The 57,671-nt window shown below is 72.7% G+C and carries 46 protein-coding genes and 1 riboswitch (1 of these 47 running past the window's edge); of the genes, 15 read left to right on the forward strand and 31 right to left on the reverse strand.

Annotated elements, in window-relative coordinates:
- Positions 1-11 precede the first annotated feature (11 nt).
- Entirely contained in the window at positions 12-179 is a 168-nt protein-coding gene (locus EAO76_RS47545) for an acyltransferase domain-containing protein (protein ID WP_399462026.1), read from the forward strand.
- Here EAO76_RS47545 and EAO76_RS12185 read toward each other — a convergent pair.
- The 7 genes from EAO76_RS12185 to EAO76_RS12215 all read right to left on the reverse strand — a co-directional run bounded on the left by EAO76_RS12185 (position 104) and on the right by EAO76_RS12215 (position 13,637).
- A complete protein-coding gene (locus EAO76_RS12185) occupies positions 104-5,143 on the reverse strand; it encodes a beta-ketoacyl synthase N-terminal-like domain-containing protein (RefSeq protein ID WP_399461944.1) in 5,040 nt (1,679 codons plus the stop codon). The genes EAO76_RS47545 and EAO76_RS12185 overlap by 76 nt on opposite strands.
- A 913-nt stretch (positions 5,144-6,056) precedes the next feature.
- Positions 6,057-6,440, reverse strand: coding sequence for a hypothetical protein (locus EAO76_RS12190; protein ID WP_148835944.1), 384 nt, complete (start codon positions 6,438-6,440; stop codon positions 6,057-6,059).
- A 103-nt stretch (positions 6,441-6,543) separates the two neighbouring features.
- Positions 6,544-6,822: a hypothetical protein gene (locus EAO76_RS12195; RefSeq protein WP_148835945.1), complete on the reverse strand. Its 279-nt coding sequence runs from the start codon at positions 6,820-6,822 to the stop codon at positions 6,544-6,546.
- Positions 6,823-6,933: 111 nt separating this feature from the next.
- Positions 6,934-7,674, reverse strand: coding sequence for a class I SAM-dependent methyltransferase (locus EAO76_RS12200; protein WP_148835946.1), 741 nt, complete (start codon positions 7,672-7,674; stop codon positions 6,934-6,936).
- Positions 7,675-7,716: 42 nt separating this feature from the next.
- Positions 7,717-10,059, reverse strand: coding sequence for an FdhF/YdeP family oxidoreductase (locus tag EAO76_RS12205; RefSeq protein WP_148835947.1), 2,343 nt, complete (start codon positions 10,057-10,059; stop codon positions 7,717-7,719).
- Between the two features lie 58 nt (positions 10,060-10,117).
- Positions 10,118-12,388: an AAA family ATPase gene (locus EAO76_RS12210; protein WP_148836169.1), complete on the reverse strand. Its 2,271-nt coding sequence runs from the start codon at positions 12,386-12,388 to the stop codon at positions 10,118-10,120.
- A gap of 169 nt (positions 12,389-12,557) precedes the next feature.
- Complete coding sequence (locus EAO76_RS12215) at positions 12,558-13,637, reverse strand: GH25 family lysozyme (RefSeq protein WP_148835948.1); 1,080 nt, start codon at positions 13,635-13,637, stop codon at positions 12,558-12,560.
- 182 nt (positions 13,638-13,819) lie between these two features.
- Between EAO76_RS12215 and EAO76_RS12220 the strand changes: the two genes are divergently transcribed.
- Positions 13,820-14,635, forward strand: a complete 816-nt coding sequence (locus EAO76_RS12220; RefSeq protein WP_187438580.1) for a peptidoglycan DD-metalloendopeptidase family protein — start codon at positions 13,820-13,822, stop codon at positions 14,633-14,635.
- A 32-nt stretch (positions 14,636-14,667) separates the two neighbouring features.
- On the opposite strand, the gene EAO76_RS12225 is transcribed toward EAO76_RS12220, so the two are convergent.
- Positions 14,668-17,271 (reverse strand): tetratricopeptide repeat protein, encoded by a 2,604-nt coding sequence (locus tag EAO76_RS12225; RefSeq protein WP_148835950.1) that lies wholly within the window; start codon positions 17,269-17,271, stop codon positions 14,668-14,670.
- A gap of 314 nt (positions 17,272-17,585) precedes the next feature.
- On the opposite strand from EAO76_RS12225, the gene EAO76_RS12230 reads away from it, so the two are divergent.
- Both EAO76_RS12230 and EAO76_RS12235 read left to right on the forward strand, forming a co-directional pair.
- On the forward strand, positions 17,586-18,272 hold the full coding sequence (locus tag EAO76_RS12230) for a peptidoglycan-binding domain-containing protein (RefSeq protein WP_376299854.1): 687 nt from the start codon (positions 17,586-17,588) through the stop codon (positions 18,270-18,272).
- 95 nt (positions 18,273-18,367) lie between these two features.
- Entirely contained in the window at positions 18,368-19,078 is a 711-nt protein-coding gene (locus EAO76_RS12235; protein ID WP_148835952.1) for a C39 family peptidase, read from the forward strand.
- 381 nt (positions 19,079-19,459) lie between these two features.
- On the opposite strand, the gene EAO76_RS12240 is transcribed toward EAO76_RS12235, so the two are convergent.
- Complete coding sequence (locus EAO76_RS12240; protein WP_148835953.1) at positions 19,460-19,939, reverse strand: hypothetical protein; 480 nt, start codon at positions 19,937-19,939, stop codon at positions 19,460-19,462.
- Positions 19,940-20,143: 204 nt separating this feature from the next.
- Positions 20,144-20,410 carry a hypothetical protein gene (locus EAO76_RS12245; RefSeq protein WP_148835954.1) on the reverse strand — a complete coding sequence of 89 codons (267 nt, stop codon included), beginning with the start codon at positions 20,408-20,410 and terminating at the stop codon, positions 20,144-20,146.
- A gap of 474 nt (positions 20,411-20,884) precedes the next feature.
- Between EAO76_RS12245 and EAO76_RS12250 the strand changes: the two genes are divergently transcribed.
- Positions 20,885-22,495, forward strand: a complete 1,611-nt coding sequence (locus EAO76_RS12250; protein WP_148835955.1) for an oleate hydratase — start codon at positions 20,885-20,887, stop codon at positions 22,493-22,495.
- 114 nt (positions 22,496-22,609) lie between these two features.
- On the opposite strand, the gene EAO76_RS12255 is transcribed toward EAO76_RS12250, so the two are convergent.
- The gene (locus EAO76_RS12255; RefSeq protein WP_148835956.1) at positions 22,610-23,248 is read right to left on the reverse strand and encodes a sigma-70 family RNA polymerase sigma factor; all 639 of its coding nucleotides are present in this window, start codon (positions 23,246-23,248) and stop codon (positions 22,610-22,612) included.
- A gap of 75 nt (positions 23,249-23,323) precedes the next feature.
- Here EAO76_RS12255 and EAO76_RS12260 point away from each other — a divergent pair, with 75 nt between their 5' ends.
- Complete coding sequence (locus EAO76_RS12260; RefSeq protein ID WP_148835957.1) at positions 23,324-24,238, forward strand: alpha/beta fold hydrolase; 915 nt, start codon at positions 23,324-23,326, stop codon at positions 24,236-24,238.
- A 29-nt stretch (positions 24,239-24,267) separates the two neighbouring features.
- Here EAO76_RS12260 and EAO76_RS12265 read toward each other — a convergent pair whose 3' ends face one another.
- The gene (locus EAO76_RS12265) at positions 24,268-24,918 is read right to left on the reverse strand and encodes a maleylpyruvate isomerase family mycothiol-dependent enzyme (protein WP_148835958.1); all 651 of its coding nucleotides are present in this window, start codon (positions 24,916-24,918) and stop codon (positions 24,268-24,270) included.
- Positions 24,919-24,989: 71 nt separating this feature from the next.
- On the opposite strand from EAO76_RS12265, the gene EAO76_RS12270 reads away from it, so the two are divergent.
- Positions 24,990-25,931 carry a LysR family transcriptional regulator gene (locus EAO76_RS12270; protein ID WP_148835959.1) on the forward strand — a complete coding sequence of 314 codons (942 nt, stop codon included), beginning with the start codon at positions 24,990-24,992 and terminating at the stop codon, positions 25,929-25,931.
- A 39-nt stretch (positions 25,932-25,970) separates the two neighbouring features.
- Here the strand turns inward: EAO76_RS12270 and EAO76_RS12275 are convergent, their stop codons facing one another.
- The 7 genes from EAO76_RS12275 to EAO76_RS12305 form a co-directional block, all read right to left on the reverse strand.
- Positions 25,971-27,146 carry a macrolide family glycosyltransferase gene (locus tag EAO76_RS12275; RefSeq protein ID WP_148835960.1) on the reverse strand — a complete coding sequence of 392 codons (1,176 nt, stop codon included), beginning with the start codon at positions 27,144-27,146 and terminating at the stop codon, positions 25,971-25,973.
- A 255-nt stretch (positions 27,147-27,401) separates the two neighbouring features.
- The gene (locus tag EAO76_RS12280; protein ID WP_148835961.1) at positions 27,402-29,222 is read right to left on the reverse strand and encodes a hypothetical protein; all 1,821 of its coding nucleotides are present in this window, start codon (positions 29,220-29,222) and stop codon (positions 27,402-27,404) included.
- 98 nt (positions 29,223-29,320) lie between these two features.
- Positions 29,321-30,472, reverse strand: coding sequence for an abortive phage infection protein (locus EAO76_RS12285; RefSeq protein ID WP_148835962.1), 1,152 nt, complete (start codon positions 30,470-30,472; stop codon positions 29,321-29,323).
- 255 nt (positions 30,473-30,727) lie between these two features.
- The gene (locus tag EAO76_RS12290; protein ID WP_148835963.1) at positions 30,728-31,030 is read right to left on the reverse strand and encodes a hypothetical protein; all 303 of its coding nucleotides are present in this window, start codon (positions 31,028-31,030) and stop codon (positions 30,728-30,730) included.
- Between the two features lie 333 nt (positions 31,031-31,363).
- Positions 31,364-31,633, reverse strand: coding sequence for a DUF6189 family protein (locus EAO76_RS12295; RefSeq protein ID WP_148835964.1), 270 nt, complete (start codon positions 31,631-31,633; stop codon positions 31,364-31,366).
- 267 nt (positions 31,634-31,900) lie between these two features.
- A complete protein-coding gene (locus tag EAO76_RS12300) occupies positions 31,901-33,157 on the reverse strand; it encodes a WD40 repeat domain-containing protein (RefSeq protein WP_262375412.1) in 1,257 nt (418 codons plus the stop codon).
- Between the two features lie 716 nt (positions 33,158-33,873).
- Entirely contained in the window at positions 33,874-34,611 is a 738-nt protein-coding gene (locus tag EAO76_RS12305; protein ID WP_148835965.1) for a bifunctional 2-polyprenyl-6-hydroxyphenol methylase/3-demethylubiquinol 3-O-methyltransferase UbiG, read from the reverse strand.
- A gap of 84 nt (positions 34,612-34,695) precedes the next feature.
- Between EAO76_RS12305 and EAO76_RS12310 the strand changes: the two genes are divergently transcribed.
- Positions 34,696-35,238, forward strand: a complete 543-nt coding sequence (locus EAO76_RS12310; RefSeq protein WP_148835966.1) for a hypothetical protein — start codon at positions 34,696-34,698, stop codon at positions 35,236-35,238.
- A gap of 172 nt (positions 35,239-35,410) precedes the next feature.
- Here EAO76_RS12310 and EAO76_RS12315 read toward each other — a convergent pair whose 3' ends face one another.
- The 6 genes from EAO76_RS12315 to EAO76_RS12340 all read right to left on the reverse strand — a co-directional run bounded on the left by EAO76_RS12315 (position 35,411) and on the right by EAO76_RS12340 (position 43,246).
- Positions 35,411-38,206, reverse strand: a complete 2,796-nt coding sequence (locus EAO76_RS12315) for a DUF5682 family protein (RefSeq protein WP_148835967.1) — start codon at positions 38,204-38,206, stop codon at positions 35,411-35,413.
- The gene (locus EAO76_RS12320) at positions 38,203-39,315 is read right to left on the reverse strand and encodes an AAA family ATPase (protein ID WP_148835968.1); all 1,113 of its coding nucleotides are present in this window, start codon (positions 39,313-39,315) and stop codon (positions 38,203-38,205) included. The genes EAO76_RS12315 and EAO76_RS12320 overlap by 4 nt, the downstream gene beginning before the upstream one ends.
- Before the next feature lie 13 nt (positions 39,316-39,328).
- Complete coding sequence (locus EAO76_RS12325; protein WP_148835969.1) at positions 39,329-40,777, reverse strand: VWA domain-containing protein; 1,449 nt, start codon at positions 40,775-40,777, stop codon at positions 39,329-39,331.
- Positions 40,774-42,192 (reverse strand): hypothetical protein, encoded by a 1,419-nt coding sequence (locus EAO76_RS12330; protein ID WP_148835970.1) that lies wholly within the window; start codon positions 42,190-42,192, stop codon positions 40,774-40,776. The genes EAO76_RS12325 and EAO76_RS12330 overlap by 4 nt, the downstream gene beginning before the upstream one ends.
- Positions 42,162-42,665, reverse strand: a complete 504-nt coding sequence (locus tag EAO76_RS12335) for a hypothetical protein (protein WP_148835971.1) — start codon at positions 42,663-42,665, stop codon at positions 42,162-42,164. The genes EAO76_RS12330 and EAO76_RS12335 overlap by 31 nt, the downstream gene beginning before the upstream one ends.
- Positions 42,666-42,967: 302 nt before the next feature.
- Positions 42,968-43,246, reverse strand: a complete 279-nt coding sequence (locus EAO76_RS12340; RefSeq protein ID WP_148835972.1) for a hypothetical protein — start codon at positions 43,244-43,246, stop codon at positions 42,968-42,970.
- Positions 43,247-43,494: 248 nt separating this feature from the next.
- Positions 43,495-43,618: riboswitch (cobalamin riboswitch) on the forward strand.
- 38 nt (positions 43,619-43,656) lie between these two features.
- On the opposite strand from EAO76_RS12340, the gene EAO76_RS12345 reads away from it, so the two are divergent.
- From EAO76_RS12345 to EAO76_RS12360, 4 genes are read left to right on the forward strand one after another with little or no spacing between them, the layout of a single operon-like run.
- Positions 43,657-44,643, forward strand: a complete 987-nt coding sequence (locus EAO76_RS12345; protein WP_148835973.1) for an ABC transporter substrate-binding protein — start codon at positions 43,657-43,659, stop codon at positions 44,641-44,643.
- Complete coding sequence (locus EAO76_RS12350) at positions 44,640-45,695, forward strand: iron ABC transporter permease (RefSeq protein WP_262375414.1); 1,056 nt, start codon at positions 44,640-44,642, stop codon at positions 45,693-45,695. The genes EAO76_RS12345 and EAO76_RS12350 overlap by 4 nt, the downstream gene beginning before the upstream one ends.
- Positions 45,692-46,480, forward strand: coding sequence for an ABC transporter ATP-binding protein (locus tag EAO76_RS12355; protein ID WP_148835974.1), 789 nt, complete (start codon positions 45,692-45,694; stop codon positions 46,478-46,480). The genes EAO76_RS12350 and EAO76_RS12355 overlap by 4 nt, the downstream gene beginning before the upstream one ends.
- Entirely contained in the window at positions 46,477-47,238 is a 762-nt protein-coding gene (locus EAO76_RS12360; RefSeq protein WP_148835975.1) for a (2Fe-2S)-binding protein, read from the forward strand. The genes EAO76_RS12355 and EAO76_RS12360 overlap by 4 nt, the downstream gene beginning before the upstream one ends.
- 482 nt (positions 47,239-47,720) lie before the next feature.
- Here the strand turns inward: EAO76_RS12360 and EAO76_RS12365 are convergent, their stop codons facing one another.
- Positions 47,721-50,255 carry an ATP-dependent Clp protease ATP-binding subunit gene (locus EAO76_RS12365; RefSeq protein WP_148836172.1) on the reverse strand — a complete coding sequence of 845 codons (2,535 nt, stop codon included), beginning with the start codon at positions 50,253-50,255 and terminating at the stop codon, positions 47,721-47,723.
- 366 nt (positions 50,256-50,621) lie between these two features.
- Here EAO76_RS12365 and EAO76_RS12370 point away from each other — a divergent pair, with 366 nt between their 5' ends.
- Both EAO76_RS12370 and EAO76_RS12375 read left to right on the forward strand, forming a co-directional pair.
- Positions 50,622-51,392, forward strand: a complete 771-nt coding sequence (locus tag EAO76_RS12370) for a hypothetical protein (protein WP_148835976.1) — start codon at positions 50,622-50,624, stop codon at positions 51,390-51,392.
- A 454-nt stretch (positions 51,393-51,846) separates the two neighbouring features.
- Entirely contained in the window at positions 51,847-52,557 is a 711-nt protein-coding gene (locus tag EAO76_RS12375; protein ID WP_148835977.1) for a hypothetical protein, read from the forward strand.
- Between the two features lie 44 nt (positions 52,558-52,601).
- Here the strand turns inward: EAO76_RS12375 and EAO76_RS12380 are convergent, their stop codons facing one another.
- The 4 genes from EAO76_RS12380 to rpmG all read right to left on the reverse strand — a co-directional run bounded on the left by EAO76_RS12380 (position 52,602) and on the right by rpmG (position 54,765).
- Positions 52,602-53,117 carry a DinB family protein gene (locus tag EAO76_RS12380; protein WP_148835978.1) on the reverse strand — a complete coding sequence of 172 codons (516 nt, stop codon included), beginning with the start codon at positions 53,115-53,117 and terminating at the stop codon, positions 52,602-52,604.
- A 42-nt stretch (positions 53,118-53,159) separates the two neighbouring features.
- Complete coding sequence (locus EAO76_RS12385; protein WP_148835979.1) at positions 53,160-53,936, reverse strand: DUF4389 domain-containing protein; 777 nt, start codon at positions 53,934-53,936, stop codon at positions 53,160-53,162.
- Between the two features lie 312 nt (positions 53,937-54,248).
- Positions 54,249-54,509 carry a type B 50S ribosomal protein L31 gene (locus EAO76_RS12390; RefSeq protein WP_148835980.1) on the reverse strand — a complete coding sequence of 87 codons (261 nt, stop codon included), beginning with the start codon at positions 54,507-54,509 and terminating at the stop codon, positions 54,249-54,251.
- 91 nt (positions 54,510-54,600) lie between these two features.
- Positions 54,601-54,765 carry a 50S ribosomal protein L33 gene (rpmG, locus tag EAO76_RS12395; protein ID WP_148835981.1) on the reverse strand — a complete coding sequence of 55 codons (165 nt, stop codon included), beginning with the start codon at positions 54,763-54,765 and terminating at the stop codon, positions 54,601-54,603.
- 458 nt (positions 54,766-55,223) lie between these two features.
- Between rpmG and EAO76_RS12400 the strand changes: the two genes are divergently transcribed.
- The gene (locus tag EAO76_RS12400; RefSeq protein WP_148835982.1) at positions 55,224-56,669 is read left to right on the forward strand and encodes a PP2C family protein-serine/threonine phosphatase; all 1,446 of its coding nucleotides are present in this window, start codon (positions 55,224-55,226) and stop codon (positions 56,667-56,669) included.
- Between the two features lie 219 nt (positions 56,670-56,888).
- On the opposite strand, the gene EAO76_RS12405 is transcribed toward EAO76_RS12400, so the two are convergent.
- Positions 56,889-57,671, reverse strand: the 3' portion of a protein-coding gene (locus EAO76_RS12405) for a hypothetical protein (protein ID WP_148835983.1). It continues 714 nt past the right edge of the window; 783 of the gene's 1,497 nt are visible here — the last part of the coding sequence; its start codon lies beyond the right edge, outside the window; it ends in the stop codon at positions 56,889-56,891.

Below are 57,671 nucleotides of genomic sequence, written 5' to 3' on the forward strand. Positions count from 1 at the left end.
CCGACACGGCCGTGGCGCAGCCCGCGCTCGGCATCGTGGAGCTGGCCGCGGCCGATCTGCTCGGCAGCCTGGGGGTGCGGCCCGCGATGGCGGCGGGGCACAGCTACGGCGAACTGGCGGCGCTGGGCGCCGCCGGGGTGTTCGCACCGGAGGACCTGCTGGCGGCGAGCGCCGCGTAGCCGGTGTCGGCTCCGCCGAGATAGCGCAGCAGCACGTCGCGCTGGGCGGCGACCATGTCCCTGCTGCTGCGGAGGAACTCCGCGATCAGGGCGTCGGGGCCGGACAGGGAACCGTTGTTGTGGAGGTGCTCCGACACGACCGACTCCGATATCTGGGTGGGGGGATGGAGGGCGCCCGACGGGATGGTGCCGTCGGCGCGGCGCAGCAGATGGCCGTCGACCGTCCAGCCCGCGGCGCGCGGCGCGGTGGCGGTCCCGGGATCGACGGTGTCACGGCCCTGGACGAGCCGGGCGAGGCGCACGTCGACGCCGAGGACCGCGAGCCGGGCCAGGGCGTCGAGCAGTCCGCGCAGACCGCCCCGGTGGTCGGCGGCCACCGGCACGGTGCGGTGCGGCCGGTCCTTGAGGATGGTGTCCACCAGCCGTGACATCATCCGGCCGGGGCCGACCTCGGCGAAGACCCTGGCCCCCGCCTCGTACATGGCCTCGATCTGTTCGGTGAACCGCACCGGGGCCTCGATCTGGGCCGCCAGCGACGCGCGGATGTCCTCGGGCGCGGCCGGATAGCGCGCGGCGGTCCGGTTCGCCCACACGTCGAAGGCGGGCGGATGCAGCGCGACCCGCGCCAGGTGCCCGGCGAAGGCGTCGCCCGCGCCCGACAGCACCGGACTGTGGAAGGCGCAGGCCACCTGGAGCTTCTTGGCCGAGCGGCCGGCGTCCCGCAACGCGGCACAGGCCGCTTCCACCGACTCGGTCGGGCCCGAGATGACGGTCTGCCGCGGCGAGTTGTGGTTGGCCGTGACGACGTCGCCGTGCAGGCCGGCCAGCCGCAGCACCTCCTCGATCCGCTCCGCGGACGCGTTCACGGCCGCCATCGACCCCGGGTCGCCGCCGTCGACCGCGCCGAGGATCGCCGTGGCGCGCGCGGCGCTCGCCGCCAGCAGGTCCTCCGGTGCGAACACCCCGGCGGCGCCCAGCGCCGCCAGTTCGCCGTAGCTGTGCCCCGCCGCCATCGCGGGCCGCACCCCCAGGCTGCCGAGCAGATCGGCCGCGGCCAGCTCCACGATGCCGAGCGCGGGCTGCGCCACGGCCGTGTCGGTGATCCTGGCCAGCTGCCCGGCCTTCGTGTCCGCGTCGAAGGCGGTGGGCGGGTGGAGCGCCTCGGCCCACTCGGCACCGAGGTGGAGGTAGCGGTGCAGCTCGGGGAAGGCGACGAAGAGGTCCGCCAGCATGCCCGGCCGCTGGCTGCCCTGGCCCGGGAAGAGGAACGCCAGCGCCTCGGCGGGGGCGGTCCCCGCGTCCCCGTACAGGCCCTCCTGCTCCCGCGCCGCGACGAACACGCCGTCGTCGGGGGCGTGTTCACCGCGGACGGCCCGCTCCAGCAGGCCGGGCAGCGCGTCGAGCGAGTCGGCCACCACCGCGTACCGGACGGCCTCCCCGTCCAGCGCGGCCCGGTCGGCGCGGAGCGCGGCGTGCCGGGCGTAGTCCCGCAGCCGCCAGGCCCCGCCCCGCTCCAGCAGGTCGAGCAGGCGCCGTACGGAACGGGCGGCGGCCTCCTCGTCCCTGCCGCGGAACACGAACAGCTCGGCGGGCCAGCCGTCCAGCGTGTGGGGCGCCGGTGCCTGCTCGTGGGCGCGCAGCACCACATGGAAGTTGGCGCCGCCGAAACCGAAGGCGCTGACCCCGGCGATCCGCCGGGCCGGCTCCACCGGCCACGGACCGGCCTCGGTGTGGAAGACGAACGGGCTCGACTCCTTCTCCCAGGCCGGGTTGGGCTCGCGGACGTGCAGGGTCGGCGGCCTGATCCCGTGGTGCAGGGCGAGCGCCGTCTTGATCAGACCGGCCATGCCCGCCGCGCACTTGGTGTGCCCGATCTGCGACTTGACCGAACCGACCGCGCAACTGCCGGGCCGCGCACCGGATTCGGTGAAGAACTTGGTGAGCGTGGTGAGTTCGGTGCGGTCGCCGACGACGGTGCCGGTGCCGTGCGCCTCGATGAGGCCGACCTCGGCGGGGGAGACGCCCGCACCCGTGTACGCCCGCTCCAGCGCCGCGCGCTGGCCCTCGGGGCGGGGCGCGGTCAGCCCCAGCGCCCGGCCGTCGCTCGCACCGCCCACCCCGTCGATGACGGCGTAGATCCGGTCGCCGTCGCGCTCCGCGTCGGCGAGCCGCTTCAGCGCCACGCAGCCCACGCCCTCGCCGAGCGCGATGCCGTCGGCGGAGCTGTCGAAGGTGGCCGAGCGGCCCGAGGGGGAGAGCGCGTGCACCGAGGAGAACAGCAGGAAGTCGTTGATGCCGTTGTGCAGGTCGGCACCGCCGCACAGCACCAGGTCGCTGGTGCCGGTGACCAGCTCCTTGCAGGCCGCGTCCACCGCGGTCAGCGAGGAGGCGCAGGCCGCGTCCACCGTGTAGTTGGCGCCGCCCAGGTCGAGTCGGTTGGCGATGCGGCCCGCGATGACGTTGGCCAGCATGCCCGGGAAGGAGTCCTCGGTCAGCCTCGGCAACTGCTCGTCGAGGCCCGCCGGGATGCTCCCGGTGTACGAGGGCAGCACCGTGCGCAGCGTCGTCGCGTTGGACAGGTCGCTGCCCGCCTCCGCCCCGAAGATCACCGAGGTGCGCCGGTGGTCGGTGCCCGGCGCGTCGTACCCGGCGTCCACCAGCGTCCGGCGGGCCGCTTCGAGCGCCAGCAGCTGCACCGGCTCGATGCTGGCGAGCGAGGCCGGCGGGATGCCGTACACCAGCGGGTCGAAGGGGATCTCGGGCAGGAAGCCGCCCCAGCGGGACGGGGTGCGCTCGCCGTCGCCGTCCGGCGCGTAGTACAGCTCCGGGTCCCAGCGGTCCGCCGGGACCTCCGACACGCAGTCCTCGCCGGACAGGACGTTGGCCCAGAACTCGGTCAGATCGGCCGCGCCCGGGAACATGCCTGCCATGCCGATCACCGCGATCCGCAGCGGCGCGGGCTCCTCGGCGGGCGCGTCGGGAACGGTGGAGCGCTCCCGCAGCAGACGGTTCGCGCCCTCGGTCACCGAGGCGTGCAGGGCCGCCACGTCGGTCGTGCCGTGCCGCAGCACCACCACCTCGCCGGCCATGAACATGCCCTCGTGCGCCTGGCGGTCCTCGTTCACCGTCAGCAGCTCGTCGCCGACCCGCTCGATCCCCTTGGACGCCAGCCGCAGCCGGCCCACGTTGAACCGCTCCAGCTGCTCCCACGCCTCCCGGTCGGGCACCCCTTGCTCGCGCAGCCCGCTCTTGAGGGCCGCGAAGTCGCGGGTGATCGCGGAGTGTGCGCAGCGGGTGGCGTGCCCGGGGGCCGTCTCCAGCAGGTCGGTGCGGTCCGCGGCGATCACCTGGCGCTGGTACAGCGGCTGGATCGCCCCGGCGGTCACGGCCTCCTCGGTGAACAGGTACGCCGTGCCCATCAGCACGCCGAAGCCCACCCCGGCCCGGGTCAGCGGGGCGGCCAGGGCCGCCGCCATCGCCGCCGACCGCTCGTCGTGGATGCCGCCCGCGAAGAGCACGGTCAGCTCCTGCGCGCCGCGTCCGTTGGACTCGGCCAGGAAGTCGAGCAGCACCTCGGTCTGCGCCTGCCACAGCGGGAAGCTGCCGCGCGGGCCCACATGGCCGCCGCACTCCGAGCCCTCGAAGATGAACCGGCGCGCCCCGGCCGTCAGGAACTGCCGCAGCAGCCCCGGCGACGGCACGTGCAGGAAGGTCGTGATGCCCTCGGCCTCCAGGGCGGCGGCCTGCGCGGGCCTGCCGCCCGCGATGATCGCGTGCGAGGGCCGCAGCTCGCGGACCACTTCCAGCTGGGCGTCCTTCACGGCGTCGTCCGCGAAGCCCAGGACGCCGACGCCCCAGGCGGCGTCCCCGAGCAGGGAACGGGTCTCCTCCAGCATGGCGCGGGTGCGCTCGGGCCCCGCCAACGCCAGTGCCAGGAAAGGCAGTCCGCCCCGTGCCGCCACGGCCGCGGCGAACGCCGGCTGGTCGCTGACCCGGGTCATCGGGCCCTGGGCGACGGGCAGGGCCGTGCCGAGCGTCCGGGCACCGGGCGAGCCCGCGAGGAGCGCGGCGCCGGGGGCGTCGTCGGCCAGCGCCTCGGCCACGGCGTCGCGGACCGCCCGCAGTGCCCGGGACACATTGGCGTACCGTCCGGCGAACGACCCGGCCAGGTAGACGTCCTGCCCGACCGGCAGGAACTGGGTGCGCAGATCGTCCGAGCCGATGCGGGAGGCGAACTCGTCCGGATCGTCCGGGAGCCGAGGCGCTCCGGGGCCCCGGCGGCGCAGCACGCGCCGGCCGTGGTGCACCACGGTCTCGGAACCGTCGAGCCCGCGCAGGGCGTCCGCGATCCCGGCGGGCAGCTCGGCCTCGTCGAACAGCGCCAGCTGCGTGTCGAGCACCACCCCGGCCGCGCCTCCCGCGACGGCCGCCGCCGCGCTGTGCGGCCCGATGCCCCCGCAGGCCCACGCGGGGAGCCCGAGCGTCCCGTCGGCCAGGACCTGCTGCAGAAGGATGAACGTGCTCAGTTCGCCGACCCGGCCGCCGCCCTCGTGGCCGCGCACCACCAGGCCGTGCGCACCGGCCCGGGCCGCCTCGTGGGCCCCGGCCAGGTCGGTGACCTCCACCAGGACCCGGCGGCCGGGGAAGTCGGCGGGGCGACGGGCGGAATCGGCCAGCAGGACGGTGCCCACGCCCTCGGGCAGCGAGTCGGCGGTGTCGCCGTCCGGCAGCACGCAGCCGGGGCGGAGCCGTACGCCGAACGGTGCCCGGGTCCATCGGTCCGTACGGGCCAGTAACTCCTCGGCCCCGCGCGCGTCCCCCGTGGGCAGCTCCAGCACACCGAGCGCGCCCGCCCGGACCGCCGCCGCGGTCAGCCGGGGGGAGGGGCGGTGGAGCGGATTCACCGCGATGACCAGGTCCGGCGCCGACGGCACGGAGGGCGCGCCGGATAACGGCATCGACATGAAGTCTCCTGATTCGAGGGTCCGTTGGGCGTGATCTGCGGTAGTTAACTGGTGGGGACTCTGCGCGGTCAACAGGTCACGTTGTTCCGTCCGGCCACCGATGTCTACGCGCGTTAAGCGGGTGTGAACCGCAAAGACCCCGAGGCGCGGCAATCCGGACTTCCTCGCGCGGGTGCGCACCGGCCGTCACCTGCAAGTCATGGGCATGACACGTGTATGACGCGTGTTCGAGCGGCGCGAAAAGGGTGATGTGTCGAAGATCACAGCAACCTGCGGGGCTCGGAGTCTCACGGGGTGCGGCCGCAGGATGCCGGGTGCCCGACCCGGTCGCACTCTGCCGCGGAGACACCCGGAGCCGACGGCGCGCGGCCCGGTCGCACCGTGCCGCGGAGGCGCCCGCCACCGGCGGCACGAGGCCCGGTCGCACCGCCCGCCCACCGCCCGGACCGGTGCGCGGCCCCGGCGTCGTCCGGCCCGTGCTCCCGTCCGGCCCGTGCTCCCGTCCGGCCCGCGCTCCCGTCCGGCCCGCGCTCCCGTCCGGCCCGCGCTCCCGTCCGGTTCACCGCGGGCGGCCCCTGGTTCTGCCCGAGGTCCCGACAGCCGACCGGCTCGAAATCGCCCCTCCGGTACGCCCCCGCGCCCATGTGCCGTGACATGTATTCGGCCACTCGGACCTCGGCGGCGACCCGGGTCCGTTCCCCGGCGTCCCGCGCGAAGGACCACAACCTCTTCGGTGGTCCTCCCCGCCCGGCCGGACGGGAAACGGCATGCGCGGCCCTCATGCCTCCGGCCGCCGGACGACGGCGGTCCCGGACCCTGCGGACCGGGGAGGAATACGGTCACGGCCGGGTCGGGGCGGACAAATCACGGGGCGGACGGACCGACGGCGGACCCGGCGACTTCGGGCCACGCTTCACGGCACCGGAAGGACGGGGGGTTCCGCCTGCGCGACGGCGCGCCAGCGGGCGATCTCCTCCCGGTGGGAGCCGGTACGGGTCGCCCCGGCGACGGCGGCCCCCGCCTCCGCCGCGTCGGCACAGGAGCGGCGGGCGAGCAGGACGAGGGGCCAGACGGGTTCGTGGGGCCCGGCGCCGCCGTCGAAGGGGCACCAGTCCCACGGCCCGTCGAAGCGCCAGGCCCGGCCGGTGCCGTCGGCGACCTCGTCGCCGGGCTCCAGGAAGGCGTACGGGCGGAAGACCGGTTCGAAGACGACCGGGACGTCGTCGTCGGGGTCGAAGCTCTCCCCCTGCTCCTCCGGACGGGGGTCGTACGAGCGGCCCGCGGGCAGGACGACCACCAGCCGGTCGGGGCGCGGCAGCCGACCGGTCTCCTGGGGCGGGTCGTAACGGGCGACGTCGATGACGTGGACGAGGGTAGGCGGGATGCCGACGCGGCACGTGTCACCGGTGGCGAGCGACCGGGGCGCCGGATCGGTGCGGAACAGCCCCCCCGTCCCCCGCGTCCGGCCCCGTACCGCCGTCGACGACCACCGAACCGTCCCAGCGGAACAACGAGCAGTCCGGGTCGGCCGACCACCAGGGCCACCACAGGGCGACCTCCCCGCCCGGCCGCCGCCCCTCCGCGACCAGGGCCTCCGTGAACGGGCACGAGATCCTGACGACGTCGCCCACCCGCAGATCCCCCGCGGGCCCCGGCTCCCGTGCGTGAAGTGATGCCATGGGAGGCGACCGTACCCTGCGGGCACGGTCGGCCGGACCGGGGGTTCGGGCCCGGTCGGCGGGCGGGCCGACGGGTGGGGCCAGGAGAACGGGGAGAGCCGGGAGGGCGGTTCAGACCGGCTTGCGCCACACGGAGACGTGCTTCGGGGAGTCCTGGGTGAACGGCGCCCCGTCCCAGTCCGCGACGCGCCGCTCCGGTTCGAGCCCCGCGAGCCGGGCCATCAGGTCGAGCTCCGCCGGCCACGCGTACCGGTGTCGGGAGACGTCGCGGCGGTAGTGGCCGTCGTCGCCGTCACGGGTGAGGTGGTGCGAGCGGAGGACCTGTTCGACCAGGTCGAAGGTGTCGAAGCCGAGATGGTCCTCGGAGACGTCGAACGGCACCGCGACCTGCCCGGGCGGCAGGAACCGCAGCGGCGGCACGCCCAGCTCGATGACGAAGCGGCCGCCGGGCGCCAGATGGCGTGCGGCGTTGCGGAAGCACTCGACCTGCTCGTCCTGCGTGAGCAGGTTCGTGATGGTGTTGTAGACGAGGTAGACCAGGGCGAACTCGCCGGGCACGGTGGTGGTGGCCATGTCCCCGATGACGACCGGGAGCGTGTCCTCGTCGAGCTTGCGCCGCAGGACCGCGGCCATGTGCTCGGACAGTTCGATGCCCACCACGGGCACGCCGCGCTCCCGGAGCGGGACGCCCACCCGCCCGGTCCCGATGGCGAACTCCAGTGCCCGGCCGTCCCCGGCCAGTCCGGCGAGGAAGTCGAGGGTCGGTCCGAGTACGGCGGCCGAGGACATCTCCTTCTCCTCGGCGTCATAGCGGTCGGCGGTCGCACGGGTCCACATCTCACTGCTCGTCATGGGCGGCAACTCTGCCGGGCACGGTGGGCGTTGTCGAAGCGATTACGCCGTTTCCCGCCCCGTGCTCCCGGCCCGGGCGGCGGGGGAGACGGTGACCCTGACGTGCTTCATGATCGGCTGGTCGCTCTGGGTGCTGTAGTCGCAGAGCGCGCACAGCACGTTCATCTCGGGCATGTAGCCGGCCGCGCAGCCGCGGGGGATGTCGTAGGGGACGGCCAGGTAGCCCTCCAGCGAGCGTCGGCTGCCGTCCTTCGCGGTGCTCGTGATGTCGACGGGGCCGAGGTCGGCGATGCCGCGCTCGCGCATGTCGGCCCGGTTCATGAAGACGAGCGTGCGCAGGTTCTTGATCCCGCGGTAGCGGTCGTTGTCGGAGTAGACGGTGGTGTTCCACTGGTCGTGGGACCGCATGGTGCCCAGGGCCAGGGTGCCGGGGGCGGGGACGACGTCGGGCAGGGCGGCGCTGGAGAACTCGGCACGCCCGGAGGGGGTGAGGAAGACCAGCTCGCGGGCGGGCTGCCTGATGCGGAAGCCGAGTGGCATCCGCACCCGCCGGTTGAAGTCCTCGAAGCCGTCGAGCGCGCGGGACATGGTGTCCCGGATGCGGTCGTAGTCCTCGATGTACCACTCCCAGGGGGTGGCGCTGTCGGGCAGGGCGGCGCGGGCCATGCCGGCGACGATGGCCGGTTCGGACAGCAGATGCGGCGAGGCGGGGCGCTTCATGCCGACCGACAGGTGGACCATGCTCATCGAGTCCTCGACGGACGTGCTCTGGACGCCCCTGCGCTGGTGGTCCTTCTCGGTACGGCCGAGGCACGGCAGGACGAGGGCCCGGCGGCCGTGGACGACATGGCTGCGGTTCAGCTTGGTGCTCACCTGGACGGTGAGGTCGCAGGAGCGCAGCGCCTCCCAGGTGTACGGGGTGTCGGGCGCCGCGAGGGCGAAGTTGCCGCCCATGCCGACGAACACCTTCACGTCGCCGTTGTGCATCGCCTTGATCGTGCCGACGGTGTCCAGGCCGTGCCGGCGGGGCGGCTCGATCCCGCAGACCTCGGCGAGGCGGTCCAGGAACGCGTCGGCGGGGCGGTGGTCGATGCCGCAGGTCCGGTTGCCCTGGACGTTGCTGTGCCCGCGCACGGGGGAGGGACCCGCCCCCTCCCGTCCCAGGTTGCCGCGGAGCAGGAGCAGGTTGACGATCTCCCGGACGGTGTCGACGCCGTGTTCGTGCTGGGTGACCCCCAGGCACCAGCTGATGACGGAGCGGTCGGCCTCGCCGTACACGCGTGCCGCGTCGAGGACGTCGACGCGGCTCAGCCCGGACTGGTTCTCGATCTCCTGCCACGAAGTGGCCCGGCACAGCGCGCGGTATTCCTCGAAGCCTGTGGTGTGGCGCTCGATGAACTCCCGGTCCAGCGCCCTGGGGTCGGACTCGGACTGCTCCAGGACCGCCTTGGCCATCCCGCGCAGCAGCGCCATGTCGCCGCCGATGCGGGGCTGCAGGTTCAGGGTGCTGGTCGGGGTCGCCTTGAAGAGGGCCATGTCGGTGAAGTCGTGCGGGACGATGGTGCGGGTGGCCGCCGCCTCGACGAGCGGATTGACGTGCACGATCCGGGCGCCCCGGCGGTACGCCCCGGAGAGGGCGGTGAGCATCCTGGGCGCGTTGGAGGCGGCGTTGACCCCCAGGACGAACAGCGCGTCGGCCCGCTCCCAGTCCTTGAGGTCGACGGTGCCCTTGCCGGTGCCCAGGGACGCCTGGAGGCCGCGGCCGCTGGCCTCGTGGCACATGTTGGAGCAGTCCGGCAGGTTGTTCGTGCCCAGTTCACGGGCCATCAGCTGGTAGAGGAAGGTGGCCTCGTTCCCGAGCCGTCCGGAGGTGTAGAACGCGGCCCGGTCCGGATGGTCCAGCTCGCGCAGGGCGCGGCCCACCAGCTCGAACGCGTCCTTCCAGCCGATCGGGACGTAGTGGTCCGTCGCGGGGTCGTAGACCATCGGCTCGGTCAGCCGGCCCCGGTCCTCCAGGTCGTGGTCGCTCCACCCGGCCAGCTCGGTCACCGAGTGGGCGGCGAAGAACTCGCGCCCGACCCGCTTGCGGGTCATCTCCCAGGTGACGTGCTTGATCCCGTTCTCGCAGATGTCCAGGTGCAGGCCCTTGGTGTCGTCCGGCCACGCGCACCCGGGACAGTCGAACCCGCCGTTCTCGTGGTTCATCCGCATGATGGCCCGCGGGCCGTCCACCAGCGAGCCCTCGCGCATCAGGAAACGGCTCACGCTCCCCGCCGCGCCCCAGCCCGCGGCGGGGTGGTGGTAGGGGTGGAACTCCGGATCGCCCTCGGGGGCGGGTCCTGCCGAGGGCTCCGGGGTTTCCTGCTCGTCACGGGTGGTGCTCAAGGCTCTCAACCCTTCCGCCGGGCGGACCGGGGACGATGGAACGGCACTGCTGGGCAGGCTATGCCCGCCGGTCCCGGCCCGCCATCCGGCTCCCGGCCGGTGCCGCTCCCCGGTCCCGTCGGCGCAGCGCCCCGGGCAGCTCCTCCCGGTGGACGATGCCCAGGCGCTGGGTGGCGCGGGTCAGGGCCACGTACAGGTCGCTGGTCCCGAGCCGGGCGGGCTCCACGACCAGCACGTGGTCGAATTCGAGCCCCTTGGCCTGGCGCGGGCCGAGCAGTACCACCGGCCGGGTCAGATCCGGTTCGGCGCCGGCCGCGATCCCGTCCAGCGGGGCCGCGATCTCCTCGTGGAGCTCCCGCGGCGCGATCACCGCGAGGCGCCCCTCCTCCGGCGTCAGCTCCGCGACCGCCCGGGCCACGGCGCCCGCCAGGTCCTCCCCGGCGTGCCGGATCCACGGCGCCTCACCGGTGGACCGCACCGAGCCGGGCGGCCGGAAGCCGGGGTTCTCGGCCCGTACGACCCCGGCGGCCAGCTCCATGATCTCGGCGGGCGTGCGGTAGTTGACCCCGAGCCGGACGTGCTCGAAGCGGTCACCGACGTACGGCTCCAGGATCTTCTCCCACGAACCGACGCCGGCCTCCTCGGAGGTCTGCGCCGGGTCGCCGACCAGGGTCATCGAACGGGTCGGCGAACGGCGCATCAGCAGCCGCCACATCATCGGCGACAGCTCCTGCGCCTCGTCGACGATGATGTGCCCGAACGCCCAGGTCCGGTCCGCGGCGGCGCGCTCGGCCGCACTGCGGTGATCGGCCTCCTCGTGCCGCTCCGCCATCCGCTCGGCGTCGACGATGTCGTGGGCGGCGAGGACCTCGGACTCCTCGTCCTCGAACTCGTACGTCTCCGAACCCCGCGAAAGCTCCAGCACGCCCTGCGCGTACGCGATCCGCTCCTGGCGCTCGGCCTCGGCGGCGGCCCGTTCGGCGCTGTCGTCGACCCCGAGGAGCTCCGCCGCCTCGTCGAGCAGCGGAACGTCGGCGGGGGTCCACACCCCGTCGCCGGGCGTGCGCCGGATGGCTTCGGCGTCCTCGTCCGTCATGTGCGCGGGGTCGGCCAGATAGTCGGCGAGGAATTCCTCGGGGGTGAGGGCCGGCCACAGCTCCTCGACGGCCGAGTGCACCTCCCGGCTGGCCGCGACGGCCTTGCCGAGCTGGGCGATGTCGTCGGGGCCGAGGAAGTTGGGGCCGCCGTACGGGTCGGCGCCGATCCGCTCGGCGAGCTGCGCGGTGAGGGCGTCGATGATCCGGAACGCGAAGTACGGGCGGGCGAGGTTGTGCGGCAGCCGGGTGTCGCGGGCCGCCTCCCGGGCCTCGCGGGCGATCTCCCGGTCGAGCACGAGGTCCCCGTCGTCGTGCGGGACGACCAGCGGTGCGCCGGGTTCGGGCAGGCGCTGCCGGTCGCGGACGGCGAGGGCGAGCGCCCGGGCCATCCGGGACCCGCCCTTGACCGCGGCGGCGCGGGGCGTGTCGGTGCCGTCGGCGCGCACCCCGGGGAAGAGTTCGGCCTGCGTGGCGAGCAGGACACCGGTCTCGCCGAGCGCGGGCAGCACCTCGCCGATGTAGTGCAGGAAGGCGGGGTTGGGGCCCACGATCAGGACGGCGCGCCTGGCGAGCAGCTCGCGGTGCTCGTACAGCAGGAAGGCCGCCCGGTGCAGTGCCACCGCCGTCTTGCCGGTGCCGGGGCCGCCCTCGACGACGAGGACCCCGCGGTGCGGGGCGCGGATGATGCGGTCCTGCTCCGCCTGGATGGTCCGCACGATGTCGCCCATGCGGCCGGTGCGGGCGGAGTTCACGGCGGCGAGCAGCACGGCGTCGCCGCTCGGGTCCTCGAAGCCGGTGCGCTCCCGGTCCCGGAGGTCGAGGATCTCGTCGTGCAATTCGGTGACGGTGCGATTCCTGGAGCTGATGTGCCTCCGCCGGCGCAGCCCCATGGGGGTGTGACCGGTGGCGAGATAGAAGGGCCGGGCGACCGGCGCGCGCCAGTCGATCAGCAGCGGAGTCCGTTCGGCGTCGTCCTCGCGGATTCCGATCCGGCCGATATGGCGCGCGGTGCCGTCGCGGAAATCGATGCGGCCGAAACACAGCGAGCCGTCCACCGCGTTCAGGGCGGCCAGCAGACCGGAACGTTCGGCGACCAGCACATCGCGTTCGAGACGGGCCTGCAAGCCGTTCCCGACCGGTGTCAGCGCGTCCTCGACGCCCCGCGCGGTGACACCGCGCAGAGTGTCGACACGGTCGTGGAGCCGGTCGACGAATTCCTGTTCCTTCTGCAATTCGGCGCTTTCCCGATTTGACAAAATGGCTCCCTGCCGGATATGGTGTTTCTTAGTGGCCCCCGTTGTGGGGCCTTTTCTGTGGGCACACAGAAACACTCAATATACCCGGGAAAATCCCCGGACCACAATTGCGGTCCGGGGATTTTTCGTGCCCTCCGTGCGGGTCTCAGTCCCAGCGGTCCTGGTTGATGAAGCGGCTGAAGCCGCGCCAGGAGTTGGGGCCCATCACGCCGTCGACGGGTCCGGTGTAGCCGTGTGCGGCGGCCAGTCGCTGGAGGGCGGCCCAGGTGTTGGGTCCGGGGGCTCCGTCGATGGGTCCGGTGTAGCCCCAGCCGCGCATGTTCCGCTGGAGTGCCGCGTAGGTGTTGGGGCCGGGGGCGCCGTCGATCGGGCCGGTGTAACCGGACTCGATCCGCAGCCAGTTCTGCGTGCGTTTCCACATGACGGGACCGGGGATGCCGTCCTGCTCCGTCGTCGTCTTCGGCAACCCGCCACCGGGCGGCGGGTCGGTCGGCCGGGTCGGGTCGAACGCCCAGGGGCGGGCGAGGTCGAGATCGACGGGGGAGACGCCGCCGACGGAGCCGACGGAGGCGTACTGGTGGGCGGCCCAGTCGGGGTAGCGGCCGCCGAGGTCGGGCGGGCCGGGCCAGGTGCCGTCGTTGGCGCCCCAGGAGGCCGCCCAGAGGTGGGCGCCGGCGGCGACGGTGCGCTCCCAGCTGCCGGCCCGCAGCGCGCCCGTGCTGATGTAGAACCAGGGCACGTACGTCCCGACCCGCTCCCGCACCCGGTTGAACCACGCCGACACGTCCGCGTCGTCCCACAGGCGGGTGGAGTCGTCGAGCACCTCGACGTCCAGCGCCAGTACGTCCCCGGCGCGGTAGTCGTGCAGATGGTCCACGAAGTAGTCGGCGGCGGCGCCGGGGGTGAGGAAGTCCCCCGACAGGAAGTAGTGGCCCACCCGCAGGCCCGCCGCGCGGGCCCCGTCGACGTGGCCGGAGTAGGAGGACGAGGTGTAGGGGCCCTCGGAGAGCTGGCACCCCCCGGCCTTGACGACGACGAAGTCCAGGCCCTCGGCCGCGGCGCGGGCGTAGTCGATGCCGGCCTGGTAGTTCGAGACGTCGATGCCCCGCAGGTCGGCCTCCTGGGCGGAGGCCGTGCGGGCGGTGGCGGCGTCGGTGGCCGCGAGGATCCCGGCCGGGGCCAGAGCGGTCGCCACGGCTCCGCGGATCAGGGTTCTTCTGCGCATGTCTCCTCCGATGGGGCGGATTCCACTGCAGTGGAATGTCATGTTCCTATCAAAATCTATGCGCGTAGGCTACCGTGGCTCCGCTCCGTAGGGACTGGCCAAGTAGCAATGAAAACAAGGGAGTTGACGTGTGCGGAAGTCATGGAACCGATGACGGTCGGAAGGCCCGGTCACAGGCCGGAATGAGCCGGCGCACGCTGCTGCGCGGCTCGGCCGCCACGTTCGGCCTGGCCGCGGGCGGCGTGCTGTTCTCGGGAAGCCCCGCCCGGGCACTGGACATCTACAACCCGTTCAGCGGCTACCCGATGACGGACGGCTGGTGGGAGCACGTCAACCGCGGTTCCCTGGGCGGAATCGACTACGCGATGGGCGTCGGCACCGCGCTGCCGGCCGCGGGCGCCGGTGTCGTCACCAACATTCCGTACAACGGCACCGGCGGGCACACGGTGACCATCACCCACAGCGACGGGTACCGGACGCAGTACATGCACCTGTCGGAGTTCCGGCTGTCCGACGGCACCTCGGTCGGCCGGGGGGAGACCGTCGGATACTCCGGCGGCGCCGCCGGGGCCCCGGGCTCCGGCAGCTCCACCGGCCCGCACGTGCACTGGCACCTGATCACCCCGGGCGGCACCCGGGTCAACCCGCTGGACCACCTGGGCGGCGGCGGTGGCGGGTTGCCGAAGACGACGACGGAGCAGGACGGCATCCCCGGTCCCGTCATGTGGAAACGCACGCAGAACTGGCTGCGGATCGAGTCCGGTTACACCGGCCCGATCGACGGAGCCCCCGGCCCCAACACCTACGCGGCACTCCAGCGGAACATGCGCGGCTGGGGCTACACCGGACCCATCGACGGAGCCCCCGGACCCAACACCTGGGCCGCCCTCCAGCGACTGGCCGCCGCACACGGCTACACCGGACCCGTCGACGGCGTGATGGGCCCCAACTCCTGGCGCGGCTTCAGCCGCTTCATCAACCAGGACCGCTGGGACTGAGACCCGCCGGACGGGGAACCGGCGGCGGGCGCTCAGCCCCTCGCGCGTCCGTCGCCGCCGTCCCCCGTCGAGGGTTCCCAGTCGAGCTCCCACAGCCGCACCGTGCCGTCGCCGCCGCCCGACACCACGAACCGGGCGTCCGGGGTGATCGCGAGGGAACTGACCATGCCGGCGTGGCCGCCGAGGGCGTGCAGGCAGCGGCCGCTGCCGGTGTCCCAGACGCGGACGTGGCCGTCGCTGTCCCCGGTGACGGCATGACGGCCGTCAGGGGTGAGCCGGCCCACCACCGTCACCCCCGGTTCCTCGTCGAAGACGGTCAACCGCTCGCCCGTGGCCGTGTCCCACAGCAGACGGCCGCCGTGCAGGCCGTAGCAGAGCAGCCTGCGGCCGTCGGCGCTGATGCCCACCTGGTCGGACACCTTCCGGCGGCCGTCGAGCAGGACGTGCCGGCACCGGCCGCTGAACAGGTCCCAGACCCGTACGCCCCGGTCGAGGTCGGCGGAGGCGGCCCACCGCCCGTACCCGGACATGGCCACCGCGGAGACCGAGGTGCTGTGGCCGGTCAGTTCACGCAGGCAGCGCCCGGTGTCCAGGTCCCACAGCCGTACGGTCCTGCGGTCGGCGGTCAGGGCGCGCCGGCCGTCGGCACTGAACGAGACCCCCTTGAACATGTAGTTGATCCGAGCGTCGGCCGCGCGCCGGGGCCCGGCGTCGCCCCGCCAGACCACCAGCGCGTCACCGCCCGCCAGCACCCGGCCGTCCTCCCGGCCGATCCCCACCGCGAAGAGGGTTTCGGGGTACGGCCGGTGCCGGCTCCGGCCGGTGGCGAGGTCCCAGGAATACACCCCCTTGGAGCCGTGGGCGGACGCCGCCGTGCGGCCGTCGGCGCCGATCGCGATGTCGTCGACGCGGGTGTCCGCGACCGGCGGGAAGCTCCGTACCGGCCAGGCCGTCCGCAACCCCGCGAACCCGGTCGCCGCACCCAGCCGCCACCACGCGTCCAGCAGCCGCGACTGCCGCTCGTGACCGGGCAACTTCCTTGCCCGTACGAGCAGTTCGTGGGCCCTTCGGGGCAGGCCGTCGGCGAGGGCCCGCTCCGCCCCGGCCGCCAGGGCCCCCGCGTCGCGGTCCAGCCGCTGCCGCTCCGTGGCGCGGCGGGGGCGGCTCGGATGCATCGGGGCGGTGTAGGAACCGGGGAGCCGCCAGGTCCACCCCAGGAGGGTTCCCGACGCGTCGACCGAGGCGCCGCGGTCGGCCCGGGTGCCCATGAGCACGGCGTACACCGGTTTCGTGTGGCCGGAGAACGTGCGCAGGCAGCGCCCCGCGCGCAGGTCCCACAGCCGGACGTTGCGGTCGGCGCCGCCGACGAGGGCGAGCCGGGCGTCGGGGCTCAGCCACATCGTGTGGATCAGGCCGGTACCGGTGAGGGCCCGGCCGAGGCAGCGGCCGTCCGTCAGGTCCCACAGGCTCAGGTGGTTGCGGGACGCCGTCAGCGCGTGGCGGCCGTCGGCGTTCACGAACGCGGTGGTGACGCGGTCGCCGTCGCCCGCCAGGTTCAGCCGGTGCCGGCCGGTCCCCAGGTCCCACAGGGCGGCCCCGCCCCCGGCGGTCCCGCCCAGCGCCCAGCCGCCGAAGTCGCTCACCGCGAGCCACGCGTGGTCGCGGTACCCCTCCAACGGCCGCCGACGCACCGGCCGCAGCCCCGGGGCCGCGGCGGCGGGCCACAACTGGGCCTCGCGGCCGGCGACCACGGCGAAGTGCCGGCCGTCCACGGCCAGCCGCACCAACCCCGCCCGCCGGGGGAGCRCCGGATCCGGYGCTCCCCCGGACCACCCCGGCAGGGCGTACCGGTGCAGGAGGCCGCCGCGTTCCGGATCCCAGAACCGCAGCAGGCCGTCGGTGTGGGACGACACGACGGTGCGGCCGTCCGCGGTGACGTCGACCGCGTCGGGTTCGGTGTCCGTGAGGGTGAGCGCCAGGCGGCTTCGGCCGAGGTCCCACACCTGGACGTCGAAGCGGCCGACCTTGCGCATCGCCCACAGGCTGTCGGCGGTCAGCCGCACCGAGGGCCGGAGGTGGCGGCTCTCCTCCTCGTGGCTCCACGGCAGTTCCAAGGAACCGGCGCAGCTCCCCTCCCCGGCCCGGCCGGACCGCAGGGCCTCGGCCGGGCCGCGCACCTCGGGGTCATGAGGATGCTCGCGCTCCAGCTCCTCCAGCAGTCGGCGGGCCGTCCGCGTATCGCCGCGCTCCAGGTGCACATGCGCCCGCAGCACCCGGGACTGCCGGTCGGCGTCGGCGTCCGTGCCGTCGGTGCGGAGCCGGGCGAGGAGGTGGCTGTCGGTGACGGGCTCGCGCCCGCCCTCCGGGCCGTCCGGGGCGAGGCCCCCGACCAGGGAACCCCGTCGCCATCGCAGGAGACCGGAGTTGTAGAGGGCTTCCAGATGCCGGGGGTCGGCGGCCAGCGCGGCGGTGAACGCCTCCTCGGCCTCGTCCGCGCGATCGAGGTCGAGGAGGGACAGGGCGCGGTTGTTGAGTTCGTCGGCACGCAGCTCGGCGGGTTCGGGTATCGCCCGCGGGTACCGACGCCCCGTCACGCGGTGGTAGACGGCGGTCAGTTCGTCCGCGACCCGGGCCATGGTGGCGGTCCGCTGGGCCGGCGCAGCGACGTCTACAGCTTCGGCGTCTCGGTGCTGGAGATGTTCACCGGCGGGGTCGGCTGGATGGCCGGGCCGGTCCACAGTCCCTCCCCCACCGCGTCTCCCCACGCCCTGTCACCACTGCCCGTCCTGGGCCCGGTTGCCCCACGACTCGCCCCGAGCGCTCCTCGGGGCCCCGGGCCGGAACGGGCATGCCGCGACGCGCACGACAGCAGGGCCGCGGGAGCGACAGTCCCGCACACGGGGCGGACGGGCGGAGTGACGCCCCGTACGAAGGAGATGAAGCAGTGGCATTGCGCACTGCCCTCGCCCGCACCGCGGCCGCGGCCGCGTCGCTCGCCGTCGCCGGTACCCTGTTCGCCACCCCCGGCGTGGCCCGGGCGTCCTCGCTCCGCACCCCGGCCGCCGAAGCCGGAAGGACGGGCCCGGGACATGGTGTGGCGTGGTTCCAGGAACGGCACGGGCTGCCCGCGACCGGACGGGTCGACGGCGCGACCGCCGACGTCCTGCGGCACGCCTCCGATGCCGAGCTGCTCCGCACGTTCCGTACCGCGGCCGATCTCGGACCCGAGGAACTCGCCAACGCGCGCACCGTCATCGGTGTCGGCAAGGGGGCGGGCATTCCCGAACAGGGCCAGGTCATCGCGCTGATGACGGCCATGCAGGAGTCGAAGTTCGTCAACTACCTGGTCCCGGTGGACCATGACTCGCTGGGCATCTTCCAGCAGCGTCCCAGCACCGGCTGGGGCACCCCCGAGCAGATCACCGACGTCGCCACGTCGTCGAAGTCCTTCTACGGCGTGGCCCCCTTCGGCAGCAATCCCGGGCTGATCCAGATCGACGGCTGGCAGACGATGCCGCCGGGCGAGGTCTGCCAGGCCGTGCAGGTCTCGGCGTACCCCGACCGCTACGCGCAGTGGGAGCCGTTCGCCCGCGACCTGCTCGCCCGGGAGAGCCCCACCGTGCCCCCGATCCCCTGATCCCGCACCCGCGCACACGTTCAGGGCCGCACACGCACACGCACGGACGGTCGTGCCTTCTTCTCCACCTCTCCCCACCTCATCCAGGAGCCCGCATGCGCAAGAGATTCCTTTCCGCGGCAGTCGTCGTGGCCGCCCTCGGCGCGTTCGTCACCCCGGCCGCGGCCCGGGCCGAACCCGCCCGTCCCGGCCCGGTGTCGGTGCTCGCCCACGGCTCGAAGGCCGGAACCGCCGTCGTCGGCGGACGCAACGAGCCGGGYRCCCGGCTGCGGGTCGACGGCGTGAACACGGCGAGCGCGCACACCCTGCAGATCGACTACCAGGTGCAGCAGACGGGGTACTGGTGCGGCCCCGCCGCGACCCGCATCGCGCTGTCGGCACGCATCGCCCCGCCCAGTCAGGGCGACCTGGCCTGGCAGCTCGGCACGACCGAGGCGGGCACCGACCACATCGGTCAGGTCACCGGCGTCCTCAACGCGAACCTCGGCACCGGCTGGTACGAGACCAAGGAGATGCCGAACGATCCGCCCACCCAGGCCCAGAGGGACCTGTTGTGGAGGGACATCGTCCTGGACATCGACAACAACTACCCGCTGGTGACGAACATCGTCGCCCCGCCGGGCAACCAGCCGCCCGGCTACCCGTCGGACCAGACGATCTACCACTACTTCACGGTCATCGGGTACGACGACGCGAACCGCACCGTCCTCATCGCCGACCCGGCCTCCTTCGGCGGCAACCAGATCTACTGGCTCTCCTTCGACCAACTCGCCACCCTGATACCCCCGAAGGGCTACTCCGCCTGACGCACGGGCGCGTCGGCGCACGAGGCGCACGAGGCGCACGAGGCGTACAAGACGCACAGGGCGGGCGACAGCGCGGACCGGCCGCCTGTCGCCCGTGTGCGGGGCGGGACGCCGGCACGTCGGCATACCGCCCCGGCCGGGACCCGGTTCAGGGCCTCGGCCGGTGATCAGGTCACCGGGGTCGGTGTCCGCACCGCACGGGACGACGGCGGTCTTTCCCCGGCGCGGGGGCGGCAGCCGATGCCCGGCCCGATGGCCGGGGCGGTGAGAGCGGGGGAAGCACACGGGCCGGTGGGTTCACCGCGGTGAACGGTGATTCCGGCGCCGTACCGCCGACGGACTGTCGCCCCGCTTCCGCTCGCCCGCTCCGTAGGACATGGGCTACGTCGGCCAGACGACCCGGCCGTCCTTCACTTCGAGCGCGTCCGGCATCAGGTCCTCGTGGAACCTCAGGTACCCCAGTCGGACCGTCGTGTCGTCCGGGAAGTGGTGGCTGTCGTGCGCACGGGCGGCGAGCCAGCCGAGCAGCTCGCCCAGCTTCTCGAATTCGTCCGGGTGGATCTCCTGGCGGGAGGTCAGGGCCCAGCCCTTCCGGGGCGGCTCGTCGCGGACGACGAGTGCCGAGCAGAGCGCGCCGCCGATCCGCCAGGAACCGCCGTCCACGGCCAGCAGCGGGGACGGATCGTCCTCGACCACCCACTCCCCCGATTCGTCCTCCGTCATGAAGGGGAAGTCGGTCACGATGGACAGCTGCTCGGGCTGCGGTCCGGCTCCCAGGTGCCAGCGCAGCTCGGCGACTTCCTGTTCGGAGAGCTCGTCGCGCAGGTCGACCGCGATCACCAGCTCGTAGATGTCACTCACGCGACGCACCCTACAGAAGGGGTCCGACAGGGCCTGCCGTCCCGTTGCCGCCCCGGTACCGCGGGCCCGACCCGGGCACCCGGCACCCCGCATGACGGCGGCGACGTCACGGGCCGGCCGCGGTGGCCCGTGACGTCGCCGCCGTTCCGGAACCGGAACCTCGGCCGGGGCCGGGGCCGTCCGTGCCCCGGCCCCGCTCCGGGCTCAGGACTCGTCGTTCACCCAGAGCTGCCACTTGCCGCTGCTGGACTGCTTGCAGTCCCACTCGGCGTAGGCGGAGTTCACGCCGTCGTCGTAGCACGCCTGGTGGGTGCGGTAGGTGCCGACGTAGATCCACGAGTCGGCGATCGGCGCGACGGACGTGGTGCTCGTGCCGGAGGTCACGGGCGCCGCCTGGGCGGTGGCGGAGGCGGCTCCCAGCAGCAGGGCGGCTCCCGTCGCGACACCGGCGAGCACGAGTCGAGTACGCATGTCTCTCCTTCGGTTCGAAGCGTTGGCTGTCGGAATCGATCCTGGGAGCGGCGGTGACGCGAGGGGAACGGGGGACGGGCGTCCCGGACGCGTCCCGGACAACGCCCGGAGCGGGGTCCGGCCGTGCCGAGCAGGTGTTCTCGCCCCGGAGGGCCGGAGCCGTCCGGTGTTCGTCCGGGTGCCGGGACGGGACGGGACAAGCGCGGGACGGGACGGGGAAAGAGGCGGGGTCTCCCGTCCCGGGTCCGCGCGCACACGGGCGACGGGTCTCCGGGGAAGCGGCAGCCACCCGTGCCCCGTCGCACGGGACTGGGCCGATCGGGTGGAACGGGGCGACGGGGCCCGGTGCCGACGGGCTTCCGTTCGCGGGGCGGACGGGGCTGGGAGAGGCTCGGGAGGGCAGGGGCGGCCGGTGTGGTGGTCCGTCGGGCCTCCGGTCGCCCGCCAGCCCGGCCCGACGAACCGGAGGACGCCATGCCGGCATCGCCGAATTCCAAGGTCTACCTGGTGGGCGGAGGCATCGCCTCGCTCGCCGCCGCCGCGTTCCTGGTGCGCGACGCGGGACTGCCCGGGGAGAACGTGCACATCCTCGAACAGCTGCACATCGCGGGCGGTTCGATGGACGGCGCCCCCGCTCCCACCCCGGAGGGCGGCTACGTGACCCGCGGCGGGCGGATGTTCGAGGAGGAGCACTACGTGTGCCTCTGGAACCTGCTGGAGTCGATCCCGACCCTGGACGATCCGGCGGTCTCGGTCAGGCAGGAGTTCCTGGCGTTCAACATCGAACACCCCACCCATGCCAGGGCGCGGATCATCAACGGCGACCGCTCGATCGCCGACGCCTCGCAACTGGGCCTGGACACCCGCGACCGGGCGGACATGACCCGGCTGCTGGCCCTGCCCGAACGAGTCATCGGGGCCCGGCGCATCGACGACTTCTTCCAGCCGCACTTCTTCACCACCAACTTCTGGTGCATGTGGCGGACCACCTTCGCCTTCCAGACCTGGCACTCGGCGATCGAGCTGAAGCGCTACTTCCTCGCCTTCGTGCAGGAATTCGACCGCATCCACACGCTGTCCGGGGTGCGCCGGAGCAAGTACAACCAGTACGACTCGGTGATCCGGCCGATCCAGGAATGGCTGACCGCCCAGGGGGTGCGGACCGAGTTCGGGGTGACCGTCGAAGGCGTCGACTTCTCCGGACCGGATGCCCGCCGGGTGTCACGGCTGCACGTGGAGCGGGCGGCTTCCGACCCGGACTCCGGTGCCGGTACCGGCACCATCGAGCTGGGCCCCGACGACTTCGCCTTCCTGACCCTCGGCTCGATGACCGCGGACACCACGTACGGCGACCGCACCACGGTTCCCGAGCTGATCCGGGACAAGCGGGACGGCTCCTGGCGGCTGTGGGAGTCCATCGCCAGAAAGGCCCCGGACTTCGGCCGCCCCACGGCGTTCTGCGGCAACATCGACGAGACCAAATGGGAGTCGTTCACGCTGACCATGAACGGGCGCGTCCTGCTCGACCGCATCCAGGCGTACACCGGCAACGTGCCCGGCGAGGGCGCGCTGATGACCTGGAAGGACTCGCGCTGGCTGCTGTCGATCGTGGTACCGGCGCAACCGCACTTCCGGGACCAGCCGAAGGACATCCACACGCTGTGGGGCTACGCGCTGTTCGGCGACGTCCCGGGCGACCACGTGCCGAAGAAGATGGACGACTGCACGGGCGCCGAGATCCTGGACGAACTGCTCGGGCACCTGGGGTTCGACGACATCGCGGACGAGGTCCGGGCCACCACCAAGGTCACCACGGTCCAGATGCCCTACATCGACGCCCAGTTCCAGCGGCGCGTGGTGGCCGACCGGCCGCTGGTCGTGCCGGACGGGGCGCAGAACTTCGCCTTCCTCGGGCAGTTCGTGGAGATCCCGGAGGACGTGGTCTTCACGGTCGAGTACTCGGTGCGGTCGGCCATGAAGGCCGTCTACCACCACTTCGGCGTGGAGAAGGCGATCCCGGCGGTCTACCACGGTCTCGCCGACCCCCGGATCGCCTGGTCCGCCCTCCGCACCGCCTTCTCCTGACCCGGTCCCCGCGGGGGCTGCGACGGCTGCGACAACCCGATCGGCCGGGCTCCGGGACGTCCGGGTCCCGGGGCTGCCGGGCCCCAAAGCAGGCATGGTCCGGGCCGGGCGCGGTCAGTCCTCGTGCGGCGCGCGGCCGGGGGCGGGCGGCCCGGCGGCCGCCCCGAGCCGGTCGCGCTGGAGCCGGTGGGCGAGGGTGCGGCGCACGGAGGCCGACGCGGTGGCGGTGACCTCGGCAGGAACGTCGAGGCCACGGCTGATCCGGTCGTACGCCTCCCGGTAACCGGCGGGCAGCTGTTCCCGGTGCGCCCCGAGGTCCTCCTCGACCAGGCGCCGCAGCTCGTCGACGTGCCGGGGGGTGAAGCGTTTCCGCCCCCGGGCCAGGGCGCTCACGCAGCGCGTACAGCGGGCGGTGTCGGGAAACGCCTCGGAGATCTCCTCGGCCAGGCCCCACAGCCGCCCTTCGAGCCAGGGCACGTCGCCCTGGTCGAGGGAGAGTTCCGTCATGGGCGGCGGTTCGTCCGCCCCGGCCTTCGCCACCTGTTTGGACACGGCGGGCTGACTCATGCCGGCGAGCCGGGCGATCCTGTCCTGGGTCCAGCCGAGGCCGACGAACAGTTTGATCATCTCGGCCCGCAGCTTCCGCATCTCCTCCCCGGCCCGGATGACCTCGTTCATGTCGGCGAGCATGCGCCCGGCCTGTTCTTCGGTCAGTTCCCCGAGATGCCGGGGGGTGTCCTCTTCGCCTGCCACAGCTCGGTTATACACCCTGACCGACTCTCCATAACCAGATTGTACAACCAGGTTATGAGTGGCAGGCTTCGCGCCATGCCCACTTTCTCCGCACCTGACGGAACCCGGCTCGCCTACCGGGCGCACGGCGACGGCCCCCCGGTCGTCTGCGTTCCGGGAGGCCCCGCCGACTCCCGCTACCTCGGCGATCTCGGCGGCCTGGCCGCACACCGCCGGACGATCGTCCTCGACCTGCGCGGAACGGGCCGGTCCGCGATTCCCGACGACGTCTCCTCCTACCGCTGCGACCGTCTGGTCGACGACATCGAGGCGCTGCGCGACCATCTCGGTCTCGCCCGGATGGATCTGCTCGGCCACTCCGCCGGTACGAACGTCGCGGTGCGGTACGCCGCCGAACACCCGGACCGGGTCGGCGGGCTCGTCCTGATCGGCCCCAGCGTCCGGGCCGTCGGCCTGACGGTGACCGGGGAGATGCGACGCGAGGCGGCGCTGCTGCGGAAGGACGAGCCGTGGTTCCCCCCGGCGTTCGCGGCCCTGGAGGCACTCGTCGCGGGAACAGGAACGACGGGAACGGGAACGGGAGAAGAGACGGGAACGGGAACGGAAACAGGTGCAGGAACGGCAACGGGGGCAGGGGCGGGAGCAGGTGGCGACTGGGAGGCCATCGCCCCGTTCCTCTACGGCCGTTGGGACGCCGCGGCACGACGCCATCACGCGGACGGGCGGCCCGACAACGAGGAGGCCGTCGCCCGCTTCGGGGCCGACGGAGCGTTCGACCCGGAGGCGACCCGTGCGGCGCTCGCCGCCTTCGGCGCGCCGGTCCTGCTGCTCACCGGCGAGTTCGACCTGAACAGCCCGCCCCGGTCGACGGCCGAGTACGCGGAACTGTTCCCCGACGCCTCGTTCGTGGTGCAGCCGGGGGCGGGTCACTTCCCCTGGCTCGACGACGCCGACCGGTTCGTGGCGACCGTCGCGGATTTCCTGGGCTGAGCCGCATGCCCGGCCTGCGGGCGCCGGTCTCAGACCCCGGTGAAGCGGCCGCTCGGCCCGCCCCGCAACCGGCCGGCCGGGAGCCTGCGGCCGAATGTGACCAGCAGGAGGTCCTGGGCCGTGCCGTACACGGGCGTACCGGTTCCGAAGGACCAGTCCAGGTCGTCGGCGCACAGCCGCACCCCGTCGATGTCCGCCCCGAAGAACTTGAGGCTCCGGGGGCGGGTCGCGTCGAGCAGGACGCGCAGCCGGTCCTCGGGGACGCGCCGGTCGAGGCCGAGGGCTACGGTGACGTCCAGTCCGTGCACCACGTCGTGGCCGAGCGCCGCCGCGAGCCCGCCGACCGGCGGCTTCCACGGGTGGTGCGCGTTGTCCCTCAGGAACTCGGCGAGTTCGGCGGTGGAGTGGACACGCGCGTCGCGGCGGGCGACCCGGTCGGTCATCCGGTGGAGCCCGCCGCGCGCCTTCACGAGTTCGGCGACGGTCGCGGGCAGCGAGTACCGGAATCCCATCGACATGTGGGCCGCGACCTCGCGCACCCGCCATCCCGCGCAGAGGCTCGGCTCGTCCCACCGGTCGGCCCGCAGATCGTCGAACAGGTCCGCCAGTTCCCGGCGTTCCGCCGCGATCATGGCCCTGATGCCGGTCCCGTTCCCCGTGTGTTCGGTCGTCTTCCCCATGTGTCCAAGGATGCTGGGGCCTCTTTCATAAGTCCAATACCTGGTTATGCTTCGATCTAGAATCATTGGTTATGGAACTTCGGCAGCTCCGATACTTCGTCGCCGTCGTGGAGGAGGGCGGCTTCACCCGTGCCGCCGCCCGGCTGCATCTCGCCCAGCCCGGGTTGAGTGCCCAGATCCGCAGTCTGGAAAGGGAGTTGGGGCAGTCACTGCTGGACCGATCCGGCCGGTCGGTGACGCCGACCGAGGTGGGTCGGGCCGTACTGCCGTACGCGCGGGCCGCGTTGGCCGCCGCGGAAGGGGTGCGGCAGACGGCGGACGAGTTCGGCGGGCTGCTACGGGGCCGGGTCGCGATCGGGCTCGTCTCCGGTGCCATCGGCCACTCCTTCGACGTGGCCTCGCTGTTCGCCGACTTCCACGACGCCCACCCCGGGGTGGAGATAGCGCTCAGCGAGGCCACCTCGGAGCAGATGCAGACATCGCTCCTGGCCGGGGAGCTGGACATCGCCCTCCTCGGGCGGACCGAGGAGGGGCCCTCGGCCGGTCTCTCCTTCCAGACCGTGATCGACGAGGTGCTGGTCGCCGCCGTCGCTCACGGCGACCCGCTCCTCGCCCGGGGCGACCGCACCGAGGTTCCGCTGGCCGATCTGCGGGACCGGCCGCTGATCTGCCTGCCGCGCGGCACCGGGGTGCGCGCGGTCTTCGAACACGCCTGTTCCCGGGCCGGGTTCCGGCCCCGGATCTCCTTCGAGGCGGCGGCCCCGGCCATGCTCGCGCAGCTCGCCGCCCGGGGGCTCGGGGTCGCCGTGCTGCCGGCCGGTGAGGAGCCGGCCGACGGGCCGCTGCGCATGCTGCGGATCGTCCGGCCCGAGTTGCGCGGCCGGGTCGTCCTCGCCTGGCGGACGCCCGGGCCGGCGGGGCCTGCCGCCCGGTCGCTCCTCACCCGGCTGCGCGAGGCACTGCCGGACCTGCCGGACCTGCCGCGGGACAGAGCCCGCCCGCAGGGGTGGTGAACGGCCGGGCGCCGGTTCACCACCCCGCCCCGGAACGGGTCAGCCCAGCATCTCCTCGATGAGGTCGGCGGCCCGCGCGGTGCCGCCCTCGGCGCGCGCCGCGGACCGGAGCCCGGCCGAGCGGCGCCGTACTTCCGGATCGGTGACCAGGTCGTTCAGCGCGGTGCGCAGCGCCTCGGGGGTGGCCTCCTCGGTGTCGATGCGGCGGGCCACACCGAGTTCCACGAGCCGGTCGGCGTTGAGGAACTGTTCGGCGCCCTGTGGGACGGCGATCATCGGCACACCGGCCATCAGCCCTTCGCCGCTGCTGCCCATGCCCGCGTGGGTGACGAAGGCGTCGGCCCGTTCCAGGATCGCCGGCTGGGGCACCCAGGAGTGGACCTCGACGTTGGACGGGATGTCGCCGAGTTCCTCCGGGTCGGTGTACTTCCCGATCTGGAGCACCACGTGCCAGCCGGGCAGGTCGCCGTAGGCCGCCAGACACCGGCGGTAGAACTCCGGTCGGCGGGTGTACGCCGATCCCAGGGAGATCAGCAGGACCTTCTCGGCCCCGGCGGGGCGGGTCCAGTCCCTCTCGTCCTCTCGGGGGCCGGGGCACAGTCCGACGAACGTCACCGTGTCGGTGTCGACCCGGTCGGCGTACGGCTGCATCGCGCGGGGGATCAGGGCCAGGGCCCGCGAGGGGCGGCCGGAGAAGGCGTCCACGTCGGTGGTGGACGCCCCGCAGCCGGCGAGCCAGCGCGCGAACTTGGCCCGGTACGCGTCGGCGCCGGGCAGTTGCCACAGGCCCGTGCCCACCTCCTGCTCGTAGCCCTGCCAGGCCACGAACGTCGGGGAGAGCTGCATCAGGGGGCGGCCCTGGATCTCGGCGAGGGCCCGTGCGGCGTAGGCGCCGATGTCGTACAGGTAGAGGTCCGCGGGGTCGTGGTCGTAGGCGGCGCGCAGCGGGCCGAGGGACTGGACGGCGTTGTCGAGGAAGAGGTCCATCGCGGCGATGGGGTCGTCCGGCCAGTTGTTGTCGGCGACCGGGAGCGTGGAGGCGCAGGGGACGAACTCGGCGCCGGTGGCCTCGATCCGTTCGGCCATGACGGGGTCGTTGGCGTAGGTCACCCGGTGGCCGCGGGCCACCAGTTCACGGATGACGTGGATGCTGGGCAGGACGTGGCTGACGGCGGGGATACCGATCATCGCGACATGGGCGCGGCGACGGGACATGGGGAATCACTCGTTTCAGGTCTACGGCGAAAAGGGAACGACGCATCGGTGCGCCGCGGCCGCAGGAAGAAGTCCTGGCCATGGGGCGCACAGGGATGTGCCGGACGGGAACGGGGGCTCTGCCCCGTCCGCGTCAGCCGTAGATCTGGTAGAGGTTCATGCCGAGCACCTTACCCTCGCGCCGTGCGACGCGTTCCCGGTTTTCCGGCGCCGCGATGCCCACGGCGCCGGAGCAGGGAAAAGAAGGGGGAGCAGTCAGTCGCCGGGTCCCTCTCCCCCGCGCGACGACCGCCACGCCTCGGTGAACAGCTCCGGCAGGGTGCCCGGCAGCCCGGGCAGGTGTATGACCTTCCCGTCCCCACTGCCGCCGGCCAGCCGCGCCCCCAGTCTCCGCGCCTTCCCGCACTCCATCGGCGGCAGCGGCTTCGCCGCGTGCGCCCACGGGCCGGGCAGGAAGAGACCGCGGCCGGCGCGCGGTCGTCCGTCCTCCACCACCAGGCCGCGTTCCACCAGTTGGGCCGCGGCCTTCTTGTGGCGGGCCGGGGTCCACCCGTTCCAGCGGCGCACATTGCGGTCGGACGGAACGGCGAGCGTCAGCAGCTGGAGGTACAGCGCGGCCGCGTCCTCGGCCAGGCCCAGGGCCCGCGCCACCTCATCGACCAGTTCCGGCACGCAGGCGCGCGGATCGGACTCGTAGCGGCCGGGCGGCAGGTCGGCGGCGGTGATCCGGGCCATCATCCGGTCGCAGGTGCCGTCCGTCAGCCAGTCCCACCGCCACGAAACGGTCCGGCCCTCCAGCACCCCGGTCTCCATCACACCGGTCCTCAGCACCCCGGCCGGGGAGTCGCCGCCGGCCAGCACCTTGCGCAGCATGCGGACGACCTCCGGTGCCCCGTCCCGTACCGGGTCCCCGGCTGGAAGGTCGGCGTACGCCCAGGGCAGGCCGGTGAAGACCGCGTCGACGAGGCTGTCGGCGTCGGGGAAGCCCATGACGTCCCAGATCGTGCGCAGCCCGCGGTGCTCCTCCGGGCAGGGCCATATCCGCAGGTAGAAGCCGGGCGGCAGGGGCGCCCGCTCCGGGTCCAGGAAGAGGTGGCACAGATCGGTCGCCGGTATCCGGGTGTCCAGTGCCAGAGCGGCCTGCCAGGTCGGCTCCGGCGGCCGGGGGCGTTTGCCGTGCTGGGCGTTCCATGCCTCGGCGGTGCGTGCCGCGACCCGGCCGAGGCCGCCGGGCTCCCACAGGTCGGCGGGGTCCTCGGGGAGCACGTCCGCGAGCAGGGCCATCCGGTCCCTGTCCCGCAGAACACCCAACTCCGCGCGCCCCACTTCGAGTTCAGCCGCCTTGAAGCCGAGGGCCGTGCGCTCGTCGGCGTCGAGATAGGGAACGTAGTAGCTGTCGGCACCGGGGTTGCCCGCGAGGACGAGTGCGGCCGCCGGCCGGCTCGTCCCGGCGGCGTCGCTCAGTTCGACGACCGCGGCCGGGTCCCAGGGCATCGGCCCCCGCTCGCGGATCAGGGAGACCAGGCGGCGCAGTTGGTCCCGGCTTCCCCAGCCGCGGTGGCAGTCCTCGGCGTACCGCAGCTCGTGGTGGGGCGGCCGGACGCAACCGGGCGGAAGGGCCTCCAGGTAGGGGCGGTCCTTCCGGGCCGGCAGCCACCGGGCGAACGCGGAACCGTGTTCGTCGCGAACGGTGAACGGGCCCTCCCCCTCCAACCGCCCGAGGCGGAAGCGGTAGTCGGGATCGGCGAAGGGGGTCCGTGCCCACATCTCCAGGAAATTCAGCAGCACCTCGCGCCGCTCCGGCAGGGTGACGGGCGAGGCGGCCCGCAGCGCGACCACCCCCACCTGCCCGATGAGGTGGACCCAGCTGGCGTCCCCGGCCAGTGCCGGTCCGTTCTCCCCCTCCTCCGGCGACCAGGTCCCCGCGATGTAGCGGCCCATGCGCTCGATGCTCACCAACTCGTCGTCGTGCCAGGAGCCCTCACCGCTGACGAGGCCCTGGAGGGCGGAGGTGATTCTGACGCTCTTCCACTTCCGGGCGATCCACGGAGCGGTGTTCGAATCGGTGCTGTGCATGGTCACCATCATGACCGGCCCCACTGACACACCCGCGGATCGGCCCCGCCCCCCGCGCGGGGCCGATCCGGGCTTCTTCCGTCCGGCTCCGGCGGTGATCAGCCGCGCCGGGCCCGGCCGTAGCACTGGGCCAGTGCGTGGAAGGCCTGCTTGGGTTCCCAGTGCCAGTCGGATTCCGGGTCGTCGAACCGGTCCTTGACGGGTTTGACGATCGCGTAGCCCACCATGTCCAGGTCGAGATGGGGGTCGGCGCAGTACGGGGCGTCGGCGGTGACGAACTCGAAGGCCATCGCCGCGTAGAGGTCCAACGACTCGAAGATGCCGAGGAGTTCGGTGAGGTAGGCGGCCTGGGTGCGTTCACTGCGCACCAGGTCCTCCTTGATCCGGGGCGGTTCCTGGGTGTAGTCGACCACGTCCCACCCCATCCCGCCCGCGTCGGGCGCCCCCACGTACGCGCACGTGCCGAACTCCGTGATCGCCAGCGGCTTTCCCCAGCGCAGGTACTTCCGCAGCTCACGGACGTGGTCCGCGCGGTTCGGGTAGGACGAGTAGTAGTCGATGCCCACGATGTCGAACAGGTTCCAGTCGACCTCGTCGTCCTGCGCCGCGGCGTACGACAGGCTGCCGCCGAAGACCGAGCGTCCGACCGCCGCCGCCCGCCGGGTGAAGGCGTCCAGGCGGCGCATCATCAGTTCGGGGTCGTAGGTGCCGGCCATGAGGTTGCGGATGCGTTCCTGCGCGTTGTCGCCGGGGACGATGCCCGGTACGAACAGCCAGAACTCGCATCCCACGCTCAGGTCCGCACGGGCTCCCTGCCGGCGCAGCCGTTCCAGGTGGCGGCCCGTCTCGGCGAGGTGGTCGAGGATCTCGTGAGCGGGCCGGTCGCCCAGGGTCGGCTGGAGCCAGACGTGCAGCCCCCGTTCGGCGGCCTCCGACGCGGTGGCGTTGAGCCGTTCGACGCCGTCGCCCGTCACCTCGATCGATGTGGCGTGCAGGTCCTCGGCGATGGCGCGGACGTCCGCGCGCATGCGGGCGGTGCTCCACGCGGTGGCCGGTGTCTCACCCGCGCCGACCGTGTAGCACACCCCCCGGTGCCGCAGGCCGCGCTTCTCGTTACGGCTGCCCGGTGCAACCGCCCTCGCGGGTGCGCCGCTCAGGAGGCTCCCGGCCGCCGCCGCGGCTCCGATCGCCCCCGCCCCGGCCAGGAACTGGTTGCGGCTGATGCCTCGGCCGCGTTCGTCGCGATGCACTGTCTGCTCCCTTTGTTCGGGCGGTCCGTGTATCGCTGTCAGTCTGTTCGGCGGGGCCGGTGGCGCGGATCGGCCGAAAGTCTGCGGACGGCCGACCAAGGTATGAACCCATGGGAACCCGTGGCGACGAAAGGCTGCCCGGGTGTGACGGGGCGAGACATCTTTCGCCTGATCAGCGCATCCGTCACCGCGCTGCCGGTAACGAGGCTGCGGACCACCCCCCTGGTGTCCCGTCGCGTTCGAGCCGGCGGATTCTCACTCGATCTCATTCGGGCCGGCAGATTCTTGCCCACCGGGCTGTGAGCGACGGATCCGTGCGACACCCTTGTCCAGGTCCACGCCGAGCGGCGGGCCCTCGGCGGGCCGGACGTTCTTGCGGACCCTCTCCTGCTCCATCGCCCGCTTCACCGCTTGTGCTGCCGGGGAGAACTCCTCCGCCAGTGCCGCGGTACGCCCCTTCGTCCTGCGGTAGTAGATCCATCCGCGGCGCTCTGCCCACAGCAGAGCGCGATCCACCAAGATCAGGCAGATACCGGCAGCGACGCCGACTGTCACCACGAGCAGAGCGTTTCTCATACCACCGAAACGCGGCAACCCTCTGCCGCGTTCCACGCCCCAGCCACAGGTACGGCTGCACGACGACCCCAGCTTCCGTACGGGTCATGCCGTTCGGGAATGCCCAAAGGCATCGTTCTCAAGTGACACGGCAACCGGGAAGGTCATCGGCTCGCCGCCCGTCGGACGCACTGCGACCGGACGATCACGCCGCTGCGGGGTTTCGCCGGTGACGGAACCCGGGGAATTCCACGCCCGCGGAATTCCTGCGGGGCCCCGGTCCCGCAGGAGGCTCCTCACGCACACGCGTAGAGACCGGCCCCCTCGGTCCCAGGTTCAGGTCGAACGATGCCCAGCCGTGCGGATCCCCGTCAGGTGGGTCAGCGGCGCTCCCGTATGGACCATGAGCAGCCGCAGTTCCTCCTTCTCCGCCGTGGTGATCGCGATGTCCTCTTCCGACAGCGCTCCGACGAGGTCGGGGACCGCGATGTCCCAGGCGCCCGCCCGCGCGGCGGTGAGGATCATCTCCCTGTACGTGGGGCCGATGCGCGGCACGAGGCGCTCGACGGCGAGCGCGGAGCGGCGCAGGTACTCATGCATGTCCACGTGTCCCCCAGAGCTGTTGGTCTCTCCGTCCGGCTTCGCCGGCCGACGAACACGTCCGTCGTCGACGCGTCCGTCGCCCGCGCCCACCCCATGGCGCGTTCGGCACCACGATGCGGCGGTCGGCACCGAGCAGCCCGCCGGAACCCTGCCGGCAGGCCGTTCCCGTCACCCCGCATGTCCGTCGGCAGCGGTATGCGGATTCCGGTTCCCCACGGCAGTCGGCAACGGGTTTCCGCCTCGCGGGCTCCTGCCCGGCCTGCGGGGATGTCAGGCGCGGAGGACGACGATGCGGCCGTCGTCGCCCCCGCACACCAGCAGATCACCGGCGTCCGCGTAGACGACCCGGTGGGTGCGGCCCGTTCCCGTGCGCAGCTCCGGGTCAAGGAGTGCGGTGCCGGTGGCGGGGTCGTGCAGTGCGACCGTGCCTCGGCCGCCGACCGCGAGACGGGTGCCGTCGGGGGAGAGCGCCCAGGCGTAGCACGTGCCCCACCGGTCGGCCCGGTACTGCTCCGGGAGCTTCCACCGGTACGGATCGGGGACCGCCCACGCCAACGCGCCCGTATCGAGCGCCATGGCGAACGGGCCTTCGACGAAACCCCCGTTGGCGATCAGGAGCCGCTCCGTCGGGTCGAAACCGAGCACCGCCACGCCGCCGCAGCCGACCGCGGCGCGGCGCTCCGGGTCCAGGTACGGGAACGGGAACCCGTGGCGCTGCACCTGCCGACCGGTGTCGACGTCCCAGACCTCGACGTGCGCCGGGCCCGTCCCGAACGCGAGCGCCAGCAGCCGCCCCGACGGGGACAGGGCACCGGCCCGGCACTCGGGCTGCCGCGCCACGTCGAGGTCCAGCAGCGGTGCGCCCGCGGCGTCGAGGACACGGGCCCAATTCCCGGCGTCGAAGACCAGCAGCCGTGCCCGGGCCCGGTCCCAGGACGGCTGCACGCAGAACGGATTGAAGTCCGAGGTCCGCCATTGCTCGTAGGAGGCGAGGGTGCGCGAGGTGCCGGTGGCGAGGTCCAGGTGCCGGGTCTCCCCGTTGAGCGCATGGACCACGCCCTGCCCGGCGGCGTCGAAGCGGACCGTGTGCACGAACGTCTGCCGCTCGCCCGCCGGCTCGGTGTGCACCGGTCGCCGGACGCCGGTCGCGACGTCGATCAGGTGGATCTCGGCGCCGTAGGCCCCCTTGAGCATCGTCCCGACCACGAGCGTGTGCCCGTCGGGGTGCACGTCGAGCACCTGCGACGAACAGTGGTTCGGCGCAGCGGCGACCAGCACCGGTTCGCCGACGGCCGCCTCGGCCGGGTCGCGGAGCATCACGAACCCGTCGTGCAGCCGCTTCCGTGTCTCCTTCGCCAGGGCGTATCCGGCTTCGGTCGGCGACCCGCAGTCCTTGGCACTGTGCCGGGGCCTGCCGGATTCCCCGCTGCGGCTCTCCCTGCGCAGCGAATCGCCGTCCACCCGCAGGCGGACGTATTTGGGCTTCGGGAAGCCGTGATGCACCAGTGTGATCTCATCCGTGTCCACGAGGCGGAACCCTAGCCAGGTGCACCGACAGGGGCGTGGGGTGTGCCGTCCGGGGCATCGCGAGCAGCACGCTGATGCGGTGGCGGGCGTACGGGGGCCTCGGACACGACCCGTCCTCCCCGGGATCGTCCGGGCGGACAGCGGTTTCGGGTGAACCGGCCGTCCGTTCACAGCGGATTCCGTTGTGCGGGCGCGGCGGTCGCGCGTCGGGGCGGGGGTGGGGATATCCCGGGCCGACGGGCCGACACCGGGTTGAATCGCCTGGCCTTCGCCTGACACAGCCGTGCCCGGCCTGGCTCCGGCCGATCACGCTCCCCCGTCCGTCAGACGGTCTGACGGACGGGGGAGCATGGTTGTGGACCAGCAGGCGGAGACACCGGGACAGGGGTCCGGCGGGCCAGGAGGGTGGTTCCGGGTCCGTACATCTGCGTCGCCGCGGTGGCCGACAGGGCCGTCGTCCGACGGGCGCGACCGCTGCGCGTGCGGGTCGAACGAGGCCTCGAACCAATGCAGTTCCTCGTCCCGCGCCTTGGCCCCGCCGAGGGCGCAAGGTCTTCCGGAGGGCGGTGCCGGGGTTGTCGTCCCACGGAGCCGGTCGACGGAGTCGCCGTCCGGCCGGGCGTCCCGGCGCAGGTGCCCGTGGCCCTGACGGGTGCGGTGCGGCCTGACCGCATGGGGCGGGCGGGTGGCGTGGCCCGTACCGGCTACGGGGCGGGCTACCGGTCCGGGTCGGGGCGCCGGGCGAGGAAGACGAACTCGCGGCCCGGCCGGTCGGGGGCGTCGCGCACGTCCTCCACCACGTATCCCCGCGCGGTCAGATCGGCCTCGACCTCCTGCCGTTCGCGGAAGCGCAACGTCGAGTCCGACGTCAGCACCCGTCCGTCCGCCGCGAACTCGTAGGTCCAGCGGAACGTCACCAACGGGCCGCTGACGTCGATGAGTTGGACCCATGTCTCGACCTCGCCGACGCCCGGAATGTCCGTGACCCGGTACGATTCCCGGCGGTTCCACTCCTCCCAGGCGCGTCGGGCCGGGTCCCGTGTCTCGAACACGAGGAGGCCGCCGGGCCGCAGTGCCCCGTGGGCTCCCCGCAGGGTCAGCCGCCACGTCTCGGGGTCGACGATGGCCTGGGCGACGTTCGCCGTCATCGTCGCGAGGTCGGTCGAAAGGGGCGGCAGCGCCGTCGCGTCGCCGTGGATCCAGCGCACCCGTTCGCTGCCGGGCTTGCCCCGGGCCACGTCGAGGGAGGCCCCGGCCGGGTCGACGCCCACGACCTCGATCCCCCGGTCGGCCAGCAGGAGTGCGAACACTCCCGTCCCGCACCCGATGTCGAGCACACGCCGCGCCCCGGACTCCTCCGCGATGCGCACATACGCGTCGAGGTCGCTGCGGTCGGGGTCCAGCACGTCGTAGAGCGCGGCGAGCCGCGGATTCGTGAAACCCTCGTCAGCCATGCGGCCGACCGTATGCCGGGAAGCGCGCGGACGACCAGCGGATTGTGTTCCCGGATGTTCTTCCCCCGGCGGTAGTGTCTCGGCATGTACTCACCGATTCCCGAGCTGAACCTTCTCAAGGAGTTCGAGGAGGGCGTGTCCAGTTGGTACGCCCCCGGCTTCGAGCTGCAGGCCTTCGGCGAGGACGACGGCGGATACCCCGGCACCGCCGACCGTCTTCGTACCTTCGCGCTCGCCACGGGTTCCGGCTCGGTCTACGCGATCTGGCTGCTCGACGAGCGTCCCGATCTCGCCGCGCTGCCCGTCGTGTTCCTGGGCGACGAGGGCGGCATCAACCTCGTCGCCCGCGACCTGCGGGAGTTCTTCCGCGTCCTGGCCTCCGGCTGGACCCCCATGGGCAGCTGGGAGAAGGTCGAGTACGCCGACGAGCGGGAGGAGGACGAGGATTACGACCCCTGCCCCGACAACGAACGGTTCCGGGCGTGGCTGCGCCACCACTTCGGCTCGGAGGCCGTCGAGGACCCCAACGACGTCGTCGAGGCGACCGAGGCCGAGCTGTGGGACCGCTTCGCCGCATGGATCGGCCCGCTCCACCCGGACGTGGTGAACTCGCGCACGACGCCCTGACCGGCCGGCCCGGTGCGTGACCGGTGCCGGGCGGTGGCGGTACGGGTGAGGAGGCCGGGCCCGGTCGCCCGGCCCGGCCTCCTCGTGGCGCCCGTGACGGACACGGCCGCTGTCGGCGGCCGTGTCCGTCACGGGCGCGCTTCCCGTCATGGGTGCGCCTCACCCACCGGGTTCACGCACCGGCCAGCAGCGCCTCCAGCGCCCGGGCCGTCTCCGGATGGCGTCCGAGCAGTTCCGCGCCCGAGGGGCCGGGGTCCGTCGTCCGCCACGTCCCTTCGCAGCCCAGCAGTTCCGCCACCGCGTCGCACGTCGCGGGGTGTTCGGCCAGCAGCGCGGAGCCCCGGCCGCCCCCCGCGGACCGGGTCGGCCGCGCGGCCGGTTCCGGCTGTGCCAGCCACGGCGGTACCCACTCGTCCAGTGCCGCGAGCCTGCCGGGGAAGGTCCGGCCGGCCTCCCGGATCAGCAGGGGTGCCAGCTCGAAACCCGACCGCAGGGTGGTGATCAGGGTCGGCAGCCACGGCAGCAGCACCGGGTCCGGCAGCCGGGCGAACGCGTTCGACACCGCTTCCACGACGAAGTCGGTGAGGCTCGGCACCGGGCCCAGCGCGTGCAGGAAGCCGCTGAGGTAGCGGGGGTAGGAGGGAACCGCCAGCGGGTTGCCCAGCAGCTCGTCGCACCTCGCCCGCAGGTCCGCACGGGAGAGGTTCCCGAGGTGGACCTGGGCCGCCCACAGCAGCGCCGTCCTCGACGATTCCTCGGGGTGGGACTGGGCGACCGCCAGTTCCAGCTGCGCCCGGTCGCAGCCCAGCGACAGCGCCAGGCCCTCCATGCTGAACAGGAAGCCCAGCATCGCCGCCACCTGGCGGACGGTGGCGTCCTCGTCGGTGAACGCCGTCGGCAGCAGGGTGCAGTAGTGCGCGTAACCGGCCTTGACGAAGGACTCGATCCAGGACGGCAGCACCGGCTCGCTGGTTCGGTAGTACGCCAGCAGCCGCCGCACCCGGCGCAGCACCTCCGGTGCCCCGTCGACGCTGCGCTCGGCCGCCAGGACCTCCAGCGCGTGGGTGCCCAGTTCGTCCGCGAGACGGCGGCTGCGCAGGTACAGCGTCGCGTCCTCGACGGCCTCCAGGACGGTCGCCGCGGTGGCCTGCCGGTCGTACGCCCTGCGGCGCAGCCGCTGTTCGAGGACCTGCTCGATGCTGACGCCCTCGTAGCCGAGCTCGATGAGTGCCCGCTGGTGGGTGCCGAGGGACAGGTCCCACGACTCCTGGATCGACCGCTCCCCCAGTTTCCGCTCGCCCATGATCGGCCGGACGGCCTGCTGCGGCATCAGTCTGCGCAGCATCCACAGCACGTCGGAGCAGCGTTCCAGCTCCGGTCGGCCGGCTATGTCCAGCAGGGCCCGCTGCACCCCCGACTGCTGGAGTTTCAGGTTCAGGGGCGCGAGCCGGTCGTGGACGTCGCGGGCCAGGGGCGGCAGTGCGTCGTAGCCGACCTGTCCGACGCGGTCACCGCCCATCATGATCTCCACGAGCCGGCGCACGTCGCGCCGGCCCGGCACGGTGTCCTTCTCGATGCAGGTGACGGCCGCGTCCTGGAAGTCGTACGGCGTGGGCCTGGCCCGGTCGCGCATCCCGGCCAGCAGGATCGACGACTCGAACACCGCGATGGCGTCGGCCGTGGAGGACAGGTAGCCGTTGCGGCGCGCGGCGCGCACGATCTCCACCGACCAGCCGAGCAGTTCGGCCTCGTCCAGCCGGTCCAGGACGGGCGGCTGCCGCAGGAAGCCGGTGAGCTTGTCCGAGGGCGGAAGCGCCGGTACGGGGGCCGGCGCGGCCGCGGTCTTCTTGGCTCTCGACTTCTTCGTCCCCGCCTGTCCCTCCAGGCGGTAGGGCTGCACACGGGTCCGCTTGAGGTTCTTCGCCCAGACGGTCGCGGCGATCGACACCGAGCCCGCGGCGAGGCCGAACTGCGCCTCGATCGCCGCGTGGCTGGACGGGATCAGGCCGTGCTGCCACTTGGTGGCGCTGCGCGGGGAGATCTCGAAGGTGTCGGTGCCGTGGACGCCGAACTCCGCGACGCGGCTGGCCGCGTGGAACGCCCCGCAGACGTAGAGGCAGTCCTCGGGGTCGGTGCCGGTCGCGGCCAGGTGCTCGCGCATCCTGGTCCACATGTAGCGTTCGCGGTCCTCGTCGACCCGTACCCGGTGGGGGTCGCCGGGGGCCAGGCGCCGGAAGAGGCTTCCGATCAGGAGCATCACCTGGCGGTAGGTGTCGTGGTCGCTGTCGCCGAGGGGCAGCTCGACGTACTGGTGCCACCACTCCGACCAGTGCCGCACCTTGCCGTGGCGCAGCAGGTGTTCCTCCAGCTCCGCGAAGCGGGGGCGCAGGTCGCCGATCTCCACGCCGACCGCGTCGCCGTGCAGTGCGGCCTCCTCCTCGGCGGGCGGCGCGTCCGGGTCGGCGGCCCCGTCGTTGTGCGCCCCGCGCGCGTCCCACTGGAAGACGTGGTCCGAGGAACGGTCGACGAGGACGAGTTCGACGCCGGGGGTGTCGAGCGCGTAGGCGATCGCCTGGTACTCGGCCGACGCCTCGGTGATCGGGGCGACCACCGACAGCGGGGACCAGTCGGCGGGGAAGCCGTCGACCTCGGAGGCGAACGCCTGGACCGCCACCGGGAGCTTGCAGTTGCGCAGCTCGGTCAGCAGCGGCGCCATGTCCTCGCACAGCTCCAGGTACACGACCTTGGGCTGCTTCTGGCGCAGTCGGCGTGCCATCGCCGTCGCCGACGCGGGCGAGTGGTGGCAGACGGGGAAGATCTCCAGCGGCTCGCGCACCGCGTGGTCGACGTCGTCGACGATGCCGAGGAGGATGCCCTCCAGGGCGTCGGGGCCGTCGGCGAACTCCGCGGCGGCCTCCTGCAGTTGCGCGCGCAGTCCTTCGAAGGTCCCCTCGTGCGCGCCGCTCATGACAGGGTGGCGATCGCGTCGCGGCCGCCCTCCAGGAACTCCGGCCAGGAGCCGCCCTCCTCCTTGCTGCGCGGCTCGACGACGCCGTGCAGGTACTTGTTGAGTATGGCCAGATCCTCGGGCTCGCGCCGGGCCAGGGAGCCGACGAGCGAGGACGCCAGTGTGCGCGCGGTCAGGGTGGTCTCTCCGAAGAAGTTGCTGTGCAGGACCGCGTCCTCCAGCACGCCGATCTGTTCGGCCGTGGACAGCGCGGACTCCAGCTTCTCGTCGTCGCTGCCGGCCGCGGCCGCGGAGGCCCGCAGGTCGGCGAAGCTCTGCAGCAGCACGTCGAGCAGGGTCGGCGGCACGTCCAGGTCGATCTGGTGGCGGCGCAGCAGTTCCTCGGTGCGGAAGCGGACGATCTCGACCTCGCTCTTCTTGTTCGTCACCACCGGGATGCGGACGAAGTTGAAGCGGCGCTTGAGCGCCGAGGACAGGTCGTTGACGCCCCGGTCGCGGCTGTTGGCGGTGGCGATGATGGAGAAGCCGGGCTTGGCGAAGACGATGCTGTCGCTGTCCAGTTCGGGAACCGAGATGTACTTCTCGGACAGGATCGAGATCAGCGCGTCCTGGACGTCGCTGGTGGAGCGGGTGAGCTCCTCGAACCGGCCGATCGCACCGGCCTCCATCGCCGTCATGATCGGCGAGGGGATCATCGACTCGCGGGACTGGCCCTTGGCGATGACCATCGACACGTTCCAGGAGTACTTGATGTGGTCCTCGGTGGTGCCGGCCGTGCCCTGCACCACCAGGGTGGAGTTTCGGCAGATCGCGGCGGACAGCAGCTCGGCCAGCCAGCTCTTGCCGGTGCCGGGGTCACCGATGAGCAGCAGGCCGCGGTCGGAGGCCAGGGTGACGATCGAGCGCTCGACGAAACTGCGGTCGCCGTACCACTTCTGCGAGATCTCCCGGTCCAGACCGTCGGAACGCTCGGAACCGAGGATGAACAGGCGGACCATCTTCGGGGACAGGCGCCAGGAGAAGGGCTTGGGGTTGTCGTCGATGGACTCCAGCCACTCCAGTTCCTCGGCGTACTTGATCTCGGCGGGGGCGCGCAACAGGTCGGACATTTTCGGGGCCTTTCTAAGCGAGGAACGTCTTGAGCTCGTGGACGAGCTTGCGGATGTGACCGGAGAGCACCGGTGCGCCGAGGTCCTTGAAGCGCTCGCGGAACCACGGGTTGACACTGCCGCGGCCGGAGCTGGTGACCGATCCGACCGGGATGAACTTGGCTCCCGAGCGGTGGATGGCGGCCATGCTCTCGAACAGCGGCTCGGAACGCCATTCGTAGAAGTCGGAGATCCACACCACGACGGTGTTGCGGGGCTCGGCGATCTTCGGCTGGGCCAGTGCCATGGCGACCGTGCCGTCGGTGCCGCCCCCGAGGTTGGTGCGCAGCAGGGTCTCGAAGGGGTCGTGCACCCAGGGCGTGAGGTCGAGTGCCTGGGTGTCGTACGCGATCAGGTGGACGTCCACCTTCGGCAGTCCGGCGAAGATCGAGGCCAGGATGGTGCAGTTCACCATCGAGTCGACCATCGAGCCCGACTGGTCCACGACGACGATCAGCCGCTGGGGTGTCGTCTTGCGGACGGTGTGCCGGTAGTAGAGGCGGTCGACGTACAGCCGCTCCTCCTCCGGGCTCCAGTTGGTGAGGTTCTTCCAGATCGTGCGGTCGAGGTCGAGGTTGCGGAACACCCGCTTGGGCGGGACGGAGCGGTCCAGGGCACCGACCGTGGCCTTCTCCACCTGGGTGCGGAGCACTTCGGCGACCTCGTCGACGAAGCGGCGGATCAGTGCCTTGGCGTTGGCCAGGGCCACGCCCGAGAGGTTGTCCTTGTCCCGCAGCAGCTGCTCGATCAGCGACATGCTCGGGGTCAGTTGCGCGGCGAGCTGGGGATCGGCCAGTACTTCGCGCAGGTGCATCCGTTTGACGAGGTCGGCCTCGATGGCGCCGAGTTCGGGGCCGATCGCCGGAATCAGTCGGCTGAGGTCGGGGCTCGTGCCCCGGCCGCCGGTGCCGGTCGGGCTGACGCCCCGGCCCGCCGCCGCTCCCCCGGCCCGGCCGCCGCGCAGCTCGCCGGGCTTGCAGCCGAGCGCGCGTTCCAACCAGCCGGCGTCGGACTGCCAGCGTGCCAGTTGTCCGGCGGTGACCGTGCCGGAGCCGGAGGCGAAGACGTTGAGCAGGACCTTCGAGACCAGTGCCGCGCGCCGCACCTCGGCGGCCCGGTCGCGTGCGGTGTCGTCGTCCTCGTCGGGGTCGGGTGCCATCAGGCCGTCGAACTCGGCGGCCAGTTCCGGGTGGCGCTGCACGATGGAGTCGACGGATGCCTGCGGGTCCAGCAGTGCGGTCGGCAGGCCGATGTCCTCGACGACGCCGAGGCTGGCGGATTCCAGGGCGGCCTGCTCCTCGGGGTCGAAGAGGCGGGCGAGGAGTCGCCAGTACAGGACCTGGCGGCGGTTGTCGTGGGGGTCGGGCCCGGGATTCGGCGGGGTCGGGTGCCCGGCGGGCCGGCCGGTCGTCTGGTCCGTCATTTCCGCAGCAGCTTTCCGGCGCGCTCCCGCAGCACGGCGACGGCGTCGGTGGCGGCCTTCTCCGCCTTGACACCGGCCTTGTCGGTGGTGCCCCCGGCCCATTCCCCGGCGTGGATCGCGACCGTCTTCTTCCGTACGGTCCTCTCGACGGCCAGGGGCTGGACGCGGTGGGCCCCGGCGTCCCAGCGGAGCAGTCCGATGCACGCCCCGGATGCCGCGACGGCCTCGGGAGTCAGCGGTCCGGCGGCCGGAACGCGGTCGGCGTCGACGGCGAGCGGGTGTCCGGCGACGGTGAACGTCAGTGTGTCGTCGTCCTGCTGGACGGTGTAGCCCTCCAGGAACACCGGGACCGCGATGCGTGCCGGGTGCCGGTCCAGGGGGGCGGTCGCCGCGTCGGTGGCGGTGGGCAGGGCGACCCGGGCGGTGACGAACGCGTCGGCGGGCTCGCCGGAACGGGCGTGGGCGTCGTCCCAGATCAGGTCGTTCTCGCAGGTGATCGGCATGTCGGTGAGTTCCATGGCGCGGCCCTCGCCGACGGCGGCCAGGAGCGACATGTGGGGGCGCAGCAGTTGCCAGAGGCCGGCGCCGACGACCGTGTCGGGCTTGGGCGCCGACACACCGGCGCGCACCAGGCGGGGCGCGGAGCCGTCCGCGGGCTCGAACACCGCGTGGACCTGGGCCTGTACGGCGGTCGCGTGTTCGTGCACGTCGATGCCGAGGGGCAGGAGACGGCCGGTGACCGTGCCGGTCGGGGGGACGTGGGCGGCGCCGGGCAGTGTCAGCAGCATCGCGCGTGACCAGAGGTCGGCCCAGCGGCGTGCCGGTACGCGTTCCATCGAGGCGCCGGGGCAGGACGCGGCGAGTTCGGCGGCGAAGCCGTCGAGGAGCGTCGCCAGGCGGCGCAGCGCCGGGTCCGGGAGCATCGCGGAGACGACCTGCGCCGCTCCGGAGACCACTTCGTGGTCGATGCCCTGCCAGCCGGAGCGGGCCAGGTCGGACAGCCAGGAGCGGGCGGCGGCGAGGAGGTTCGCCGCCTGCTGCTCGCCGGGCCCGGTGGTGGCCTGCTCGCCGTCGGGGCGGCCGACCGCTTCCCGTATGCGGGCCGTCAGCGCGTCGTGGACGGAGCCGAGCAGTGCGGTGCGGGCGGCGGCGAGGGCGACGAAGTGGTCCTCGTCCGCGGCTCCGCCCGCCGCCTTCTCCGCGGCCTCGGCGACCCGGTCCGCCAGCGGCGTGCCCGCGAGGGCTTCGGCGAACTCGGCCAGGTCCGCGGCCCGGTCGGGCCGGGGGCGGAGCAGTCCGGCGACCAGTGCCCGGTCGAAGGCGTCGACGGCCGACAGCGCCTCGTCGAGCCCGGCGACGGGTTCGTGGAGCAGGTCGGTGCGCATCACGCCACCGCCCCGGTCGGCGGGAACCACTGCATCTCCGGCAACGGGGCGGTGGTCGGGGCGAGTTCCAGGTAGGCGAGGTGGCGCAGGAACCGGCTGAAGACGGGCGCCGCGGCCGCGGTGTCCCCCTGCGGCGGGCGGGTACCGGTCATCTGGGCGGTGATGACCGGTGCGCTCGACGCGCCCTCCGCGATGTCGACCTTCAGATAGCGGGCGACGCGCTCGGCCCCGTACTGCAGCACCGCCTCGCCGATGAGGGCCTGGATGTGTTTGCAGAACGATCCCCGCGCACCGCCGCAGGGCCGGTTGTTGTTGGTGCTGCAGGCGAAGGCGTAGGTGCCGACCGCGACCGACGAGACGTAGACCCGTCCGATGTCCGAGCCGCTGGACACCACTCCTTGCAGGCGCCCGTCGGCCAGTTCGACGAACGGTACTTTGGCGAGCTTCCGCGGCCGTGCGGGTGCCGTCACCCGCGCCGTGCTCGACCTCTCCCAATCCGACAACGCACCACTCCTATGCAACAAAAAGGGGACGTCCTCGCCACACCGGCTGGACACGAACCGAACATACCTGCGCCCACTGACAACGCCCCGAACACGGCGGGACTGCTCAGGATGTGGGCGAGGAGGTCCCTTCTGCGGACCGGGTGTTGTCGGTGGTGCGGACGGTTCCTGTGGTGCGGACGGTGCGGAGTGCGTGCCGTGGGATGTGCGCCGTGGAGTGAGCGGCGCGGCGGTCCCCGTGCCGGTGCCCTGCCGCGCGGTCACGGACGTGGCCGGACCGCGCGGCAGGGCACCGGGTCTCGTCAGGGGGTGGGGTTCGGGCCCTGCGCGGCCATGACCTCCCCGTACAAGGGCAGCGGGTGGTACGGGAGGATGTGGAGCAGGTCGTACTGGGGGCACGGCGCCTTGATGCACTGCTTGGGCGACGGCACGCAGATCTGGCCGGCGGGCGCCACGACGGCGGCGCACGGGTTCACCTGCGGCACGAGGGGCCCCTCGTCCGCGAGTGCCGGGCCCGCCGGGGTGAGGGACAGGGCGGTGAGAGCGGCCACCGTGGCGGCACGCAGCAAGTTCTCGATCACAACCAGCAGAGATAGCCCCACTCCCGGGTGACGCCGCACCACCGTCGAGGACAATCACCCGTACGTGTCATGGAGTTCACTCCATGAACGTTCGTTCCCCACCATGTTCCGGTCCGGACACGATCCCCTTGTGCCGTGCCCCGGCAGATCCCGCCGTCGCGGGAGAGCGGTGTGCCGACCGGGCCGAGGACGGAGCGGGGCACCCCGGCGCAAGGGCCATGGCCTGCCGGAACGCGCCGTCTGACAGAATGGGCTCAGAGAACACGGGCGACGCGCGTCAGGAAACCGGTGTGAATCCGGTACGGTCCCGCCACTGTGACCGGGCTGCAACGGCCCGGAAGCCAGATACTGGCCGCGCCGCCTTCCCAGACGACCCAGGGGACGAGGACATCCCCCGGAAAGGGCCGGCCATGCCACGGATCCGCCGTGTACCGCTCGTACTCATACCCCTGCTCCTGCTGCCGCTCACCGGCTGCGGCTCCGGCACCGGCGACGAGGACGGGGCGGGGGCCGCACCGGCCGCCGACGGCTTCCCCTACACGGTCACCAACTGCGGTGTGAAAACGACCTTCGACGCCCCGCCGGAGCGGGTCGTCACCATGAACCAGCACGTCACCGAGATCATGCTGGCCCTCGGGCTCCGGGACCGGCTGGTCGGGACGGCCTACCTGGACGACAGCGTCCTGCCGGAGTACCGGTCCGCGTACGACCGGACCAAGGTGCTCGCGAAGGAATACCCCTCCAAGGAAGTGCTGCTCGGCGCCAATCCCGACTTCGTCTACGGCGGGTACGACAGCGCCTTCGACAAGGCCAGGGGCCAGGACCGGGCGGAGCTCCGGAAGAACGGCATCAACACCCGGCTGAACATCGAGAGCTGCGCCGAGGGCGGGGTCGGCCTCGATCAGCTCGCCACCGAGATCACCCAGGTCGCCAGGACCTTCGGCGTACCGGAGCGCGGCAGCAAGCTGATCGCCCGGGAACGGCGGGGGATCGCGGCGGTCGAGGCGGGCCTCAAGGGCGCCTCGCCCCGCTCGGTGTTCGTGTACGACTCCGGCGACAGCTCCGCGTTCACGGCGGGCGGCAAGGGCATCGGCAACGAGATCGTCGAGCTCGCCGGTGGCAGGAACGTCTTCGCGGACCTCGACGCCACCTTCGGCGACGTGTCCTGGGAACAGGTCATCAAGCGCAGGCCCGAGGTGGTCGTGATCTACGACTACGGAGGCACCACGGTCGCGGCCAAGAAGAAGCGGCTGCTGAACGATCCGGCGCTCGCGGACGTGCCGGCGATCAGGAACAAGAAGTTCGCGGTGCTCCCGCTGTCCTCGGCCGTGCTCGGGGTCCGGGTCGCCGACGCCGTGCAGGACCTGGCCGGGCAGCTGCACCCCGGCACCCCGTGAGCGCGGGGTCCGCCCGCCCCGGCCCGAAGTCCGCCCTGCGCTCGGCCCCCGTCGTGATCGGCGTCCTCACGGTGCTGCTGCTCGCGGCGGCGGTGGCCGGTCTGGCGCTCGGTCCGGTACGGATTCCGCCGGGCGAGGTGCTGAGTACGGTCCTGGGCGGTGAACGCACCGGTGCGTACCCGACGATCGTGTGGGAGGTGCGGCTGCCCAGGGTGCTGCTCGGGGCCGTCGTCGGCGCCGGGCTGGCCCTGTCGGGCGCGGTGCTCCAGGCGCTGGTGCGCAACCCGTTGGCCGATCCGTTCCTGCTGGGCGCCTCGTCCGGGGCGTCGGCGGGCGCCGCCTCGGTCGTCGTGCTGGGGGTCGGCGCCGGGGTGGCCACCGATGTGGCGCTGCCCGTCGCGGCGTTCGCCGGGTCCATGGCCGCGCTGGTCGCGGTCTACGCGATGGCCCGGCGCGGCGGCACCATGACGACGGGCCGGCTGGTCCTGTCCGGGGTGGCGGTCCAGTACGTGCTGTCCGCGTTCACCAGCCTGATCCTGGTGCTGTCCTCCCGGGCCGAGCACGTGCGGGCGATCCTGTTCTGGACCCTGGGCGGTCTGGGCGGTGCCCGCTGGGACCAACTGGTGCTGCCCGCCGTGGTCCTGGGCGTCGGGTCCGTGCTCCTGATCGGGCTGGCCCGTCCGCTGGACCTGCTGCTGACCGGCGAGGAGGGGGCCCGCAGTCTCGGACTGGACCCCGGACGCTTCCGGGGCTGTGCCTTCGTGCTGGTCTCGCTGATCGTCGGCGTGCTGGTCGCCTACAGCGGGGCGATCGGCTTCGTCGGCCTGATGGTTCCGCACGCCGCCCGGCTGGTCGTCGGCGCGTCCCATCGCAGGCTGCTGCCGGTGACCGCGCTCGGCGGGGCCGTCTTCCTGCTGCTGGCCGATCTGCTGGCGCGGACCGTGGCGGCCCCCGAGGAGATTCCCGCCGGGGTGGTCACCGCCCTGGTCGGCGGGCCGTTCTTCCTCTGGCTGCTGCGCCGCTCCAGCCGCACCGAAGGGATCACCGGATGAGCCCGGCACCGCCCCCGACGGCACTCGTCGCCGACGGGATCGGCTACGAGGTGGCCGGCCGCACCCTGCTCGACGCGGTCGCGCTGGACGCCGCCCCCGGCGAGACGGTCGGCCTGGTCGGACCGAACGGCAGCGGCAAGACCACCTTCCTGCGTTGTGTGTACGGCGCCCTGCGCCCTGCGACGGGCCGGATCCTGCTGGACGGGGTGGACGCGGCGGCCCTCGGCGTGAAGGAACGGGCCCGCCGCGTCGCCGTCGTGCCGCAGGACAGCCCCGGCACCTTCGGCCTGACCGTGCGCCAGGTCGTGGCGATGGGCCGGAGCCCGCACAAACGGTTCTGGGAGCAGGACGACGCCGACGACGCCCGCCGCATCGACCGGGCGCTCCGGCGCGTCGGCGCGGCGCCCCTGGCCGACCGGCGGTTCGAGGAACTGTCCGGCGGGGAACGGCAACGGGCCCTGATCGCCCGTGCCCTGGTCCAGGAACCGGGGCTGCTGGCGCTCGACGAGCCCACGAACCATCTGGACATCCGCTACCAGTTGGAGATCCTCGGCCTGGTGCGGACGCTGGGCACCACCAACCTGCTGGTGCTGCACGACCTCAACCTGGCCGCTTCGTACTGCGACCGGCTGTTCGTCCTCGGCGCCGGGCGGCTGGTGGCGTCCGGCACCCCGCACGAGGTGCTGACGGAGGACCTGCTGGCCGAGGTCTACGGGATACGGACCCGGATCGGCGTCCATCCGGTCACCGGCTCCCCCAACGTCGTCTACCTCCCGCCGTCATGAGCGACGGCGACTCCCCCGTCTGGACGCCCTTGCCGCACGGTCCGCGCTGGCAGGTCACCGAGGGCGAACCGCCCGCGAGCGAAGCGGGGCGGTGGCTGGCAGCCGACCGACTGGCCGATCCGGCGGGCGAGGAGCTGTCCACGCTGCTGGAGCGCGAGCGCACCGGCAGCGGCCACCGCACCGGCCATGCGACCGCGCTGACCCTGATGGCGGTGTACGCGGGCTGGGTCACCGCCGCCGCCGTGCTCCATTGGGCGCTGCACGACGAGGTCCCGGACATGCGCTCCGGCAATGTCCTGGTGCGCCCCGCCGCGCACGGGATCGGCGGAGTCCGGGTGCGCAGGGCCCGGCTGCTGGTGCCCCGGGCCGGGGAGGACTCCGTACGGCTGTTGCACCGCACCGTACTCGACGGGCATCTGCTGCCCGTCGCCGATGCGCTGCGCCGTCGTACCCGTGCCGGGGCCAGGCAGCTGGGCGGAGGAATCGCGCATGGCTGCGCCACGGCGCTGTGCGCGTACGGCGCCGAGGTGGATCTGCTGGCCGCCCGCTGGCGGCAGTTCGTGGACACCGCGCCCGGCGGGCTCGCGGCGCTGGGCGAGATCGCACGGGTCCGGCGAGCGCCGGACGGCCCGGAGCGGCTGGTCTATCTGCGCAACACCTGCTGTCTGTACTACACGAGCGCGGAGGCGGTGCGCTGTGCGAGCTGTTGTCTGACAAGCCGTGAGGAGCGACTGCGCGCGTACGCGGGGCCGAAGTAGTACCGAACGGCTCCGGGGGGGGCACGGGCGCCGATGCCGGCGGGAACGGCGCGATCCCGGCGGACGGCCTCGGCCCTGATCCGTTCGGTGGGCCGGGCGGCCGGGGCGGGACCGACTGCGCGAGGGCCGGACCCAACGGCTCGGCGCAACCGGCCGGTTGTCCGGAGCGACCCGGCGGACAGCCGCCGCGCGGTCCGGCAAGGTCCGGCGCGACGGCCCATGGCCGACTGGGCCATGGGCGGTGCCCACGCCGCCCTCACGGACGGCGTTCGCCGCGAAGGCGGGGTCCACGGGACCCGGACCCGGATCGGCGTCCGTCCGGTCGCCGGCTCCCCCGACGTCGTCCGCCTCCCACCGTCGTGAGCGACGGCGACTCCCCCGTCTGGACATCCCTGCCGCACGGTTCYCGRGAACCGTGCGGCAGGGGTCCGCGGCCTCTCCGGAATGCCCCGGGACGGTCCGGGCCGTCGGCGCGGCGGGAGTCAACCGGACTCGGCGGCCTCGGTTCCGGCATCGGTGTCGGGTTCGCCGGAGGGCACGGGGCGGCTGATCGTGCAGACCAGGGCGTCGTCCCGGACGTCGGCGACGACGGTGTCGCCCGGCTCCGCCTCACCGCTCAGCAGCAGGGACGCGATGCGGTTGTCGAGCTCGGTCTGGATGGTGCGGCGCAGCGGACGGGCCCCGAACTCCGGCTGGTGGCCGTGCGCGACGAGGAGGGTCTTCGCCGCCTCGGTGATGTCCAGCTCCAGCCCCTGGGCGCGGACGCGGCGCCTGCTGCCGTCCAGCATGAGGTCGACGATCCGGCCGAGGTCGTCCTTGCCCAGGCCGTGGAAGATGATCGTCTCGTCGACGCGGTTGAGGAACTCCGGCGGGAAGTGGCCCCGCAGATCGCCCATGAGGTCGTCCCGGATCTCGGAGACGTCCCCCTTGTGGGCGAGGATGCGCTGAGCCCCGATGTTGGAGGTCATGATGACGACGGTGTTGCGGAAGTCCACCGTCCGCCCCTGCGCGTCGGTGAGGCGTCCGTCGTCGAGGACCTGGAGCAGCGCGTTGAAGATGTCGGGGTGGGCCTTCTCCACCTCGTCGAAGAGGAGCACGCTGTACGGCTGGCGGCGCACCTTCTCCGTGAGCTGGCCGGCCTCCTCGTGGCCCACGTATCCGGGAGGCGCGCCGACGAGCCGCGAGATGGTGTGCTTCTCCTGGAACTCGCTCATGTCGAAGCGGACCATGCGGTTCTCGTCGCCGAACAGCAGATCCGCCAGCGCCTTGGCGAGTTCGGTCTTGCCCACGCCGGTGGGGCCGAGGAAGAGGAAGGAGCCGACCGGGCGCTTCGGGTCGCCCATGCCCGCGCGGTTGCGGCGCACCGCCTCCGCGATCGCGGTGACCGCCTCGTCCTGGCCGACCACGCGGGAGTGCAGCGCGTCCTCCAGCTTGAGCAGCTTCTCCTTCTCGCTGGTGGTGAGCTGTGCGACCGGGATGCCGGTACGGCGGGAGACGACATCGGCGATGTCGGCGGTGGTGACGTCCATGACGCCCTCGCGCCGTTCCTCGATGCCGGCGAGTTCGGCCTCGGTCTCGGCGATCTCGTCCTTCAGCCCGGACGCCTTCTCGAAGTCCTCGGCCGCCACCGCCTCGTCCTTCTCCCGCCTCAGTTCGGCGAGCCGGTCCTCGCGGGAGACGACCTCGGTGGACTTGCCGAGCGACCGCAGCCGCACCCTGGCGCCCGCCTGGTCCATGAGGTCGATGGCCTTGTCCGGCAGGAAGCGGTCGCTGATGTAGCGGTCGGAGAGCTCGGCCGCCGCCACCAGCGCGTCGTCGGCGAAACGGACCTGGTGGTGGGCCTCGTAGGAGTCCCGCAGGCCCTCCAGGATCTGGATGGTCTCGTCGACCGTCGGCTCGGGCACCATGACGGGCTGGAAGCGGCGCTCCAGGGCGGCGTCCTTCTCCACGTACTTGCGGTACTCGTCGATGGTCGTCGCGCCGATGACGTGCAGTTCGCCCCGGGACAGGGCGGGCTTGAGGATGTTGCCCGCGTCCATCGCGCCCTCGCCGGACGCCCCCGCGCCGACCACCGTGTGCAGTTCGTCGATGAACAGGATCGTCGAGTCCGAGGCTGCCTTGACCTCGTCGATGACGTTCTTCAGCCGCTCCTCGAACTGGCCCCGGTACTGGGCTCCGGCCACCAGGCCGGAGAGGTCGAGGGTGATCACCCGCTTGTCCTTGAGCGTTCTGGGGACGTCCCCGGACACGATGCGCTGGGCGATGCCCTCGACGATCGCGGTCTTGCCGACACCGGGCTCGCCGATGAGCACCGGGTTGTTCTTCGATCGCCGCGAGAGGACCTCCACGGTCTGCTCGATCTCGTCGGCCCGGCCGACCACGGGGTCGAGCTTCCCGGCCTTCGCCGCCTCGGTCAGGTCCCGTCCGTACTCGTCGAGCGTGGGGGTGTCGCTGGTGCCGGTCGCCGGGGTGCCCTCGGCCCTCGCCGCGCTGTCCGCCTCGCGCCGCAGCCGGTCGGTGTCCGCGCCGTAGGCGCCGAGCAGTCTGGCCGCGCCGGACTCCCGGGTGTCCAGGAGCGCGCCGAGGATGTGCTCGGGCCCGATGTAGGAGACCCCGGCCGCCTGCGAGCGCTCGTACGCCTGGAGCAGCACGCGCTTGGCGGCGGGCGTCAGGCTCGGTTCCGCGGACGGTGTGGCGCTCTCCCCGGGCAGGACGTCCTCGATCTGTTTGGCCAGTTGCTCGGGGTCGGCCCCGGCCCGTGCGAGCAGGGTGCGTGCCGGTTCCACCTGGGTGGCGGCCCACAGCAGGTGCTCGGTGTCCAGGTCCCGGCTGCCGTCGCCGGTCGCGCGCGTGGTCGCGCGGCCTATCAGCTCGCGGGCCGACTCCGTCAGCAGCCGCCCGATGGGCACCCGCTGCACCTGAGGGGGCGAGGAGGCGGGAGACATCCCGAAGAAGCGGTTGAGCAGTTCGGAGAACGGGTCCGGGCCGCCGAAGGAGCCGAAGGAGGACATGGTCATGATCACCGTCCGGTGTGTGCGGGGCGGGGAGAGGGCGCGAGGGGTCGCCGGCCCGGACCCCCGTGCGCCGGGTCCGGGGCCCATCGGTCGTCGAGGTCTCCTCGCGGCCCCCATGGGCAGGTGTTTTCACTAGACCAACGCGGACGGGGTCCCGCAACGGCGGGGAGGACCGCCCGCCGTCCCCGGTCGGTGTTCGTCACGGCGTCATGGACGTTCCGGCCGGGTGGCGGACCGGCCGGGAGACCGCCGATCGGGTGATGTACGGCCGGTCTTTCGGCCACCCGTGCCGCCCCCGTGCCGCCCCTCGCGTGCCCGGGACCGCCCGTCGCCTCGCCGGGCTCCGGGAGCCCGCCAAGACTTGGGGCCATGAGCGACAGCGAAAAGTCGGAGGACCTGCACGGCGGCCCCGGTCACCTCGTGCTGCTGGCGGTGGTCTTCGCCGTGCCCGTCCTCAAACTGGCCTGGACGCTGGGCAGCGGCGGCGCGGCGAGCGAGGCGCTCGTCGCCATGGAACCGGCCAACTGGCCCAACGTCCTGATCGGCATGCTCCTCAACAACGCGCTGCTCACCACGGTGCTCTCCGTCGTGGTCTCGCGCATCACGTACGCCTACTTCGCCGCCCGGAGCAGCGCCCGCGTACGGTCCGACGCCTCGCTCCTGCGCCCGTTGCTGTCGGCCGCCGTCGTCCCGGTCACCTTCACGCTGGTCGTCGGGGCGTTCCACGGGCTGTGGTGGGGGGTCGCCACCGGCCTCGCCTCGTACGCGCTGCGCCTCGGGGTGATCGCCGAGTACCGCACCGGCCGCCGCGAGCGCGGCAGCGGGCGCCGTGTCGGAACCGCTCCCTCCGGCTGGCGCGAACGTGCCGCGGACGCCGGGTGGGCGTTCGCCATGCTGCTGGCCGTGGGGGTGCTCCCGGTGCTCGCCCTGGCCGGGGCGCTGGACGGCCGGTCCTGGACCAGCGTCGTGGAGTGCGACATCGACACCGGGCACGGGAGCGAGCGGGCGCGTCTGGTGGAGCTGGGCCGTCAGGGCAACGGTGTCGTCGGCTGGGACATCGAGGCCGACGAGGTGGTCAACGGTCTCGACTGCGGGGCCTCGGAGAGCGACGTGGTCCGTGCCCCGTGGTGGCGCTCCTGAGGGGGTGCGCCAGACCTTCGTCCGGCCGCCGTCCGGGGGAGCCCCTTCGCGGTTTCCGTGCCCGAGGGGGTGTGTCCGGCGCGTCCCGAAGCACGCGCCACCGGCGGTCGAAGCCATGAAGAACGTACGGTTTCGGACAGTCGAACGACGGTCCCGGCGCCTTGCGAGGGGGCGGCCGCCGACCGTGCGCCGGCGCTGTCGCGGCGCGGCCCCGGGAGCCCGCACCCGGTGTCCGCGGGGTGGGCCGTACGCACTGCCGGTACGGCCCCGCACCGGCCGGACCCGGTCGGTCGCCGACCGGTGCGGGGCCGTCGGCCGGCCCCAGCCGGGCCCTCCCGTCCGCCCTGCCGCGGCCCTCAGCTTTGGCGCATTCCATTTCCGGATTTCTACGTGCTTGTCGGTGCGGTACGCCACGCTGGACCCATACCGCCCAACACCGGCTTGGAGGCCAGTAGTGGACGCCCAGGACCTCGCGCAGCTCGCCGACAAGGAGTTCGAGCAGATGCTCACCTCGAACATCCACCCGCCCACCCGTGACGCGACGACGTGGGAGGCGATCACCCACCCCGACAATCTGCCGCGGGCCCGGAAGATCCTCACCCACGTCCACGAGCGGACCGCGAGTGTCCTGCGCCGCCGCAAGACCGAGCGGGAGGAGTTCCACGCCCAGTGCCTCGCCCGGGGCGAGGTCGGCAAGCGCGAATGGTTCGCGACGCGCGCCGAGTTCGAGTCGCTGCGCCGCCGCACCGCCAACTTCCACCAGCGGGTCCAGCGGGCCATCTCCGAACTGGGCGAGGAGCAACGGAACGTGAACCGCGCGCAGAGCCACAGCTCGGGCCAGCAGAGCCGGGAGACGCTCCGCGAACTGGCGCTGGCCGTCCAGCGCCACCAGGCGGCCCACGCCCGTGACGGCGGCGGTGCCGAGCAGACGGACCACGAACTGTGGCGGCACCTCGACCGGCTGACCGTGCCCACGGGTCCCGCCCAGGAACCGACGACCCTGCGCACGATGCTCGACATCTACTGGACCGACGTGCGGCCGGCCGCCGGACCGTCCGCGCACCGGCCCCAGGAGCGGCACACCGCCTCCGACGCCCCGTCCCCGGGCTGCCCCGGTGTCCCGCAGGCCCGTCGCGCGCCCGCCCCGGACGGCCTCGCGACGTAGCGGGCCCTCCCCGCGCGGGGGTCGTGGCCGTTCTCAGCGGTGCGTCACCCTCCCGTCACCCCGTCGAGACGCTCGCGCACCAGGTCGGCGTGGCCGATGTGGCGCGCGTACTCGGAGATCATGTGCAGGTGGATCATGCGCAGCGAGTACTCCTCGCCCGCGTGGGCGAAGGTGTCGTCCAGCGAGGCACCGGCAACGATCTCGTCCGACAGCCGCCACTCCTCGACGAGGCGGGCGTGGTCCTCGGCGGCGCGGGCCGGGTCGAGGTCCTCGAAGTCCGCGTCCTTGCCCTTCTCCGGGGCGTACATCGGATCGAACGTCCGGCCGGCGAACCGCTCCCGGAACCAGGTGCGTTCGACCTTCGCCATGTGGCGGATCAGACCCAGGAGCGTGAGGTTGGACGGCTCGACGGTCTGTTGGGCGAGTTGTTCCCCGGTCAGCCCCGCGCACTTGTGCAGGAGGGTGCCGCGGAACCACGCGAGATAGCCCGTGAGCATCTCCCGCTCATCGGCCACGAGCGAGCCGGACTCGCGTGTCACTTCGGGGGCTGTCCATGTCATCGCACGATGATGCCCCGCGCGCGGTGGAGCGGGCCAGGGATTTCACCCGCCGTCGCCGTCCTCGGCCGTCCAGGTGCTCGTGGTGGAGCTGGTGATGGAGGTGACCGCGCCGAGCACCAGGAACAGGGCGAGCAGCGCCTTGCCCGCGCTGCTCATGATGAGCGGCCGGGTGGCGAAACGCGCCTGCTGCGGCGGTACGGAGAGGTCGTCGTCGCCGAAGAAGCCCTTGGGGTACGCCGGGGTGAGCATCAGGAAGTACGCGTGGAAGCGCATCGTGTAGCGGAGCACGGCGGCCGTGGCCTCGAAGAGGGGGCGCGGCATGCGGCCCAGGATCAGGGTGATCAGCCACCACACGACCCCCACCGCCCACCAGCCGGACGCGGCGAGGCCCTGCACGATCGCCGCCGGGATCATCAGGATCAGGCGGAAGAGGACGGCCAGCCGGTTGAGCGTGGTGGGGACGACCTCGATGCGGGCCGGGTAGTCCGGTGCCGGGCCGAGGGTGAAGGGCGGGTAGCGGTCCACGAGCAGCAGGCTGCTCGCCCCGACCCGTACCTGGTAGCCGAGGTATCCGGCGAGGAAGCGGAAGAACGGTCCGGGCAGCCGCCCCAGGAACAGCGCGGCGAACCAGCCGAGAATCACCGTCACCACGGCGGCGATGTGCAGGAAGAACAGCACGACGAAGTGCGGGATCAGGAGCAGCAGTCGCACCAGGACGGTGAGTCGGCGCTGGCGCGGCGGCTCGATGACGTCCAGCACGGGCAGCTGTTCCTCGGCGGTCCATGGCCTGGGGCGCGGACTCCACTGGGCGTCAGCCATGTCGCTCCTCGTCGGGGGGTGGTCCGTACGCCATCGGCACACACGACGTCACCCCACGCTGGGGCGGACGGGGAGGTCCCGCAATCGGTCATGGGCCGATCGGGTGCCCCTGCCGGGCCCGGGGGCGTTCCGGTGCGGGTGGGGCGAGGAGAAGCCCCGGCCGGATCGGGGGAATCCAGCCGGGGCGGCTTTTCGTGGGCGCGATACGCGACATCCACATATAGGTGAACGATAAACCACCACGCTCCGTTCCCGGAAACCCGCCCCCGCACTGTGACTCACGGCACTGGGCGCGGGATCCGGCGGAGCGGCTCAGCCGGCGGCGGGCGCCTCGGTGCCGTAGCGGCGGCGGAAGCGCTCGACACGGCCGGCCGTGTCCGGTACCCGGCCGCCCCCGGTCCAGAACGGGTGGCTCGCCGACGAGGTCTCCACGTCGATCACCGGGTAGCTCCGGCCGTCCTCCCAGGTCACCCGCTCGTCCGCGGTCGCGGTCGTACGGATCAGGAAGGCGGCTCCCGCGGCCCGGTCGCGGAAGACCACCGGACGGGAGACGGGGTGGATGCGGGACTTCATGCTCGTTGCCTCCTCAGGCTGCTGCGGGAGCGCCACCCCCGTGGGGCGGCGCGGGACGGGACGACGCGGAACGGCGAGGACGGCCCTCGGGTCAGCGCTCCTCCCGGAACGGCACGTGCCGCCCCGCGACGGGGTCGAACTTGCGCAGGACCAGCCGGTCGGGATCGTTCCGGCGACTCTTGCGGGTCACATAGCTCCACCCCGTTCCGGCCGTCGACCGGAGCGTCACTACGGGACGGGTCTCATTGCGGGCCATGGGCACCTCCGGGCTCCTTCTCCACCGAACCCCCTCCCCTCATGGGAATGGGTTTCGTTTTCGTTCTGGTGTCGTAACGCGGCACCCCCCGGTCGCATTCCCGCCCGTGCGACCCGACCGGAGACGAGACGGAACCTTGCGCTCCGTAGTCGCGGACGCGCGGTTCGCGACCGCACGGAGCAGCCCCCTTCGCATTCGCCACGTTCCGCTCCGGCGCACGAACCGCAGGAAGGCGCGCGGGCGCGCAACCGTCCGCACACTCCGGATCACTTGCGCCAACGTCCGCCGCCAGCAAAGCCGTTCGACGGATCGACGCATCGCGCAGCCTGTGACATATGCCAGAAGCAACACCCCGTCGAGTGTTGCCAAATCCCTTACGGGCTCCCCCGGCCTGTGCGAGAGTCGTCTTCGGTCCACCATTCAGACCTGGTAGCGCCGCGCCTGTATCGGAGTACGAGATGCCGTCCCCGCTGTCCGCGGACCGCCCCGCCCCTCACCCGCCCGAGCACGATGCCGTGGCCACGCTGATCGACCGGACCCGGCGGCTGCGCGGCGATGTGGATGCCGTGCGGCGCGACACGGTGCCGGTCGACGAGGAGGACCCGCAGGCGCGGTGGCAGCGGGCGCTCTGCGATCTGGCGGTCAGCCATCTCGACAACCTCGGTACGCATCTGGGGCAGCTCAGGGACGGCCTGCGGCCACCGGTGCCGGAACAGTCCAGGAGCACACCGCCGCAGGACACCGCGGCAAGGCTCGCCGAGAAGCCGCGGCAGGGGTCGCTGATCGGCCGGGTGGGCAGCGCCGAGTGGAATCTGCTCACCGACGAGGTCAGCTGGTCCGAGGAGCTGTTCCAGATCTTCGGCAGGTCTCCCGAGGCCGGTCCGCTCTCGCTGGACGAACTCCCCTCCGTACTCGTCCCCGAGGACCAGCCCCTGCTCACCGCGCTGGTGACGGGCTGCCTGGTGGACGGGAAGCCGATAGACGGCGAGTTCCGCATCGTACGACCCGACCGCCGGACCCGCACGCTCCACATGATGGGTGAGCCCGTCCTCGACACGGACGGCTGCACCGCCTCCATGTGGGCCGTCCTGCGTGACGTCAGCGAGCTGCGGCGGAGCCAGCAGACGGTGCGGCGGAGCCACGACACGCTCCGCCGCCGCCAGGACAGGGCGCGGACCGAGCACCGCATGGCCGTCGAACTCCAGCAGGCCGTGCTCCCCCCGTGGCGGGGCTCGTCACGGTCCCCCTCGCGGGGAGCCGGCGCACTGGACGTCGCGGCCCACTACCTCCCTTCGGAGTCGAGTTCCCTCATCGGCGGCGACTGGTACGACGCACTGGACCTGCCGGACGGCAGGACCGTGCTCACGGTCGGTGACCTGACCGGCCACGGCATCCCGGCCACCTCGGCCATGGCGATGCTGCTGGGCGCGCTGCGCGGAATGGCCGTGGCAGGCATCGAGCCGGGCGCCCTCATGGGACATCTCAACCAGTTGCTGGAGACCTCCGCCCAACCCGCTCTGGGCAGCGCGGTGTGCTGCCGTTTCGATCCGGCGACCGGCGCCCTGGCCTGGGCCCAGGCGGGACACCCCGCGCCGCTGCTGTTCCGCGCCGGGCAGGGGCGCCCGCTGCCCCCACCGGACGGGGTCCTCCTCGGCGCGGCCTCCGGGGTCACGTACGAGCAGGACGAGGTGCACCTGCTGCCGGGCGACGTGCTGGTGCTGCACACCGACGGGCTGAACGGTCACGACGGCCGGGGTGCGGACCCGGACGCGCTGCTCGCTCTGGCACCGCGCTTCGCACGGGCCGGTTCGGCGCAGGAGTGCCTGCGGACCGTCCTCACGGAGTTCGGCGGTACCGAGCGCCTGGACGACGCGTGCGTGCTCATCGCCCGTCTCGGGGTGTAGAACGGCACGACGGCACCCGTGACGGAGGGCATGGACACCCGCGACACCGGGCACGGCGCGGGACACGGCAGCACGGAGCCGCCTGCCCACGGAGCAGTGCCCGAACGGCCGGTGGCCGGACGGTGACGGACCGGACCGCTGCGGTCGGCCGGCACGATGTCAGCCGGACCGTGGCGTCCGGACGATCGGCGGTCGGCGCCCCTCGTCGTGGCGCCCCGGTCAGATCTCCGTGGAACGCCTGGGCTGTTTGATGACGGACTGCGGCATGGAGAGCTTGATCTCCTCGCGCAGTTCCGCGATCTTCGCGTAGCCCGCGAACTGGCCGGTGAGCCGGTACATTTCGCGCAGCCGGTCCCAGGTGCGGTGCGAGGAGGTCTCCCCCATCGTCACCAGGGCGAGTCGCGCGTAGCGGTCCGCCTGCTCGGGATCGTCGGCGATGAAGCACGCCGAGGCGAGCGAGATGTAGTCGAAGATCTTGGACCGCTGGCGGCCGTTGACCCGGAGCTCCAGCGCCTGCTTGGCGTGGCGCTGGGCCACGATCGCCGCCGACGGGTCGTGCTCGGCGAGAGTGCGGAACGCCAGGGCCTGCATGCCGTGCAGGTCCGCCTCGTCGAACATCTGCATCCAACTGGGCGGCGGCACATCGCTCTTGTCCGACACGAAGAGCTCCTCGGCCTTGCCGAGCGTGCGCCGCATCGCCTGGCCCCGGCCCATGGATGCCTGTGCCCACGCCTCGATGGTGTACAGCATCGCCCGGGTGCGGGGCAGCACCTCGTCCCCCGAACCGGACTTGGCGAGCTTCATCAGGTCCAGGGCGTCGTCCGGACGGCCGAGATGGACCATCTGCCGGGCCGCCCTGGAGAGCGCCTCGCCCGCCCGCGGGCGGTCCCCGCCCTCGCGCGCCGCGTGGGCCGCGATGACGAAGTACTTCTGGGCGGTCGGTTCGAGTCCGATGTCGTGCGACATCCATCCCGCGAGCACCGCCAGGTTGGCCGCCACGCC

This window comes from Streptomyces sp. sk2.1, from assembly GCF_008120935.1.
Classification (GTDB): domain Bacteria; phylum Actinomycetota; class Actinomycetes; order Streptomycetales; family Streptomycetaceae; genus Streptomyces.

What these genes read in the sequence shown, in the direction of transcription:
- EAO76_RS12320 (WP_148835968.1), bottom strand. Translation starts at nt 39,315, where the DNA reads ATGTCCGACCTGTTGCGCGCCCCCGCCGAGATCAAGTACGCCGAGGAA.
- EAO76_RS12270 (WP_148835959.1), top strand. Translation starts at nt 24,990, where the DNA reads ATGGAACTTCGGCAGCTCCGATACTTCGTCGCCGTCGTGGAGGAGGGC.
- EAO76_RS12345 (WP_148835973.1), top strand. Translation starts at nt 43,657, where the DNA reads ATGCCACGGATCCGCCGTGTACCGCTCGTACTCATACCCCTGCTCCTG.
- EAO76_RS12250 (WP_148835955.1), top strand. Translation starts at nt 20,885, where the DNA reads ATGCCGGCATCGCCGAATTCCAAGGTCTACCTGGTGGGCGGAGGCATC.
- rpmG (WP_148835981.1), bottom strand. Translation starts at nt 54,765, where the DNA reads ATGGCCCGCAATGAGACCCGTCCCGTAGTGACGCTCCGGTCGACGGCC.
- EAO76_RS12370 (WP_148835976.1), top strand. Translation starts at nt 50,622, where the DNA reads ATGAGCGACAGCGAAAAGTCGGAGGACCTGCACGGCGGCCCCGGTCAC.
- EAO76_RS12310 (WP_148835966.1), top strand. Translation starts at nt 34,696, where the DNA reads ATGTACTCACCGATTCCCGAGCTGAACCTTCTCAAGGAGTTCGAGGAG.
- EAO76_RS12265 (WP_148835958.1), bottom strand. Translation starts at nt 24,918, where the DNA reads ATGGGGAAGACGACCGAACACACGGGGAACGGGACCGGCATCAGGGCC.
- EAO76_RS12245 (WP_148835954.1), bottom strand. Translation starts at nt 20,410, where the DNA reads ATGCGTACTCGACTCGTGCTCGCCGGTGTCGCGACGGGAGCCGCCCTG.
- EAO76_RS12305 (WP_148835965.1), bottom strand. Translation starts at nt 34,611, where the DNA reads ATGGCTGACGAGGGTTTCACGAATCCGCGGCTCGCCGCGCTCTACGAC.
- EAO76_RS12400 (WP_148835982.1), top strand. Translation starts at nt 55,224, where the DNA reads ATGCCGTCCCCGCTGTCCGCGGACCGCCCCGCCCCTCACCCGCCCGAG.
- EAO76_RS12220 (WP_187438580.1), top strand. Translation starts at nt 13,820, where the DNA reads ATGAGCCGGCGCACGCTGCTGCGCGGCTCGGCCGCCACGTTCGGCCTG.
- EAO76_RS12185 (WP_399461944.1), bottom strand. Translation starts at nt 5,143, where the DNA reads ATGTCGATGCCGTTATCCGGCGCGCCCTCCGTGCCGTCGGCGCCGGAC.
- EAO76_RS12275 (WP_148835960.1), bottom strand. Translation starts at nt 27,146, where the DNA reads ATGTCCCGTCGCCGCGCCCATGTCGCGATGATCGGTATCCCCGCCGTC.
- EAO76_RS12200 (WP_148835946.1), bottom strand. Translation starts at nt 7,674, where the DNA reads ATGACGAGCAGTGAGATGTGGACCCGTGCGACCGCCGACCGCTATGAC.
- EAO76_RS12380 (WP_148835978.1), bottom strand. Translation starts at nt 53,117, where the DNA reads ATGACATGGACAGCCCCCGAAGTGACACGCGAGTCCGGCTCGCTCGTG.
- EAO76_RS12195 (WP_148835945.1), bottom strand. Translation starts at nt 6,822, where the DNA reads ATGGCATCACTTCACGCACGGGAGCCGGGGCCCGCGGGGGATCTGCGG.
- EAO76_RS12360 (WP_148835975.1), top strand. Translation starts at nt 46,477, where the DNA reads ATGAGCGACGGCGACTCCCCCGTCTGGACGCCCTTGCCGCACGGTCCG.
- EAO76_RS12355 (WP_148835974.1), top strand. Translation starts at nt 45,692, where the DNA reads ATGAGCCCGGCACCGCCCCCGACGGCACTCGTCGCCGACGGGATCGGC.
- EAO76_RS12215 (WP_148835948.1), bottom strand. Translation starts at nt 13,637, where the DNA reads ATGCGCAGAAGAACCCTGATCCGCGGAGCCGTGGCGACCGCTCTGGCC.
- EAO76_RS12315 (WP_148835967.1), bottom strand. Translation starts at nt 38,206, where the DNA reads ATGAGCGGCGCGCACGAGGGGACCTTCGAAGGACTGCGCGCGCAACTG.
- EAO76_RS12385 (WP_148835979.1), bottom strand. Translation starts at nt 53,936, where the DNA reads ATGGCTGACGCCCAGTGGAGTCCGCGCCCCAGGCCATGGACCGCCGAG.
- EAO76_RS12365 (WP_148836172.1), bottom strand. Translation starts at nt 50,255, where the DNA reads ATGACCATGTCCTCCTTCGGCTCCTTCGGCGGCCCGGACCCGTTCTCC.
- EAO76_RS12280 (WP_148835961.1), bottom strand. Translation starts at nt 29,222, where the DNA reads ATGCACAGCACCGATTCGAACACCGCTCCGTGGATCGCCCGGAAGTGG.
- EAO76_RS12390 (WP_148835980.1), bottom strand. Translation starts at nt 54,509, where the DNA reads ATGAAGTCCCGCATCCACCCCGTCTCCCGTCCGGTGGTCTTCCGCGAC.
- EAO76_RS12325 (WP_148835969.1), bottom strand. Translation starts at nt 40,777, where the DNA reads ATGACGGACCAGACGACCGGCCGGCCCGCCGGGCACCCGACCCCGCCG.
- EAO76_RS12260 (WP_148835957.1), top strand. Translation starts at nt 23,324, where the DNA reads ATGCCCACTTTCTCCGCACCTGACGGAACCCGGCTCGCCTACCGGGCG.